The organism is Sinomicrobium weinanense (assembly GCF_018863395.1).
GTDB lineage: Bacteria > Bacteroidota > Bacteroidia > Flavobacteriales > Flavobacteriaceae > Sinomicrobium > Sinomicrobium weinanense.
In genome coordinates, this window is sequence record NZ_JAHKRR010000009.1 from 115343 (window position 1) to 163808 (window position 48466).

41 protein-coding genes (1 of these 41 only partly in view) are annotated in these 48466 nt (G+C 43.9%); 22 read left to right on the forward strand and 19 right to left on the reverse strand.

The genetic code is table 11. From position 1 onward, the window contains the following. The 4 genes from ade to KN811_RS18675 all read right to left on the reverse strand — a co-directional run. Nucleotides 1-749, reverse strand: the 5' portion of a protein-coding gene (ade, locus tag KN811_RS18660) for an adenine deaminase (protein WP_187967029.1). It extends 883 nt beyond the left edge of the window; the window shows 749 of its 1632 coding nt (coding positions 1-749); it begins with the start codon at nucleotides 747-749; the stop codon falls past the left edge of the window. Between the two features lie 618 nt (nucleotides 750-1367). Further along, a complete protein-coding gene (locus tag KN811_RS18665; protein ID WP_187967030.1) occupies nucleotides 1368-6914 on the reverse strand; it encodes an alpha-2-macroglobulin family protein in 5547 nt (1848 codons plus the stop codon). Nucleotides 6915-7007: 93 nt separating this feature from the next. Next, nucleotides 7008-7577: an isochorismatase family protein gene (locus KN811_RS18670; RefSeq protein WP_187967031.1), complete on the reverse strand. Its 570-nt coding sequence runs from the start codon at nucleotides 7575-7577 to the stop codon at nucleotides 7008-7010. 47 nt (nucleotides 7578-7624) lie between these two features. Continuing rightward, nucleotides 7625-8704: an isoaspartyl peptidase/L-asparaginase family protein gene (locus KN811_RS18675; protein ID WP_187967032.1), complete on the reverse strand. Its 1080-nt coding sequence runs from the start codon at nucleotides 8702-8704 to the stop codon at nucleotides 7625-7627. 438 nt (nucleotides 8705-9142) lie between these two features. Here KN811_RS18675 and KN811_RS18680 point away from each other — a divergent pair, with 438 nt between their 5' ends. Next, on the forward strand, nucleotides 9143-9676 hold the full coding sequence (locus KN811_RS18680) for a 3-hydroxyanthranilate 3,4-dioxygenase (protein WP_187967033.1): 534 nt from the start codon (nucleotides 9143-9145) through the stop codon (nucleotides 9674-9676). Here the strand turns inward: KN811_RS18680 and KN811_RS18685 are convergent, their stop codons facing one another. After that, complete coding sequence (locus KN811_RS18685) at nucleotides 9677-9895, reverse strand: hypothetical protein (protein ID WP_187967034.1); 219 nt, start codon at nucleotides 9893-9895, stop codon at nucleotides 9677-9679. A gap of 188 nt (nucleotides 9896-10083) precedes the next feature. Here KN811_RS18685 and amaB point away from each other — a divergent pair, with 188 nt between their 5' ends. After that, nucleotides 10084-11655, forward strand: coding sequence for an L-piperidine-6-carboxylate dehydrogenase (gene amaB / locus KN811_RS18690; RefSeq protein WP_187967035.1), 1572 nt, complete (start codon nucleotides 10084-10086; stop codon nucleotides 11653-11655). Between the two features lie 180 nt (nucleotides 11656-11835). Continuing rightward, a complete protein-coding gene (locus KN811_RS18695; protein WP_187967036.1) occupies nucleotides 11836-12306 on the forward strand; it encodes a copper resistance protein NlpE in 471 nt (156 codons plus the stop codon). Nucleotides 12307-12471: 165 nt separating this feature from the next. On the opposite strand, the gene KN811_RS18700 is transcribed toward KN811_RS18695, so the two are convergent. From KN811_RS18700 to KN811_RS18710, 3 genes are all read right to left on the reverse strand, one after another. After that, nucleotides 12472-12882 (reverse strand): DUF4296 domain-containing protein, encoded by a 411-nt coding sequence (locus KN811_RS18700; RefSeq protein ID WP_187967037.1) that lies wholly within the window; start codon nucleotides 12880-12882, stop codon nucleotides 12472-12474. Between the two features lie 10 nt (nucleotides 12883-12892). After that, nucleotides 12893-14224, reverse strand: coding sequence for a dihydroorotase (locus tag KN811_RS18705; protein ID WP_187967038.1), 1332 nt, complete (start codon nucleotides 14222-14224; stop codon nucleotides 12893-12895). 164 nt (nucleotides 14225-14388) lie between these two features. Beyond that, a complete protein-coding gene (locus KN811_RS18710; RefSeq protein WP_187967039.1) occupies nucleotides 14389-15123 on the reverse strand; it encodes a polyprenol monophosphomannose synthase in 735 nt (244 codons plus the stop codon). Between the two features lie 151 nt (nucleotides 15124-15274). Between KN811_RS18710 and KN811_RS18715 the strand changes: the two genes are divergently transcribed. The 3 genes from KN811_RS18715 (at nucleotide 15275) to KN811_RS18725 (ending at nucleotide 18561) form a co-directional block, all read left to right on the forward strand. Beyond that, a complete protein-coding gene (locus KN811_RS18715) occupies nucleotides 15275-16969 on the forward strand; it encodes an ArnT family glycosyltransferase (RefSeq protein WP_187967040.1) in 1695 nt (564 codons plus the stop codon). Between the two features lie 169 nt (nucleotides 16970-17138). After that, a complete protein-coding gene (locus KN811_RS18720; RefSeq protein WP_187966568.1) occupies nucleotides 17139-17792 on the forward strand; it encodes a DUF4271 domain-containing protein in 654 nt (217 codons plus the stop codon). Nucleotides 17793-17814: 22 nt separating this feature from the next. Next, nucleotides 17815-18561, forward strand: a complete 747-nt coding sequence (locus KN811_RS18725) for a uroporphyrinogen-III synthase (protein ID WP_187966569.1) — start codon at nucleotides 17815-17817, stop codon at nucleotides 18559-18561. Nucleotides 18562-18680: 119 nt separating this feature from the next. Here the strand turns inward: KN811_RS18725 and pckA are convergent, their stop codons facing one another. Together pckA and KN811_RS18735 are read right to left on the reverse strand one after the other, a co-directional pair. Further along, on the reverse strand, nucleotides 18681-20276 hold the full coding sequence (gene pckA / locus KN811_RS18730) for a phosphoenolpyruvate carboxykinase (ATP) (protein WP_187966570.1): 1596 nt from the start codon (nucleotides 20274-20276) through the stop codon (nucleotides 18681-18683). A 75-nt stretch (nucleotides 20277-20351) separates the two neighbouring features. Beyond that, on the reverse strand, nucleotides 20352-20741 hold the full coding sequence (locus KN811_RS18735; RefSeq protein WP_187966571.1) for a DUF423 domain-containing protein: 390 nt from the start codon (nucleotides 20739-20741) through the stop codon (nucleotides 20352-20354). Between the two features lie 313 nt (nucleotides 20742-21054). Between KN811_RS18735 and KN811_RS18740 the strand changes: the two genes are divergently transcribed. The 4 genes from KN811_RS18740 (at nucleotide 21055) to KN811_RS18755 (ending at nucleotide 24350) form a co-directional block, all read left to right on the forward strand. Beyond that, nucleotides 21055-22425, forward strand: coding sequence for a saccharopine dehydrogenase family protein (locus KN811_RS18740; RefSeq protein ID WP_187966572.1), 1371 nt, complete (start codon nucleotides 21055-21057; stop codon nucleotides 22423-22425). Nucleotides 22426-22690: 265 nt separating this feature from the next. Beyond that, nucleotides 22691-23161, forward strand: a complete 471-nt coding sequence (locus KN811_RS18745; RefSeq protein ID WP_187966573.1) for an Lrp/AsnC ligand binding domain-containing protein — start codon at nucleotides 22691-22693, stop codon at nucleotides 23159-23161. Nucleotides 23162-23334: 173 nt separating this feature from the next. Continuing rightward, the gene (locus KN811_RS18750; RefSeq protein ID WP_187966574.1) at nucleotides 23335-23649 is read left to right on the forward strand and encodes a hypothetical protein; all 315 of its coding nucleotides are present in this window, start codon (nucleotides 23335-23337) and stop codon (nucleotides 23647-23649) included. A gap of 182 nt (nucleotides 23650-23831) precedes the next feature. Further along, complete coding sequence (locus tag KN811_RS18755) at nucleotides 23832-24350, forward strand: ferritin (protein ID WP_187966575.1); 519 nt, start codon at nucleotides 23832-23834, stop codon at nucleotides 24348-24350. 74 nt (nucleotides 24351-24424) lie between these two features. Here KN811_RS18755 and KN811_RS18760 read toward each other — a convergent pair whose 3' ends face one another. The 6 genes from KN811_RS18760 to KN811_RS18785 all read right to left on the reverse strand — a co-directional run bounded on the left by KN811_RS18760 (nucleotide 24425) and on the right by KN811_RS18785 (nucleotide 31477). Next, entirely contained in the window at nucleotides 24425-25129 is a 705-nt protein-coding gene (locus KN811_RS18760) for a zinc metallopeptidase (RefSeq protein ID WP_187966576.1), read from the reverse strand. Between the two features lie 168 nt (nucleotides 25130-25297). Continuing rightward, complete coding sequence (gene ald / locus KN811_RS18765; protein ID WP_187966577.1) at nucleotides 25298-26395, reverse strand: alanine dehydrogenase; 1098 nt, start codon at nucleotides 26393-26395, stop codon at nucleotides 25298-25300. A gap of 232 nt (nucleotides 26396-26627) precedes the next feature. Next, entirely contained in the window at nucleotides 26628-29471 is a 2844-nt protein-coding gene (leuS, locus tag KN811_RS18770; RefSeq protein ID WP_187966594.1) for a leucine--tRNA ligase, read from the reverse strand. A gap of 183 nt (nucleotides 29472-29654) precedes the next feature. After that, nucleotides 29655-30125: a DUF3291 domain-containing protein gene (locus tag KN811_RS18775; RefSeq protein ID WP_187966578.1), complete on the reverse strand. Its 471-nt coding sequence runs from the start codon at nucleotides 30123-30125 to the stop codon at nucleotides 29655-29657. Between the two features lie 168 nt (nucleotides 30126-30293). Beyond that, nucleotides 30294-30953, reverse strand: a complete 660-nt coding sequence (locus tag KN811_RS18780) for an aspartate kinase (protein ID WP_187966579.1) — start codon at nucleotides 30951-30953, stop codon at nucleotides 30294-30296. Between the two features lie 164 nt (nucleotides 30954-31117). Continuing rightward, nucleotides 31118-31477 (reverse strand): YraN family protein, encoded by a 360-nt coding sequence (locus KN811_RS18785; RefSeq protein ID WP_187966580.1) that lies wholly within the window; start codon nucleotides 31475-31477, stop codon nucleotides 31118-31120. Between the two features lie 110 nt (nucleotides 31478-31587). Here KN811_RS18785 and KN811_RS18790 point away from each other — a divergent pair, with 110 nt between their 5' ends. Further along, nucleotides 31588-32043 (forward strand): hypothetical protein, encoded by a 456-nt coding sequence (locus tag KN811_RS18790; protein WP_187966581.1) that lies wholly within the window; start codon nucleotides 31588-31590, stop codon nucleotides 32041-32043. A 15-nt stretch (nucleotides 32044-32058) separates the two neighbouring features. Here KN811_RS18790 and KN811_RS18795 read toward each other — a convergent pair whose 3' ends face one another. Beyond that, nucleotides 32059-33015, reverse strand: a complete 957-nt coding sequence (locus KN811_RS18795) for a S66 peptidase family protein (RefSeq protein ID WP_247716557.1) — start codon at nucleotides 33013-33015, stop codon at nucleotides 32059-32061. Nucleotides 33016-33264: 249 nt separating this feature from the next. Between KN811_RS18795 and metG the strand changes: the two genes are divergently transcribed. Both metG and purD read left to right on the forward strand, forming a co-directional pair. After that, nucleotides 33265-35331 carry a methionine--tRNA ligase gene (gene metG, locus KN811_RS18800; RefSeq protein ID WP_187966583.1) on the forward strand — a complete coding sequence of 689 codons (2067 nt, stop codon included), beginning with the start codon at nucleotides 33265-33267 and terminating at the stop codon, nucleotides 35329-35331. A gap of 131 nt (nucleotides 35332-35462) precedes the next feature. Then, nucleotides 35463-36755, forward strand: coding sequence for a phosphoribosylamine--glycine ligase (gene purD / locus KN811_RS18805; protein ID WP_187966584.1), 1293 nt, complete (start codon nucleotides 35463-35465; stop codon nucleotides 36753-36755). Nucleotides 36756-36981: 226 nt separating this feature from the next. Here the strand turns inward: purD and KN811_RS18810 are convergent, their stop codons facing one another. Further along, a complete protein-coding gene (locus KN811_RS18810; RefSeq protein ID WP_187966595.1) occupies nucleotides 36982-37212 on the reverse strand; it encodes a DUF6341 family protein in 231 nt (76 codons plus the stop codon). Between the two features lie 77 nt (nucleotides 37213-37289). Between KN811_RS18810 and KN811_RS18815 the strand changes: the two genes are divergently transcribed. After that, on the forward strand, nucleotides 37290-38222 hold the full coding sequence (locus tag KN811_RS18815; RefSeq protein WP_187966585.1) for a DUF6427 family protein: 933 nt from the start codon (nucleotides 37290-37292) through the stop codon (nucleotides 38220-38222). Here the strand turns inward: KN811_RS18815 and upp are convergent, their stop codons facing one another. Beyond that, complete coding sequence (upp, locus tag KN811_RS18820) at nucleotides 38223-38882, reverse strand: uracil phosphoribosyltransferase (RefSeq protein WP_187966586.1); 660 nt, start codon at nucleotides 38880-38882, stop codon at nucleotides 38223-38225. A 238-nt stretch (nucleotides 38883-39120) separates the two neighbouring features. Here upp and KN811_RS18825 point away from each other — a divergent pair, with 238 nt between their 5' ends. The 8 genes from KN811_RS18825 (at nucleotide 39121) to KN811_RS18860 (ending at nucleotide 48078) form a co-directional block, all read left to right on the forward strand. Next, on the forward strand, nucleotides 39121-40137 hold the full coding sequence (locus tag KN811_RS18825; protein ID WP_187966587.1) for an NAD-dependent epimerase: 1017 nt from the start codon (nucleotides 39121-39123) through the stop codon (nucleotides 40135-40137). Nucleotides 40138-40143: 6 nt separating this feature from the next. Beyond that, nucleotides 40144-41397 carry an oligosaccharide flippase family protein gene (locus KN811_RS18830; protein WP_187966588.1) on the forward strand — a complete coding sequence of 418 codons (1254 nt, stop codon included), beginning with the start codon at nucleotides 40144-40146 and terminating at the stop codon, nucleotides 41395-41397. A 196-nt stretch (nucleotides 41398-41593) separates the two neighbouring features. Continuing rightward, nucleotides 41594-42463 (forward strand): ATP-grasp fold amidoligase family protein, encoded by an 870-nt coding sequence (locus KN811_RS18835; RefSeq protein WP_223129412.1) that lies wholly within the window; start codon nucleotides 41594-41596, stop codon nucleotides 42461-42463. Nucleotides 42464-42470: 7 nt separating this feature from the next. Next, a complete protein-coding gene (locus KN811_RS18840; RefSeq protein ID WP_187966589.1) occupies nucleotides 42471-43379 on the forward strand; it encodes a glycosyltransferase family 2 protein in 909 nt (302 codons plus the stop codon). 35 nt (nucleotides 43380-43414) lie between these two features. After that, nucleotides 43415-44584 carry a glycosyltransferase gene (locus tag KN811_RS22060; protein ID WP_187966590.1) on the forward strand — a complete coding sequence of 390 codons (1170 nt, stop codon included), beginning with the start codon at nucleotides 43415-43417 and terminating at the stop codon, nucleotides 44582-44584. 143 nt (nucleotides 44585-44727) lie between these two features. Beyond that, nucleotides 44728-45762, forward strand: coding sequence for a hypothetical protein (locus KN811_RS18850; RefSeq protein WP_187966591.1), 1035 nt, complete (start codon nucleotides 44728-44730; stop codon nucleotides 45760-45762). Continuing rightward, nucleotides 45743-46867, forward strand: coding sequence for an O-antigen ligase family protein (locus tag KN811_RS18855; protein ID WP_187966592.1), 1125 nt, complete (start codon nucleotides 45743-45745; stop codon nucleotides 46865-46867). The genes KN811_RS18850 and KN811_RS18855 overlap by 20 nt, the downstream gene beginning before the upstream one ends. Nucleotides 46868-46956: 89 nt before the next feature. Further along, nucleotides 46957-48078: a glycosyltransferase gene (locus KN811_RS18860; protein WP_187966593.1), complete on the forward strand. Its 1122-nt coding sequence runs from the start codon at nucleotides 46957-46959 to the stop codon at nucleotides 48076-48078. Nucleotides 48079-48466: the final 388 nt, after the last annotated feature.

Here is a 48466-nt window from a genome sequence, read left to right on the forward strand (position 1 = left end):
GGGTGTTTGTCGTCAGAACAGAGCATGATATGATCTGGGTACTCGTCAATAAGATCGACCAGGGCTTCGAAATTTTTGGCCGCACTGCCTTCGCGTATGGCTATTTTCATACCGTGTTTCAACTTGTCCAGCGCTTCTTCTTTGGTAAAACACTCGTGATCGGTAGAAATACCTGCCGAGATGTATTTTCCGGCCAGTTCTCCCTTGAGCCCCGGGGCATGACCATCGACAGGCTTACCGTATTTTTGTGCCACAGCTATTTTTTCGAGGACTTCCGGGTCCCGGTTTATCACACCGGGCCAGTTCATCATTTCGGCCAGGTAGGTGAAATGCTCTTTTTTCAACAGGGTACCGATATCTTTTGCAGTGATCTCTCCTCCCGCCGTTTCGAAAGGCGTGGCAGGGACACAGGAGGGAGCACCGAAATAGAATTTAAAATTTACGTTTTGCCCGTTGTCTACCATGTATTGCACCCCTTCCATACCGCAGACATTGGCTATTTCGTGAGGGTCGGACACCGTGGCCACAGTGCCGTGTACCACAGCGATCCGGGCAAATTCTGAAGGGACCAGCATGGAAGATTCTATGTGGACATGGGCGTCGATAAACCCCGGGAGGATGTAGGCCTCCGAAGCGGTTTCCATCCTCTCAACCGATGCTATTCTCTTATCATATATGGTTATCCTGGCCGGGAATATTTCCCTATTGGGGATATCTACAAACTGGCCGGAAATGGTTTTTTTGTGCATGGAAAACACGTTAAATTATTCAACCTTTTTATATTCATATTTTTTGATCAAGAAGGCCGTATAATCTTCTTTGTAATCGAAGTCGGAAGGGAGTTGTATAACACCACTCAAACTTTTAACTAGAGGAGTTAATTCAATATTCATTGCCGATGTATTTAAACGTAAATACGTATTTAAAACAAGTATACAAAAATAGCTCTAAACAATAAACCTGGCCTTCTCAAAAAAAATTAAATAAGCTCGATATAAATCAAAAGTGTTTATTTTGAGAATTATAATTGGAATGACTTTAAGTACGTCACTGTGAGAATTAACGTTTAGGCAACGGCATAAATTGATAATGACGCCCTCTGTCACCCCGAGCCCTTCGGCTTTGCTCAGGATAAACTAAAGTCGAGGGGTGGTCAGGCCAAGGCGTCTCGATTACACTCGACGTGAAAACTATTTCATACTTCTGCAATTCAGTTACTTACGAAACACGTCATTGGTACGAAGTATGGCAGTCTCTTGGCGGATTTGCGCTTACCCTTGGAGGTATGCTGTTTACCATAGGAGATTGCCACGTCGCCTCTCGGCTCCTCGCAATGACGTTTTTAGTTTATGTCGAGTTAAATAACGCTATTGTACCACCTCAACCCACTTTCCTTTGGTCCGCACCCGATAATCATTGTCATACATGGCCTCGCACTGTATGCCGGGCAGGTAGTATTTTCCGAGATAGGAAGCATTGACCAGTACCCTGAAGGTTTTGCTCTTGTGTGCACCGAGGTCGAAATAGAAATTGGCCCGGTCGTCCCTGAGGTCGGTATGGGTGGCCTCATTGGCAGTGCCCTGGGCATTTCCGAAATCGGTGAAACGGGTATTGACGATCTCCCATCCGCTGGGGAAGATATGTGTCAGGGCTATGTTTTTGAGGGCATCTCCTTTCTGGTTGGTAATGGTCACCTCGGCGATAAAATTGGTGCCCTGGGTGAGGCTGGAAACATTCAGTATATTTCCGTCCCTTCCTTTGTATACTACTTTGGCCGTGAGGTTCTGCTGTTCTGTCCTTTCCTGGCCTACCGGTAAAATTCCGTTGTTCAGTACCCGGACGAACAGGGTGTTGTCCTTGTTGTTTTGCAGCTTCAGGGTATTATTTCCTTTGCTGATGTCCAGGCTTCTGTCTGCCAGGGTGTTCGGTGTATTCAGCGCAGTGGATTTTCCGTTTACGGTATACGAGACATCAATACCTTTACCACCGATGTATTCGGCGAATTTAGCCATGGCGAGGAGGCTGTATGCGGTACTCTGTGTACTCATCCAGCGGTCTTGGCTGAGGTTTTTGGCGATGTCCCGGGCCATGTCCCGGGCTTTGACCTTCTCGTTCAGTAACAAAAGGGTTTCCAAAGCCAGTGCGCGGTTCCTTTCCGTAGAACCATAGGTGTGATAATCGTATTTCACCGGCTGAATATCGATATTGGCATTCACAAATATCTCCCGGGCGGCATTTTTCTGTCCGATCAGGGAATAGGCTGCAGCGAGTCGGAGCCTGGCTTCGTTGGATATGTCCGGCGTTTCCCTTAACCTGTTCATGGAAGAGACATCTGCATTTTCGGCCAGGGCCAGGGTATACAGGCGGTAGGCCTGTGCCAGATCAGAACTTTTACGGGACTGCCTCCATTGTTTGGCGGCCTGTTTCTGGTAATTGATCCAGCTATTTTTAAAGCCGATAGGGAGGACGTATCCTTTTTTCTCTGCTTCCAGTAAAAAGTGGCCTGCATATGAGGAACCCCAGTCATTGGCATAGTTCTGGCCGCTCCAGTAGGCAAAACCGCCATTCGGAAGCTGGTAGCCGCCCAGGCGTTTTATGGCCCTTTCCACATTTTTCTGGATCTTTTGCTTTTTGTCTGCCGTAAGGTCAAAGATACCGGGAAGGAACAACTGCGGGAATGCGGCTGATGTTACCTGCTCCACACATCCGTGCGGATACCGGATGAGGTATTTCATACGGCCGTTGAAGTTCATGGGCGGAAGCGTGGAGAATTCAATGCTTGCCGTATTGCTTCCTGCAACCCCAAAGGTTTCCAGTGCCAGTTCCCGGGATTTTCCCGGCTCCAGTATAATATCCTGTACCGATGTGGTAAGCGGATTGGGATTGAGCACGTCTATTTCTACCTCATAAGACGCTTTTTCTCCATTGCCGGACGCAATAACCTCTATTTTACCGATACCTTCAAAATCGGCGATCTCGAGTTCAAAATAAGCCATTTTTTCATCCGGCCTGTCAAAGGACACCTTTTGTGTAGCATCACCCGTTATGCGGAATGCCTTGTTGCCTTTTACCTGAACGCTTACGTTTTTCACCTTGTTTTCCATGGCAAATACGGTAACGGGCAGGGTAACTTTCTCTCCGGGGGTGATCTTTCTGGGCAGGGAAGCCAGTACCATGAGCGGTTTGCGTACCGGGGTGGTCTTTTCCGTACTTCCGTAGGCCCCGGTTTCCGGGTCTCCCGCTACAATCATGGTCCTTACAGAACCGATATACTTGGGAATGGTAATACTGTGCGACCGGGTTTGGCCTTTATCCAGGGTAAAAGGCCCGAGATAAACCACCATAGGCTTAAAGCGGTTGGCCTTTTTGTTCTTGGCCCCGGCCAGCTCTTCGTCACCACCTATGCTGAATACCTGGTCTATCCTGCCTCCGTAGGCCCCGATAACATCGTCGTAGATATCCCACGTCTTTACACCCAGGGCTTCCCTGGCGAAAAACTCGTCCCAGGCATTTGGTGTTTTAAAACGGGTAAGGTCGAGCAGGCCGTCATCCACGACAGCAATGGTATAGGTCATCGGTTTACCCTGTTTTTCCTTCACTTTTACGGTGACCTTCTCTTCCGGGCGCAGCACATCGGGCATGCTTATTTCCGGTTTCAGCCTGGTGGCGGGATCTTCTACGGTAACAGGTACGACACCGTAAAGCCGGATAGGAAGGTCGTTTGCCGTGGATGCGTGTGGCTGTAACAGGGAAATATGGATATAAATATTAGGAGTGTATAAGGCGTCTATCGGCAGTTCGAACCGGGTTTCGCCTTCTTCTGCATCCACCCATAACGAGTGCAGTACTTCGGTACCGTTCTCCACGGTAACCAGGGCGCGCCCTCCCGCACTGCTGGGGAAAGTAACGATGGCTTTTTCGCCCACCCTGTAATTTTTCTTGTCGGTAGAGAAGACCAGCATGGTAGCTGAAGAAGGATCGTTTTTCCTGGATTTTCCGGCCCAGCCAGGCCAGTCGATATAAACCGTTTGGCCTGTGGCGTGGCCGCCTTCCGGGTCTTCGACATGTATGAGGTAACGGCCCCATTCGGGGTATTTCAGTTCAAAGTCAAAGGAAGCCTTGCCGTCAGCACCTGTATTGATGGTTTTGGAAAATACGTTTTCCCTGTGGTCACTGCCGCGGTAGGAAGAGAGGTTGTCTTCTGAAGTGTCCCACCACCATCGCCATTTTACTTTGTAAATATTTACCTTTAACCCTTTGGTGGCTTTGGGGTTGCCCTTTTCGTCCACAGAAACCACTTCGAAGCGGTGTTTGGTATCGGTGAGGAGCATGCCCCTGGTCTTGTCGCCTTTGGGGGGATTAAGGCCTATGTAAGTATTGTATGGCGAATAGGTTTTGGTAAATACGTCGGTACTGAAATCACCTCCGGTTTCGTATACTTTGGTGATAAAGGAAGCCTTCAGCATTCCGGGCGCCTTTTTTTCCAGTTGGGGCTTCAGTGAGAACGAGGCTTTGCCTTCGGCATTGACCTTGCCGTCAAAAACGGTTTGTTCTTCAGAAGCGAAAGACCTGGAAGGGTCGTTGAAAATATAGCCCGCAAATTGTTTAAAACTGGTATTTTGCCGTTGGAACCTTGCCTGGATATCAGCCTTGAGGTTCCTGGCAATGGCACCGTGCAGCCAGGCCACTTCAAGATTTCCGTTCACCGGTTTGGAACCGGAGAGGATATCGTCTTCAAAATCGGCCTTGATCTTCAGCCGGTTGGGCTTTATGGTCTCTATGCGGATACGTTTGGTAAAGACCGCACCACCTACGGATATCTTGGCCTGCCAGTTCCCGGTAGGGGCATTCTGGTCTGTGGAGGTGGTAAAGGTATAGAAATTGTCGGTCGCGCTGGTCCTGATCTCCTTATGGGTTATTTTTCCGTAGGGGTCTTTTAATTCGAACTTTACGGGATGACCTTTCGGCAGTTTATTAGCCTTGTCATTGAGTATAAAAGACAGGAAGAGGGTGTCTCCCGGCCGCCATACCCCGCGTTCGCCATAGAGGTATCCTTTTATGCCCTTGTGCAGTTTAACTCCGGAAACATCGAATTTACTCACTGAAAGTGCGTTGCCATCACTGAGTTTTATATAGGTCTTTTGCTTTCCTTTTTCGGCAATGGCAAAATAGGCCGGAACGGTGGCATCGAGCATGGTAAACCCGTCCTTATCGGTAACGACTGTAGCCATTTCCTGCTGCTGGAAATTGTAAAAAGTGACTTTGATGTCGGCTTCGGGCTTTGCTGTAATAAGATTAGTGACGCTGACAAAATAGGATTCGTTATTGCCCTTTTTTATGGTAACGCCCAGATCGGAGGCGAGGACGTTTACAGCGACTTTTTTATTGCGGTAATAAGAAGTATTACAAGGGTTCTCATTTTCCTCCCAGTTATAGGTGTAATCGTAATAATAATCGTCGTAATAATATCCTTCCACATTGTCCCAGTAGCTGGATTCCTGCGCTTCGTCGTAGTTCTCTCCGGTGGTGGTTTCCTCTTCTTCGGGGAAATTGGTCTCATCACATTTATAGGTGCTGTAAGACGGCCTGTACCGGAATTCCACCCGATAGATGGCGCCGGGATCGGGGGTGATGAGTTCCCTGAGGTCCAGGGCATAGGCGTGCCATTTGCCGTTGGCGGCACTCAGGTTGCTGTGAAGCTGAATGGTTTTTCGGGCGATGGGCCTGGCCACAGTGCGCAGGTCGCCCTCCCCGTTGAGGTCCTGGTATTGCAGGAACTGTAAAATGTTGTTCTCAAATATTTTAATGACGGATACATCGACGGCATTGAGGTTTACGGCTTCAAAATTGATCTTGAGATTGTTGGAGGAAGGAAGTATAGTGCCACTTTGCAACAGCCTTACCTCAGGTTTTAGCTGTTCGAAGGCGATCTGTTCGGAAAAGAGCTGCTTCAGCTTATAGTTTTCCACATTTTGTATGCCCTGGAACACTTCCAATGATTTTACTCCTTTGAGTTCGTTTTCCGGATAGACTTTAAGTACATTCCCGTCCACCAAAAATTTCAGTGATCTGGCGTCCTGGATGCTTACCAGTCCGTCAAAGTTCTGGTTTTTCTTCAACGGGTCTGAAAAATTGATTTCCACATAAGGCTTGTCTGTTCCCACGACATTGACCTCCATGACGGTAAAGTTGTTTTTTCCGGGAATGAGAATCTCTCCTTCCCCTTTTGAATCGATATCAAAGGGCTTGCCGTTCCATGTTACTTTTACTTTCGAATCTTCTTTCAACCGGCGGATACTGTCGATCTTAAACCGGAACTGGGTGTTGGTCTCTGCCTCCCCGTAGAATTTTACGGAGAGCTCTTTGTCTTTCTGCGAGGCCTGTACCAGTTTTTTTGCAGTTTCCGCAGCTAACTGATCGCTGCTTCTCAGTGTGCCTTCCACGTATTGCCAGTCGCGGTTATAGGATTGTATCTGGTCGGTAGTGATCTTAAATTGCTGTTTGATGGTTTTTACCTTAAAGGAAAAATCCCTTAGTTCACCGGGGATGTCCTTTACGAGATCTCCCAGTTTTAATGTAAACTCGTATTCCGTATCCTGCTTCAGGGGAGCTTCCGGTACAAAGGCCAGGGTCTGGTTGTTCAGGGCTACTACCTTACCTTTTGTTTTCGGGGATACGCGGATGAGGTCTTCGCGAAGTTCCCGGTTGGGCTCCCATTCCGCAATGGGATCACGTAGCATTATTTTTATGCTGGAGTGAGAAGAAATGATCCCCTGGGAGACGTCAGAGATGTATTCCCGGTATTTATACAGGTTGGATATCTGTTCCTGTATTTCCTCTTCCGGGGTTTTATCCTTACAGGAAAATAAAATAAGAAGCGCTGTAACGGGGAGGAGTAATTTTTTTAATTGCATAGTGTTTTGATTAGGGTTTGGATGTCCCATACCGTTTTCCGCTTGCCGCGGGCGACGGTTTAGAAACACAAATATTAAATTAAACACTCACCGCTAACCGCGGGTAGCGTACGTTGTATTCTCGTTTTTTATCTGCTCAAAACTTTTTACCTCTATTTTTCCTTTGGTAGGGATCATATTTTGCCAGACCCAATTGTAATGTTCAATTACTTTTTCTGCTTTCAAATGTGGTCTTTCACCGGTTGTATGTCCGTTAGAAACAACAGTGATGTTATAATCCTTTGTCAGGGCCGATTGGATTGCAGATTCTACACAAAAGTCCGTTGCACAACCGGTAATGAACAGATCACTAACATTCAATTCATTTAATTTCGATTGCAGGGTGGTTCTATAAAAGATATCATTTGCATATTTATCAACCAAAATATCATCAGGCTCAACAATTAACTCGTCCAGGTTTTCCCAGGCCGTTGAGTTTTTTTCAAATTGTCCGGTTCCCGTTCCGTCGTGTTGAATGAAAATTACCGGAAAAGCCAATTCCCTGAACATCGAACCGAGCTTATTTATCCTCATAACAACTCCTTCCGTATCAAACCGGGGCGTTTGGGAAGTAAAAGAACCTTTTTGCATATCGATGATTAAAAGGGCATTTCCATCTTTCATTGATATAATTTCTATGATGTTGTAAGTGGGGTGTTATTAATAATCCGCTATTGTTCATAAATGCCTACATAAAGCTCCCCTTCGGCATTCATGGTGGCCCTGTACATTCCTGCGGTATTGAATTCCATGACCATATTTCCCCGGTGGTCCACGGCAATGATTCCTCCGGTGCCACCCAGGTCGGGGAGTTTTTTCTGTATGACCTCCCGGGCAGCTTCCTGCAGGGAAAGGCCCTTGTATTCCATAAGTGCCGAAATATCATGAGCCACCATTCCGCGGATAAAAAATTCACCCCATCCGGTGGAAGATACGGCACAGGTACTGTTATTGGCATAAGTCCCGGCGCCTATAATGGGGGAGTCACCGATGCGCCCCCATCGTTTGTTGGTCATTCCCCCGGTGGAGGTAGCGGCGGCCAGGTTGCCGTTTTTATCCAGTGCAACACAGCCCACAGTACCGAATTTGGAATCTTTGATCAGGGGATCATAGAAAGCGGTTTTGCCATCGTGGTCGAGTTCTGACTTTTCCCGGTCTTTAATCCGCTCAAGGGCTTTCATACGCGGTTCCGTATAAAAATAGGAGGGGTCCACGATCTCCAGCCCCTGTTCTTCGGCAAAGGATTCGGCACCCTTACGGGCCAGTATCACGTGTTCAGATTTTTCCATGACCGTGCGGGCCAGGGTTATGGGGTTCTTAACGGTTGTAACCCCGGCCACAGCCCCCGCATTCAGTGTTTTGCCATCCATGATGGAAGCGTCCAGTTCATTTTTGCCGTCATGGGTAAAAACCGCTCCTTTTCCGGCATTGAACAGGGGAGAGTCTTCCATAACGTTTACGGTTTTCTGAACGGCATCCAGGCCGGACCCACCGTCTTTGAGGATGTCATAGCCCGTTCTTATGGCCTTTTCCAGGACTTTCCGGTATTCCGCTTCCCCTTCGGGGGTCATGTTCTTTCGCAGGATGGTGCCGGCTCCGCCGTGGATGACTATGGCAAAAGGTTCCGTCTGCTGTTGGGAGGGCTTTTCTGCTATATCGGTTTTGGTTTCCGGGTTGTCTTTACATGAAGTGACACCACAAAGTAGCAATAGGAAGAAAATGACTGTTAGGCTAAAGATTCTTTTTATCATTGGAATCGCTGGTTTTTTGGATATTAAAATTAATAAAAATACCGGCCCCTTTTTAAAATCATGGAGGTTTTCTTCCCGGATATCCCGGCCAGCCTGCCCGTTTGTGAACAGGAAGGCTGGCGGGATAACTGAATTAACTAATCTAAACTTGCAAAAACATCAGGATCCCTGTAATAAAGGATCGCAAGTCAAAGTTAGGTCAATAAGGAGCGATATGATATCCCTGAAAACTGGGATTTTTAGCCGGGAAGAAAAATAGGCGCACTGAATTCCGCAGAAAAGAGATAAATCCTTAACTTTATCCCTCGGCTCCAGTTTATCCTGAGCCCTTCGATAAACTCAGGACAGGCTAAAATCGAAGAGCTCAGGAACCGACAAACCCGCACCGGTTATCGATATCCACCAAATAGAGTTTAAACAGAAAAACAAATAATTGGTATGAGCATAAAAAAACCGTTTAATCTTCAGCAGTGGATCGATGAGCACAGGGATCTTCTGAAACCTCCGGTAGGGAACAAGAACCTGTATGTAGATTCCGGAGACTATATCGTTATGGTAGTGGCCGGGCCCAATGCCCGGAAAGACTATCATTATAACGAAACCGAGGAGTTCTTTTACCAGATAGAAGGGAATATTAAAGTGATCGTTCAGGAAGAAGGGGAGTCCAGGGAAATGGAACTCCACGAGGGGGATATGTACCTGAACCCGGCAAAAGTGCCGCATTGCCCGGTGCGGAGCGAAGGCTCCATAGGCCTGGTCATAGAGCGGAAAAGAGCGGGAAAAGGATTTACCGACGGGTTGTTGTGGTATTGTGACAACTGTAACCACAAATTGCATGAAGTCTATTTTGAGCTACACGATATAGAAAAAGACTTTCTGCCGCATTTTAAGACCTTTTACAATTCCGAATCCCTGCGTACCTGCGACAAATGTGGTACGGTAATGGAAGCGGACCCGAGGTTCACCGGATGATCATTTGTCTTTCCGGCTGACGAGGGTTACTCCGGCAACAAGACATATCAGGGCACCTCCGATATACATATATGCTGTTTTTTTGGAAGAGGTGTCTTCCGCTTTCAGTTCCAGGTCGCCGATCTTCAGGCCGCTTTCGCTGGAATCCAGTTTGTCAATTCCGATGTAACCTGCTACCAGTGCGGCCAGGATCAGGATCAATGCAATGATCTTTTTCATAATTTAGGAATTTTAGCCTCAATGAACTCGTTTAAACTTTTTTGATTGAAGCGAAAAAGTTTAAACGAGTTCAATATAAAGTTACAAATAAAAACGAATGTCCCGGATATTTCGTATTCCTCTTTTTTGGAAAATAATTATTTGTAACTTCGTAAAAAATTTAACAAATAACACAAAAAAAGTTATAAATGTCATTAACAGCAACAGGTTCCGGCCCCTCGACTTCGCTCGGGATAGCAGGGACGCTCAAGGAATTGGGAATAAAAGATGTAAATAACGGAACTTCAACCGGAAAGGATGGCTTCGGAAGTGGCGAACTGATCGAATCTTATTCTCCGGTAGATGGTGCTTTGATAGGCAAGGTGAGTACTACAACCCGGGAAGATTATGAAAAAGTGGTCACTGCTGCCACGGAAGGTTTTAAAAAATGGCGGACCATGCCGGCTCCGCAACGGGGAGAGGTGATCAGGCAATTCAACGACGAGCTTCGCCGTTTAAAAGAGCCCCTGGGAAAACTGGTGTCCTATGAAATGGGAAAATCTTATCAGGAAGGTCTTGGCGAAGTGCAGGAAATGATAGATATCTGTGATTTTGCCGTAGGGCTTTCACGCCAGTTGCACGGGCTTACCATGCATTCCGAACGCCCGGGGCACCGCATGTACGAACAATACCATCCGCTGGGAGTTGTCGGGATCATATCCGCATTTAACTTCCCGGTAGCGGTGTGGAGCTGGAATACAGCTATTGCATGGGTCTGTGGGGATGCCTGTATCTGGAAAGGTTCAGAAAAGACCCCGTTGACCTCAGTGGCCTGCCAGAACATCGCAGCCCGGGTGTTTGCCGAGAACGGGCTTCCGGAAGGGATCTCCTGCCTCATCACCGGCGATCACAAGGTGGGGGAAATGATGACACAGGACGAACGTATACCGCTGATCTCGGCCACAGGTTCCATCCGTATGGGTAAGATCGTGGCACAGGCCGTGGCAGCACGACTTGGAAAATCACTGCTGGAACTCGGCGGAAATAATGCCATTATCGTAACCCCGGACGCCAATATCAAAAACACGGTGATCGGCGCGGTATTCGGCGCGGTAGGTACCTGTGGTCAACGATGTACCTCTACCCGGAGGCTGATCGTTCACGAAGATGTTTACGACAAGGTGAAGAACGCCATTGTGGATGCCTATAAACAACTTCGTATCGGCAATCCGCTGGACGAGAACAACCACGTGGGGCCGCTTATCGATAAAGATGCCGTTGGAAATTACCTGAATGCGCTGAAAAAAGTGGAGGAAGAAGGCGGAAAGATCCTGGTAGAAGGCGGAGTGCTGGAAGGAGAAGGTTACGAAAGCGGATGCTATGTAAAACCTGCCATTGCAGAAGCTGAAAACCATTTTGAGATCGTACAGCACGAAACCTTTGCCCCGGTACTTTATCTGTTGAAATACAGCGGCGACCTGGACAATGCCCTTCAATTACAGAATGGTGTGAAACAGGGATTGTCTTCGGCCATTATGACCAATAACCTGCGCGAAGCAGAACGTTTCCTCTCTGCAGAGGGATCGGACTGTGGCATTGCCAATGTGAACATAGGTACCAGTGGTGCGGAGATCGGAGGAGCCTTCGGTGGCGAAAAAGAGACCGGCGGTGGCCGCGAGTCCGGTTCCGATGCCTGGAAAGTGTATATGCGAAGACAGACCAATACCATAAATTATACCACCGAGCTTCCCCTGGCACAAGGGATCAAGTTCGATCTGTAGGATATCGGAAAGTATGTTCGATATTTAAAGTTACAGGTTGCAGGTTGCAGGTTGCATGCTGAATTAAAACCTTTAACCTGTAACACCAAATATCACCCTATACCGTACGGTGCGTTTGCCCTGGAATTACCCCGACCCCGGAAGGGACAAAAGGATATGTATAACCTAAATTCATAAAAGATGAAAAGAGTAGTGCTTAGTACTATGGTGGCCTTCGGGGTCATTACCCTGTGGACTTCCTGTAAGAATAAGGAAAAATCTCAGGTGGAGGAAGAAGTTAAGATAGAGGAGACTACTGAAGAGCCGGAGGAAGTGACCGATATGCACAATGCGGCTAATTCCCTGGATTTTGAAGGGGTTTATGAGGGAACTATCCCCTGTGCGGACTGTGAAGGCATAAAAACGACGGTAACCATAGGTAAAGACCATGCTTTTACGGTGATTAGTGAATACCTGGGAAAAGAGGGCGACAATACCTTTACGGACAAAGGGACCTGGGATATCGAGGAGAGTACCATTACCCTGAAACAGGAAGACGAAAGTGTAATGAAATTTTTCGTAGGAGAAGGTTTTATACAGTTCCTCGACCAGGAAGGCAATAAAATAGAAGGTGACATGGCCGATATGTATATTTTGAAGAAAACCGAATGAATAGGTTATTAAGAAATATTAGAAGAGGCTGCTTAAAAGTATAAAGTAAAAACGTCACCCTGAACTTGTTTCGGGGTCTCATCTTAACTGATCAGACAATCGTTATGGGATCCTGAAACAAGTTCAGGATGACGGAAAGGAAATATACTTTTAAGCAGCCTCTTTTTATTGCACCTGTTCCCCCTTGGCGGTTTTTGCTTTTTGTATGCTGTCGGATTTTCTTTGATCTTCCCGGGCTTTCTCGAATTCTTCTTTCATCTCCTCCAACCGGCTTTGAACTTCCTCGTACATGGAAGCGTAAGTTGTGGGTTTGGAAGCGTAGTAGGTATTGCTTTCGACAAACCGGAGACTGTCTATGCCGTATTTCTGATAAATAGCTTTTTCCGAAACGATCTCGTCCTTGTTTATCTTGTCAGTATTGACCCCCCTTACTGCATTCAGCAGGGCAATATCCAGAAGAATGTCGGTCATCTGTTTTTGGGAGATGAGGTTATCGGGTTTTTCTACCGTTTTGTCTTTGCAGGAAACGATGCCCAGCAGAAAGATACAGCCCCATAATATATGCTTTAGCTTCATGTCTCTTTTTTTAACGGTCGAACTCCAGCCGCTTTACACGGCGCAATTCATGAAACGTTCCGTTGTTATACGCCAGGTTTCCGTTTACAAAGGTATGGGTAATTCCCGATTGAAAAGAAGTCCCCTCAAACGGAGACCATCCGCATTTGTAGAGCACATTTTCCCGGGTCACGGTGTTCGGGCTGTTGAGGTCGGTCAGGACGAGATCGGCGAAATATCCTTCTCTCAGGAATCCCCTTTTCTTTATCTGGAACAATACAGCAGGGTTGTGGCACATTTTTTCCACCATTTTTTCCAGGGATATCCTTCCCTTGTGACAGGCCTCCAGCATGGCTGTCATGGCGTGTTGCACCAGTGGTCCGCCGGAAGGGGCGTTGGCGTAATTGTTTTGTTTTTCCTTTAATGCATGCGGGGCGTGATCGGTGGCAATGACATCGATACGGTCGTCCAGCAGGGCCTGCCACAATCCTTTGCGGTCTGCAGGGGTTTTTACGGCGGGGTTCCACTTGATAAAAGTCCCCTTGCTTTCGTAGTCATCATCACAGAACCAAAGGTGGTGGATACATACCTCGGCCGTTATTTTTTTGTCTTTCAGTGGAATATCATTGCGGAACAGCCCGGTCTCCTTTGCCGTGGAAAGGTGAAAGACATGAAGCCTTGCCCCGGTCTTTTCTGCCAGGGCCACAGCCCGGGAAGACGAGAGGTAACACGCTTCCTCGCTCCGGATGACCGGATGGTATTTTATCGGGATATCATCGCCATAGATGGCCTTGTATTTTTCGAGATTGTTGCGGATGGTGGCTTCGTCTTCGCAATGGGCGGAAATAATGAGCCCGGTATTGGAAAAGATATTCTCCAGGACTTTTTCGTCGTCAACCAGCATGTTGCCTGTGGACGATCCGAGAAAAAGTTTTAGCCCGGCGCAGGATTTCGGGTCTACCCGGAGTATTTCTTCCAGGTTGTCGTTGGTACCGCCGAACATAAAGGAATAATTGGCATAGGAGGTTTTGGACGCTATGCCAAATTTTTTTTCGAGTTTTTCAATGGTAGTGGTCTGCGGATTGGTGTTGGGCATTTCTATAAAAGAGGTGATCCCTCCGGCTATGGCAGCCCTGCTTTCTGTTTCTATGGTTGCCTTATGCGTAAGCCCGGGTTCCCGGAAGTGTACCTGGTCGTCTATGGCCCCGGGAAAGAGATATTTCCCTTTGGCATCGATCACCGTACAGTTTTCGGCAGAGATATCCTTATCTATTTTTACAATGATCTCGTCCTCTATCAGGACATCAGTTTCAAACTTCCGGAATTCATTGACCGCAATGGCATTTTTTATCAGCGTTCTCATTATTTCGTTTATTTTTTTCCGGGGGACACCCCTCTACTTCGACTGCGCTCAGCAATCGTGGCATCTCCCCTCAAGGGGAGAAAGTTTATCTTTTTAATAGGATTATTGTACCCTACGGTGTTTTTACCTTTAAATTCCCTTCCTGGAGAGAGGTTGAGCCCGAACTAAAACCCATCTTTTTTGAACAAACTTCGCAATTTCATGGACAGTACGCCAAAAACGGCTTCGTTAATGATCTTTCCGTTCATTTTGGAGCTGCCTTTTTCCCTGTCCTTGAAAATGATCGGCACCTCCACGATATTGAACTTTTTGAGAAAGGCGCGAAACTTCATCTCTATCTGGAATGCATATCCGACAAAGCGGATATTGTCGAGGGCTATACGCTCTATCACTTCTCTTTTATAACACATAAAGCCCGCTGTGGGGTCGTGTATACGCATACCTGTTATGAACTTCACATAAAAAGATGCCCCATAAGAGAGCAGGATGCGTTGCATAGGCCAGTTCACCACGTTCACTCCCTTAACATACCTGGAGCCGATAGCCACGTCCGCACCGTGAAGGGCACAGGCGTTGTACAGGCGTACAAGGTCTCTCGGATTGTGTGAAAAATCGGCATCCATTTCAAAAATATAGTTATATCCTTTTTGTATAGCCCATTTAAAACCATGGATATAAGCCGTTCCCAGTCCCGATTTTTCTTTTCTTTCTTCTATAAACAGTCTGTCGGGGAATTCCTGTTGCATTTCCTTTACCTTTTCTGCCGTGCCATCGGGAGAGTTATCGTCGACAATAAGGATGTGAAAGTTTTTTTTCAATTGAAGTACCTCGCTGACGATAGCTTCTATATTCTCAATTTCGTTGTATGTAGGAATGATTACCAGACCGTCCGCTTGCATAAAAAATTTTAAATAGAGTACAAAAATAGAATTTCCTTCGTTATTTTATCGTTATGCCCTGAGGTATTTAAATATCGAACTGTTTTATGGCTAAAATAGTGCATTATTCTCACACATTATTGAGTATTTTTGCTTGAAATTTTCCGGAAGTATGAGCATTACGCAAAAAAAAGGACGATTATTGCTGCTTTTTTTAGTTGCATTGACCATAGTGAACCTGGTCCAGGCCCTGGTCACGCAATTGATATATGACGAGGCTTACTATTGGTATTTTTCCCGGAACCTCAGTTGGGGATATTTCGACCATCCGCCTATGGTAGCCGTTTTTGCTTTCCTGGGAACCACTCTTTTTGACAATGAGCTGGGCGTACGCCTGTTTGCACCATTTCTCTTTTCCGGGACTATCTTTCTGCTCTGGAAACTGATCGACGACGAGAGGAAATACAAGTACACCTGGCTGTTCTGCCTGCTAGCGGGATCTGTGGCACTGTTTAATGTTTACGGTTTTTTTATGCTCCCGGACACCCCGCTGCTCTTTTTCGCCGCATTGTTCCTTTACGGATACAAGCAGTTTTTGAAAAAGGAGAATACGGCTGCAATACTGATCCTGGCCTTCAGTATGGCGGCGATGATGTACAGTAAATACCATGCCATATTGCTTATCGGATTTGTTATATTATCTAATCCGAAGTTGTTGTTCCGGTACCGGTTCTGGATGGCCGCCGCCCTTTCGTTGGTGTTGTACATACCGCATCTCTACTGGCTTTACGAAACCGATTTTGTCTCTCTGAAATATCATTTGTCGGGAAGGGCAAACAGCTTTTATCGCATCAGGTTTACGTTGAATTATATTCTGAATGTCCTTGTTGTGCTGGGGTTCTCTTTTCCATTGATCTACTGGGCTCTTTACAGGTATACCCGTTTTGGCGATCTGAAGAACCATGTTTTTGACCGGGCACTGGTATTTATCACATGGGGGATCATTGTTTTTTTCTTCCTCTCGTCGCTTAACCGGAAAACCCAGGCACAATGGCCCTTGTTAACCGAATTGCCCCTCATCCTGCTCGCTTTCCGTTACAGTCTGGACCGGGAGAAGTTCCGCAAGTGGCTGCGGATTACAAGTATTATATCGCTGGTGGTGATCTGTATGGCCCGGGTGATACTGGTAAGTGAAACGCTTTCGCCTATCAGTTATGAAACCCACGGAAACAAGAGATGGACACAGGAACTCTACAAAAAAACCGACGGATTGCCGGTGGTTTTTGAAAACTCTTACCGGAATGCCAGTATGTATGCTTTTTATACGAGAGTGCCTGTGTATTCGCTGAACAGTGCAGATTACCGGCAAAGCCAGTTCGATATTGATAGTTCTGAATACAGGCTCCAGCATAAAAAAGTGGCTTATATGTCGGGCCGGAAAGATTTCGATTCGATCATACAAATGCGGATCGGCAAGGGAAAAGGGCATCCGTGGAAGGGAAAGATCATAGAGGACTTCAGCTCTTTCCGGAAGCTGATATGCCAGGTGGAGGACGAGAAAATTGTCCGGGGCCGGGATTCGATATCCCTTACACTCACAAATCCGTATAGCGAAGGAGTGGCCTTTGAAAACCTGAAATTTTACGGCTTTTTGCTGAACGAAAAAAAACAAATAGAGGATACGATAAACATATATCCCGGAAATAATGACGGAACCAGAGCCCTCAGTGCCGAAAGCACCATATGGTTCCGGGCCGGGCTCGACAGTGTTCAGAAACTGTCAAACACCAAATTGTTCCGCGTATCCATATCCGAGAACGACTTACCTGCCGGGTTTCAGGGAAATATTATACCCATTGAGGATTAATTGTGGTAAAAGGTCGGAGGTAAGGTTGGAGGACACCCCCCCTGCCCCCCCTCAAGGGGGGAGCCTTATCTTTTTTAAAGGGCGTTAGAACTCCCCCCTTGAGGGGGGGCAGGGGGGGTGTAACCAAACTGAAACAGAACTTTGAACTTCGAATAGCAATACAGGCGTCATGGAAATATTGTACAGAGAAGTAAACACACATACGGTAGAGACCATTTTGCTGCTGGGTTGTATCGGGTTGATCACCTTTGTGAAGATCACCCATGAGATCAAGTTCCAGCGTTTTCTCGGGGCCTATGTCTCCGATAAATATTTGAAACTGTACGGAAAGGAGCAGGATCCTAGCATTAACAAGTTCAATACCCTGCTTTTTGTGGTTCAGCTTATTGTTTTCGGGATGTTGCTGGAATACAGTCTGGAATACCTGGATATTGTTCCGGACAATATCAACCTGTTGCTGGTTATTGTAGGCCTGGGGCTGTTTGTGATGTTCAAGTTTTACCTGGAGAAGATCGTAGCCACAATTTTCGACCTGAGCTTTTTTCTCGATCAGTATAATTTTCATAAGTTGACCTACAGGAACCTGACAGCCATAGTTTTACTTCCTTTGATGGCCCTACTTATTTATAACCCTATGGAGAAGAAGATTGTCTTATTTATAACGATCTCAATATTTCTTTTATTAAACTTCATTGCATGGGGGCGAATACTTAAAAAACATCAAAAATTTCTCTTTAAGAAGTTGTTTTATTTTATTTTGTATCTTTGCGCACTGGAAATAGCGCCTTATTTGATCATTGCCCGGGTGGCATTTTTCAGTTGAGGAATTAAACAAAATGGTTAATATGAAAGTGAAAACAATCTTGGTTTCCCAGCCGGAACCTAAAGTAGAGAATTCACCATATTTACAGCTTGTAGAGAAGCAAAAAGTAAAAATAGATTTCAGGCCTTTTATCCATGTAGAGGGGGTTAATGCAAAAGAAGTAAGGCAGCAAAAAATTGATTTAACCAAGTTTACTGCTATTGTACTTACCAGTAGGAATTCTGTTGACCATTTTTTCCGGATTGCGGAAGAAATGCGCTTTAAAGTGCCGGACACGATGAAATATTTCTGCCAGTCCGAAGCTGTGGCTTACTACCTGCAAAAATATGTGGTATACCGCAAGCGTAAAATATATGTAGGTAAAAGGACATTCCAGGACCTTGTTCCCATGATCAAGAAATACAAGGACGAAAAATTCTTATTGCCTTCGTCTGATGTCCTGAAATCTTCAGTACCGGAGGCCCTGGACGATCTTGGCATTGAATGGAAAAGAGCTATACTCTACAAAACGGTGATCAGCGACCTGTCTGACCTGAGGGATGTATATTACGATATTCTTGTGTTCTTCAGCCCGTCCGGGATAGAATCGTTGTTCAAGAACTTTCCGGATTTTAAGCAAAACGATACCCGTATAGCGGTATTCGGGAATACCACCGTAAAAGCGGCTACTGATGCCGGGCTGCGTATAGACATTCAGGCACCCACACCGGAAACACCATCCATGACCATGGCCCTGGAAAAATATATTTCGGAAGCGAATAAGAGGTAATTTTTGTTTTGTCACGAATACACGAATATTTTTTGTGTACTTATATATAATAAAAGAACCCTGCCGATGGCAGGGTTTCTTTTTTTTTAAAGGCATTCGTGTATTTGTAGCAGGAAACCTTATTGAGGTGCCCCGTTAAGGATCTCTTCGTTGGCAGAGGCTTCATACCTGGAAAAGTTCTTTTTGAATGCCTCTGAGAGCACTGCAGCCTGTTTGTCATAGGCCTGTGTGTCTGCCCAGGTGTTACGGGGATTCAGTACTTCCGAAGGTACGCCGGGGCAGCTTTGTGGTACTGCCAGGCCGAATACCGGGTGTTTTTCAAAAGTAACACCATCCAGTTCTTCCTTTAGTGCGGCAGAGATCATGGCCCTGGTATATTTGAGTTTCATACGTGATCCTGTACCGTAAGGGCCTCCGGTCCATCCCGTGTTGACCAGCCAGACATTGACATTGGCCTCCTTCATTTTGGCGCTTAACATCTCCGCGTATTTCGTAGGGTGTAATGGCATAAAGGGTGCGCCGAAACAGGCCGAAAACGAAGGCAAGGGCTCATCGATCCCCGCTTCCGTACCGGCCACCTTGGCCGTATAGCCCGAAATAAAATGATAGGCAGCCTGTCCGGGGGTAAGCCTGGAAATGGGAGGTAATACTCCGAAAGCATCCGCAGTGAGGAAAAATATGTTTTTGGGCTGGTAACCTATGGAAGGTTCCTGAATGTTATTAATGTGATAAATGGGATAACTTACCCGTGTGTTTGGTGTGATGCTGATGTCGTCAAAATCCACTTCTCCCTTGTCGTTGAGAATAACGTTTTCCAGTAGGGCGCCCTTTTTGATGGCCCCGTAAATGTCTGGTTCGTTTTCTTCGGAGAGATTAATGACCTTGGCGTAACACCCGCCTTCGAAATTGAATACGGAATTTTCGGCTGTCCAGCCGTGTTCGTCATCACCGATGAGCCTGCGTTCCGGGTCGGCAGACAAAGTGGTTTTGCCGGTTCCGGAAAGGCCGAAAAAGATAGCGGTGCAGTCGTCTTTGCCAACATTGGCACTGCAGTGCATGGGGAGGGTGTTCTTAAATACGGGCAGTTCAAAGTTAAGGGCGGAGAAAATGCCCTTTTTGATCTCTCCCGTATAACCCGTGCCACCGATCAATGCAATTTTTTTGGAAAAGTTCAGAATAGCAAAATTGTGCTGCCTGGTACCGTCTTCTTCCGGATCGGCATAAAAGTCCGGTGCGTTGATCACCGTCCATTCTGTTTCGAAGGTTTCCAGTTCGTCCAATGAGGGCCGCAGGAACATGTTGTAGGCAAAAAGGTTGCTCCACGGGCATTCGGTGATCACCCGGATGCTGGTACGGTAATCGGCATCGGCGCAGGCATAGCAATCCCTGACAAAGATCTCCTTTCCGGACAGGTGTTTCACTACTTTTTGGTAGAGCTTATCAAACTTGTCCGCATCGAACGGAATGTTGATGTCTCCCCACCATACCTTGTCGCGGGTAATATCGTCCTTAACGATAAAACGGTCTTTGGGTGATCGCCCGGTGAACTCCCCGGTGTTTATCGCAAGGGCCCCGGAAGAGGCTGTTTTGCCCTGCCCTTTTTTAATGGTGATCTCATGCAGCTTTTCCGGAGAAAGCTGGTAATAAACCCTGGCTTTTTCGATTCCGTAGGTCTCTATCGAAATCGTTTTCGTGTTGAGTGTGTTGTTAATCATTACGAAATAGTTAGTGTGTGTTTTTACAGTACAAAAGTAAAAATTAATCCTAACGAAATCGTTTTAGTGTTATATTTATTTGGTTTTGACCCTCAAAAAGTTATAAAACAATACAGCCCAGGCAACGATAAGAAGTGTTCCGCCAATGGGGGTAACGATGCCTATGGTTCTGAAATCAAAAGAAGAAAGGTTGTTGGTAGCCAGGGCATAAATGGATCCCGAAAAAAGGATGATCCCTACGCTTATCAGCCAGAAGAGTATTTTTTTAGATTTTTCCGGCAGTACGGCCAGGTTTCCGATAAAGAGCAGGAGCAGGGCGTGGTACATCTGGTATTTTACGCCGGTTTCAAAGGTGCCGATAGCTTCTTTGCCTATGGCCTCCTTTAGCGCGTGGGCACCGAAAGCCCCCAGGACGACGGCCAGAAATCCGAAAAGTGCAGCAGTACAAAAGATGGTTTTTTTCATGTTTTTTTTATTGTTTTTTCAACGGTTACGACCTGTCCCGAAGCATTGAGGGATGGAACCTCCATCCAACTGTTGGGAAGATTCGACGATTAAAACAATTATGCGTGTTTGTGCTTTAAAGATTATTTTAATCATGTTGGTTTCATAGTATTGGTTTATGACAGGAAAAGCGGCCTGCCTTGTGCAAATATCAAAAAATGGGAGAACTTACCCGGGTATAATTTTTTATAAATATAACATTTTACTACATTCGTGTTATAAAAATACAATAACTGAAGTCTTAACCAATACAAAAGTACATTAGAAAAGTGTTATGAAAAACATCTTGATCATCGGAGTGGGAAAATCTACTTCTTACCTTACTCAATATTTATCGGAAAAAGCAGCATCCAAAGATATACAGATCACCGTTGGGGACATCAATGAAAGTAGTATTAGTGAACTGGAACGGACGTATGATAATATAAAAGGGATCCGCCTGGATATTTTTGACCGCGGACAACGGGAAGCTGCCGTTCAGAATGCGGACCTGGTCATCTCCATGCTCCCGGCAAGGATGCATGTGGAAGTGGCGAAGGATTGCCTTGCTTACGGAAAACACATGGTAACGGCCTCCTATGTAAGTGCGGAAATGCAGGCACTGGACGAGGAGGTGAAGAAAAAAGGCCTGGTGTTTATGAACGAAATAGGCCTGGACCCCGGGATAGACCATATGAGCGCCATGCAGGTCATTGACCGTATACGGGATAAAGGAGGGAAAATGCTGCTCTTCGAATCGTTTTGCGGTGGTTTGGTGGCCCCGGAGAGCGATGATAACCTGTGGAACTATAAATTTACCTGGAACCCGAGGAATGTGGTCGTAGCCGGACAGGGGGGCGCTGCAAAATTCGTCCAGGAAGGAACGTATAAATACATTCCCTATAACAAATTATTTCGCCGTACTGAATTCCTCAACATAGAAGATTACGGCAAATTCGAGGCTTATGCCAACCGGGATTCGCTGAAATACAGGGAAGCCTACGGACTTGAGGATGCCTTGACCCTATACAGGGGTACGATGCGGAGAGTGGGATTTTCAAGGGCGTGGAACATGTTTGTTCAGCTCGGTTTGACAGATGACAGCTATGTCATGGAAAATTCCGAGAACATGAGTTATCGCGATTACGTAAATGCGTTTTTACCGTATTCGCCGACCGATTCGGTAGAACTGAAGATGCGGCACAACCTGAAGATCGACCAGGACGATATTATGTGGAACAAACTCGAAGAACTGGAGCTGTTCAGCCGGGAAAAGAAAGTCGGGCTGAAGAACGCTACCCCGGCACAGGTACTTCAGAAGATCCTGGAAGAAAGCTGGAGCCTGAAAGAAGATGACAAAGACATGATAGTGATGTATCACAAGTTCGGTTATGAAATTGACGGGAAAAAGTCACAGATCGATGCCAGTATGGTGGTCATAGGCGAAGACCGTAAACTTACCGCAATGGCTAAAACCGTGGGGCTTCCGGTGGCTATGGCGGCACTTCAGATCCTGGACGGAAAGATCAATACACCTGGTGTGCAGATACCGATACGCCGGGAAGTCTATACTCCCATACTCAAAGAACTGGAAGAACAAGGCGTGATCTTCCGGGAAAAAGAAGGGCCTTATTTGGGTTATAACCCTCATAATGTTGCGGGGTGATAGGGTAGTGCCGATGATTTTTGGGTACTTCGTTACGTTCTACACCCCCCTGTTTTCCCCCTCAAGAGGGGAGCCTTATTGCTTTTTAAGGAGACTTTCAGTTCCCCCTTGAGGGGGGAAACAGGGGGGTGTTCAGACTTATTCATAACCTTTGCAGAATAAAACGAAAACCGTTGTTTATTTATAAATTGTTAATTTAATGTCCGTATAATGCACAAATATGTTGCAAATGTTGTATATTTAATTGCAATTTAATATCAGTGCTATGAAGATAATCAACGAAGTGGTAGAGATTGACGGGATAGACAAGGAAATTCTGCGATCCCTGATGAGTGATGCGCGCAAACCGATACTGGAGATCGCACGTAAGGTCGGGATCTCGGGAGCGGCAATCCACCAACGGCTGCGAAAACTGGAGGAATCCGGGCTTATAGCGGGCTCAAAATTTATGTTAAACCCCAAAGTACTGGGCTATTCTACCATGGCCTTTATAGGCATCTACCTGGACAAGGCCATGCGGAACCCGGAGGCGGTAAATCAGCTCAAAGAAATACCGGAAGTCCTGGAATGTCACTATACCACCGGAAACTGGAGTATACTCATTAAGATGCTCTGCAAGGACAATGAGCACCTCATGTACCTGCTCAACCAGAAAGTACAGACCATAGAAGGAGTTTCGCGAACAGAAACTTTTATCTCCTTGAACCAGCAAATAGACAGGCAGATACAGTTGTAGTAGAGGTATATGGGGTGGAAGTTATAGGTTACAAGTTGCAGGTTTATATGTTTTACAACCCGGAACTTGTAACCTGCGACTTGTAATTTTTTAATAACTTCATTTCCTCCTTATGTTAAAAACTGTCAATCTCTTTGTATTTATTCTAAATAATAATTATTTTCGCCTCCGAAATGGAGACAGTATTATTTAAATCCAGGTATTACGCAGCGTATCAGTCGAAGAAGGGGCGTTGTTTTTTTGTGGATATCCAGGACAGGAGGATAAAGATGTCCTTTTGCCAGTTACTGGCTTTCCGGCAAAAGATACTCGCCATTGATCTGGACGCGCATTTCGATGCGGAACTGAACCGCCACGGAATAGAGATACTTACACTTTGTAACAGGGAACATCTCTTTGTCCTTGATACCCTGGAAGTCGTTGACCTTAAAATGTTTATACAGGGCATATTTACTATGTCGGAACTTCATACTCTGGTTACGGTTTAATGCCCCGTTCTTCAAATTCCTGACGTATTTATTTTTCTTATTTATATTTAGTCTTAGACCGGTTCTAAATTCCCTGTGTATTAAGAAGTTAGGTTTTATTTTTCGTAACTTTGATCAAAGAGATCAGCGATTTAGAAACTGTTTAAGTTTCTTAAAGACAGCGAAAATAAAAAATCAGAGCGATGAAAGATTTAGTAAGACAAAAATTAAGTATAAACGTAGATGTAATGGACATGCTCAACGAGCAGATCGCCAAGGAGGCGCATTCATCTTCCATATACCTGGCCATGGCCTCGTGGTGCGACCACAATGCGCTGAACAACAGTGCCAAATTTTTCTACGACCAGGCCGAAGAAGAACGGGAACACATGATGAAGATCTTCAGGTTTATCAATGACAACGGCGGAACTTCCTATTCTCCGGAAGTGAGTAACATTCCACATGATTACAATTCGCTGGAAGAGATCTTCGAATCTGCCCTTGGGCAGGAGATCAACATTACCAAGTCCATTCACAATATTGTGTTGAAATGTAGAAAGGTAAATGACCTGGCTACGGAAAATTTCCTGCAATGGTTCGTTAAGGAACAAATGGAAGAAGAACAGACCATGAGAAAAGCCCTCGACCTTTTTGAACTGATGGGCACCGATGGTATTGCGCTGAAACTCATAGACGAGCGTATACCGACTATTAAGGGATAATCGGGGAATAAGATCAAAAAAAGTAAAAGGCGGTTTAAACACCGCCTTTTTTCGTTTATATATTGATATATCGTTTAATTTCTCGACCCGAGTACACGCAGTGCCCAATACAGCAACATGGCCAGTGAACCGATAGCAGCTACGAGATAAGTTCTTGCAGCCCATTTCAGGGAATCTTCGGCCCCTTTGTATTCCTGGGGGCTGAGCATATTCTTGTTCTTCAGCCAGGCGAGTGCCCTGTTACTGGCGTCGTATTCGACCGGAAGGGTTATAAAGCTGAATAATGTAGCCAGGGCCATAAGTACAAGTCCTACGATCGCAACGGTAAAACCTATCATGGAACCTGAAGCCGCGCCCAGAATAAGCCCACCGATAATAAGCCATTGCGACATTCCTGAAGAAACACTTACCACTGGTACCAGCTTGGAACGCAATTGCAACCATTGATAGGCCTTGGCGTGCTGAACAGCATGCCCGCATTCGTGAGCGGCAACTGCCGCCGCCGCTGCATTGCGTTGGCTGTATACAGCTTCACTGAGGTTCACAGTCTTTTTTACCGGGTGGTAATGGTCGGTAAGCCTACCGGGAGTGGATATGACCTTTACATCGTATATCCCGTGGTCGGACAGCATTTTTTCAGCGATCTCGGCCCCGCTCATTCCATTGCGCAAGTGTACTTTTGAGTAATATTTGAACTTGCTCTTCAACTTATTGCTCACCAGCCAGCTTATCAGCGCTATACCTCCGATAATTACATAATATCCTAAATAGCCTCCCATATTCCAGAGTTTTTGTTTTTATAAAATTACGAAATTTTCTGTTTCCATACTTGCCGGAAACACTTTCGGAAAGAAAAACAAAAACCCGGCCAAATGAAAATGACCGGGTAGAGAATTAAGAATATTTTAGTATTTCATGCCTGCGGAATGAACTTTTGTCAGTTCCGGTCATACCGCAGTTTCCCAGCCAAAGGCTTCTGCAATGCCATCATAGGTGAGCTCGCCGTTGACGATGTTTACCCCTTTTGCAAGCGCCGGATTGTTTCTGCAGGCCTTTTCCCAGCCATTATTGGCCAGTGCCAGTACATAGGACAGGGTAACGTTGGTAAGGGCAACGGTGGAAGTATAAGGTACAGCACCGGGCATATTGGCCACACAATAATGCACCACATCGTCAATGATATAGGTGGGATCTTCGTGAGTGGTGGGTCTGGTGGTTTCGATACATCCGCCCTGATCAACCGCAACATCCACGATCACGGTTCCGGGGCGCATTTCCGTAAGCATATCACGTGTAATGAGGCTTGGGGCCTTGGCCCCGGGGATGAGGACACCCCCTATGATGAGGTCGTGGGTCCTTATGTGTTTTCTTATATTGTATTCGCTGGAGAATTCGGTAACCACATGGCTGGGCATAATGTCGTTGACATACCGCAAACGTTTCATATTGATATCCAGGATAGTCACATGTGCCCCGAGTCCTGCCGCCATTTTAGCGGCCTGCATGCCTACAGTTCCGGCTCCGAGTACAAGGACCTTTCCGGGAGGTACCCCGGGAACGCCTCCCAGGAGCACACCTCTTCCCTTGATGGGTTTTTCCAGGTATTTGGCGCCCTGCTGTATGGCCATTCGCCCTGCAACTTCCGACATGGGAGTAAGTAGCGGCAGACTCCCGTCAGTGTCTTCCACGGTCTCGTAAGCAATGCAGGTGGCCCCGCTCTTGAGCATGGCCCTTGTCAGGGCCTCACTCGATGCAAAGTGGAAGTAGGTGAAAACTACCTGCTCTTCCCTTATTAACGGATATTCCTCTTCAATAGGCTCTTTGACTTTGACGATCATTTCGCTTTGGGCATATACTTCCTCGATAGTAGGAAGAATAACAGCTCCGACGGCTTCGTAATCCGCATCAAAAAAGCCACTTCCCTCTCCGGCAGTGGCTTGAATGTAAACGGTGTGGCGGTTCTTTACCAGTTCGAAAACCCCGGCAGGCGTAATTCCCACCCTGTTTTCATTGTTCTTGATCTCTTTGGGTACCCCTATGTTCATAATGTGCGTGTTTTGCACTTTAAATTAGGAGTTTGACGTAAGAAAAGTGTAAAATTATACGCAAAAAGAAAGGGAGCTATTTCGCTATTACGAAAAAATACTCCCTTTGTATTGAAAAATTTTGATTGCGGATATCTCTGGAGAAACTTAACAGCCAGCGACATTGAGGCCGAGAAGTTTATCTTGTTAAGAGATCTCGATGGCACTCCTGATAGTGAGAATAGAATTTCCTTTACCCCACAATATTAATGATCTTTCCGGGGACGATAATGATCTTCTTCGGTGTCCTTCCCTGAAGCTGTTCCTGCGTCTTTTCGTGTGCCAGGACAATTTTTTCCATCTCTTCGGTGCTCATGTCCAGCGGAAGATCCAGTTTAAAGCGCATTTTGCCGTTAAAGGAAACGGGATATTCCTTGCTGCTTTCCACCAGATATTTTTCTTCAAATTCCGGGAAGGGGGCAAAAGCTACAGACCCTTGGTGTCCCAGTCTTTCCCACAATTCCTCGGCGATATGTGGTGCATATGGCGAAATAATGATCGCCAGAGGTTCCAGAACCTCCCGGGAATTGCATTTCTGTGCTGTAAGCTCATTTACAGCGATCATAAAGGATGATACGGAAGTATTAAAGGAAAAATTCTCAATGTCTTCCACTACCTTTTTGATGGTTTTATGCAGGGTTTTCAGGTTTTCTTTGGAAGCGGGGTCGTCCGATACGTGGAAAACATCCCCCTGGCCCCCCTCGAGGGGGGAATGGTAGAGCTTCCACAATTTTTTCAGGAAGCCGTGTACGCCGGTAATGCCGGCGGTGTTCCATGGCTTGGCCTGCTCGAGCGGGCCGAGGAACATTTCATACATACGCAGGGTGTCTGCTCCGTATTGTTCACAAATATCATCGGGATTGACCACATTGTATTTGGACTTGGACATTTTTTCCACCTCGCGGCCTACAATATATTTACCATCTTCCAGAATAAATTCGGCGTCCCTGAATTCCGGGCGCCATTCCTTGAAGGCTTCCACATCCAGTTCGTCCGAGGCGTTGACCAGGGAAACGTCGGCGTGGATAGGCTCTGTTTCCCGGCCTTGAATCTTGTTTTTCGAAATAAGGGTGTTGGAACCTTTGATCCTGTAAACAAAAGTGCTGGTCCCCAGGATCATCCCCTGGTTAATGAGTTTTTTGGCAAATTCATCTACCGGGAGCAGTCCCTTGTCAAACAGGAATTTCTGCCAGAAACGGGCATACAACAGGTGCCCGGTGGCGTGTTCGCTACCGCCGATATACAGGTCTACGTCTTTCCAGTAGTTGAGGGCTTCCTGCGAGGCAAATTCGTCCTGGTTATGAGCATCCATATAACGGTTAAAGTACGAGGAGCTCCCGGCCCAGCCCGGCATGGTGTTCAACTCAAGGGGGAATACAGTCTTGTGATCGATGAGATCATTGCTCACCACTTCATTTTTTTCGGTATCCCAGGCCCAGGTTCTGGCATTGCCCAGGGGTGGTTCCCCGGTTTCTGTGGGGAGGTATTTTTCTACTTCGGGTAGCTTTAGGGGCAGGTGTTCCACACCGATCATTTGTGGCAGCCCATTCACATAATACACCGGGAAAGGCTCGCCCCAGTAACGCTGCCGACTGAATACGGCATCGCGCAGGCGATAGTTTATCCTTCCCTGGCCTGCATTTATGCTTTCCAGCTTTTCGATAGCCTTTTTGGTAGCTTCTTCATAAGACAACCCATTCAGAAAATCGGAATTGGCTATGACCGTTCCGTTTTTCTCGCTGTAAGCAGCTTCTGAAATATCCACATCCTTAAAAATGTTCGGGATGGGGATATCAAAGTGTTTTGCAAAATCATAATCGCGCTGATCTCCGCAAGGGACAGCCATGACGGCACCCGTTCCATACCCGGCCAGTACGTAATCGCCTATCCAGACAGGAACGGGTTCTTTGGTAAACGGATGTTCGGCATAAGCCCCGGTAAAAACTCCCGAAATGGTCTTTACATCGGCCATACGGTCACGTTCACTGCGTTTTGCAGTGGCTTCGATATAGGCTTCCACAGCTTCTTTTTGTTCGGGAGCAGTGATCTCACGTACCAGCTCGTGTTCCGGTGCCAGGGTCATAAAACTGACGCCGAATATGGTATCGGGACGGGTAGTGAAAACGGGAATTTCGAATGCCGTACCTTTTACCTTGAATTTTACTTCAGCCCCTTCGGACCGGCCTATCCAGTTGGTCTGTGCATCTTTTAAAGGCTGGGGCCAGTCTATACGGTCCAATCCTTCCAATAAACGTTTTGCATAGGCCGTGATACGCATGCTCCACTGGGTCATTTTTTTTCGTACTACGGGATGGCCGCCGCGTTCGGATACACCGTTCACGATCTCGTCATTGGCGAGTACGGTCCCCAGTGCGGGGCACCAGTTCACTTCGGTCTCGGCCAGGTAAGTAAGCCTGTATTTCAGGAGTATTTTTTGTTGATCTTCCTCTGAAAAATTGCGCCATTCGTCTGCGGTAAAAGGCTCTGTGTCATTGTCACATACGGCGTTTATCCCGGTATTTCCACCGGCTTCAAATTTTTGCACCAGGATAGAAATATCCTCCGCCTTACCGGTGTCGTTATTGTACCACGAATTGAATAGCTGAATAAATATCCATTGGGTCCATCGGTAATAGTCAGGGTTGGAGGTACGTACCTCACGGCTCCAGTCGAACGAGAATCCGATCTTGTCCAACTGCTCCCGGTATCGCTTAATATTGGTTTCGGTAGTGAGCGCCGGATGCTGGCCGGTCTGTATGGCATATTGTTCTGCAGGAAGGCCAAACGAATCGTATCCCATCGGGTGGAGTACATTAAATCCCTGGTGGCGCTTGTACCTCGCATAGATGTCGGAGGCAATATATCCCAGCGGATGCCCTACGTGCAATCCGGCTCCGGAAGGGTAGGGGAACATGTCCAGCACATAATATTTGGGCTTGTCAACCCCGGCCGAACCGGGATTTTCGGCTTTAAAAGTTTTGTTTTCTTTCCAATACTGCTGCCATTTGGTTTCGATGGCGTTGTGGTCGTACTTCATATGTGTATGGCCCGTTTCGTTTTTCACGGGATGTTTTTTTGCTGATTCAGATATGATTGATGCGCAAAAATACAGTTATTGAACGAAACAGGCAATCCCTCGACTCCCTTCGACTCAGCTCAGGGGCCGCTGCTTGGGAACCGGAGATGAACTTTTTCTTTAGCCTGGGGAATCAGATCAAATCTATGCCCGGTCCCCGAGCGGAGCCGAGGAGGAGGGGGCTGGAGAAAATCTGTTCTTAAAAGTAAAGGCATAGGGTGTTTCCCCGTGTTCCCGGATGTGTTCCAGCCGTTCGCGGGCATCGGATACAGAGGGGTATAAGTCGTCTTCTATATACCACATGGCCATGTGCATTTCCTGCATCTTGTGAAACCATTCCTTTTTCCGTTTAAAGATCTCCACATGATCAGAATGGTAGACATAGCGGAAAAGGGAATCAATATCAGTCCAGACGGACATATTGACGATGATGTAATCGTCATCATAGATCTTCATGGAAGTGGCATTATTGCCATCGTCTTTAAGGCGCCAAACAAAACCGGGGCTGTTTTCGGCAAGGGTATTGATACGGTCGAGGTTGGCCACGAAATCGGCCATTACGGGACTGTCTATCGTCCCTTTCATACGGGCGATGTTAACCTGGGCTAGTTGCATAGATTTTGCTTTTTGAAATGGAAAGTGAATCGGAGAGCAAAATACTAAACAAAACGGAGAATACCTAAAATAGTCCGTTATCAAATTGCCAGGGACGGGAGTTTCAGGCTAAAAAAGGGGGATGATGAGGTTGTTTGGTGTAATGGCGGGTATATATCTGTTTAGGATTTACAGGTTTTTCAGGTCCTTGATCACTTTGAAGGCCTTGTCTATTTGTCCTTCACCTACAATAATGGTAAATTCGTTGGTGGTGGAGATCACTTCGTGCAGGATGATACCTTCCCATGCAAGTCGCTGAAATATAAAGTAATATATCCCGGGAATGACTACGTTCTCTTCGGGAAGTTTTACCGTAATAGAGGCGAGGTCCTCTACTTTCTGTGTCATTTTTTCTTCCCGGAAAAGCGACTCTACCATAGTGTTCAGGGAATTGCTGACCACAATATTGGTTTCGTTGACCCCTCTGGATGAAGTGTAAAAGGCATCCTTGTTCTTGTTTACTTCCTTGAGGAGATTGGCCTGGCTGTTCAGTATACTGTCAGACAGGAAGAAGGTGTAGTCCGTCAGGGACGATCGTACCGTGATCTCTCCTATGTTTTTAAGCACTTTGAGAATTTTGTGTGTGGCGCGAAACTCCATATCGGTGGATAAACGTTTTAGCGCCATAACAACAGCTCCGCTCCTCACTTCTTTACCCAATTGTTCTTCAATTTCCGGACCGATGATCCTGGAAAGCGATGTTAAATTAATAATGCCCTGAGCAAGAGCGCTTTGAAGAAAGGGTTTTGTCTTGATGTAATTCTCAACTACGGAAGAAATCGTTTTCATCTTGGAATGGTTTTGGTTTACAGTGGCTAAATTAACAAATTGTTTTATTTAAAACAAACAGTAGTGAAAATAAATTTCGAATATTTTTTTATAGCAGGTCTTTTTTCGGTATCGGAACAGGAAAAATCGTTATTCTGTTTCGCAGAAGGGCGATCGTAAGGGGGTTAGAAATGATAAAAGGCATCTTCCAGGTGCTCCAGGGTATAATTTTTGTCTTTTCCGGTGATGGCTATAATATCAAATCTTACTTCCTTTTCGATATTATTTGTAACAATATAATGGTCTGTGGCCTTGACGATCTGTTGTATTTTCTTTTTGTTCACGGCGTCTTGCAGATTTTGAAAATCTGTCGAACTCCGGGCCTTTACTTCTACTATGGAGAGAATATTTTCTTTTTGGGCAATAATATCTATTTCGGCTTTTTTGAAGGTATAATTGCGTTTTAGTATTTGATATCCTTCATTCTGTAAGTACGCCGTAGCCAGGTCTTCCCCCTTTTTGCCGAATTCATTGTGTTCTGCCATGTTTTTGTTTGCTGCCTTACACGTAAAGTTAAGGAAAAAACGGAATAGTAGGTTGTTATGCTTTCAAATGTCGTCTTTGTTTTATTTGTACTTTTATAAAAATTTTTGTCATGAATATGCGAAAAATCATTATTGCAGGGAGTATTTTGTTCTCTTTGTTCATTATAGCATGTTCCGGTAAACCAAAGGCTGAAAAACAGGGGAGATCAGTAGAAAAGACGTCGGCAGGGGTGGAAAAGATCTCCCGCGATACCTTAGCATTGTCCCTGGGCAAGGGCTTTGTTTCGGGAGAGGTGCAGAAAGAAGAAAGGGCAAATAAATACTTTGTCTTTAAAACCGACGGCCCGGGAAAGCTATCGGCAAAACTGATATCGCAGGATACCATGGCCAACATCCGGTTCACCCAGATATTTTTCCCGGATGGTTCGGCAGATGGCCCTTTTGGCAGGACGCTGAATTACGAGCTGGAACAGGCCGGGACATACACCCTGTCGGTCGGTGAGAATATGATGGCCGGAGAGCCGTGGACCGGAAGTTTTACGATAACGGTGGAACTGGAAAAGTAGCTTTTTGCTCCGTGTTTATTTACGGTCTTCAAATTCAAGAGAAACGGTATCCTTGTTTACGGTCAACTTTACTTTTTTGCCCATAATAAGCGCCCGGTTGTCTTCCATATGCCCTGCGGGGAAGTCGAAACAGACCGGAAAGTCATAAGCATCGGCAATTTCCCTGACGATCCCTATGGCGTCTTTGCCCCAGGGCGTGCTGTTGTCGTGCATTTTGGTCATTCCGCCTATGATAAGGCCTTTCAGGTTGTCGAAATACCCGTTGCGCTTGAGGTTCATCATCATCCGGTCTATGTGATAGAGGTATTCGTCAAGATCTTCGATAAACAAGATCTTTCCGTCCGTTTGTATGGCCGAAGGAGAACCCAGCAGGCTGTAAAGAATGGAGAGGTTGCCACCTGTCAATTGCCCTTCTGCCGCACCCATACGGTTTTGTACACGTGAAGGTACGGTGTATTTGAGGCCTTTGCCAAACAATGCCCGTTTAAAACTCTGTATGGCTTCTTCAGAATTCCTTTTTACGTTGATGGGCATGGTGGCATGCAGGGTGGCTATACCCATATTGTGGATATGGCTGTGCAGTACGGTAACATCGCTGTATCCTATGATCCATTTGGGGTTTTTCCTGAATTTGGTAAAATCGAGCATATCCACGATACGGACGGTTCCGTATCCGCCCCGGGCGGCCCAGATGGCTTTTATACTCGGGTTGTCCAGCATGTTTTGCAGGTCCCGGGCCCTGGCCTTGTCTGTCCCTGCGAGTTGGTGATATTCAGGGCCGATGGTTTTTCCGAGTACCACCTTAAGCCCCCATTTTCGCAGGGAGTCCATAGCCGGCCCGAGGTCTTCGGGTTGAAAACTTCTTGCCGTTGCTACGATGGCTACCGTATCACCTTTCTGAAGGTAAAGAGGAAAAGTGATCGGAGTCTGAGAATAGCTTTCCAGCATGGTAAAAAACAACAGTAAAAACAATAAAGAATGTTTGATGGGTCTGAGCATGTTCAATACAGGTGTAATTAATAATGTTGCAGCAAAATAACAAATAAGTCGGGAAACAGGTACACGATTTCCCGATTTTTAAGGTCTAATCCATCCTAATGCTTATTTTTGCACACTAATCCGGCCGGGTTCAGGATTTTGAGGAGTGAAACCTCTTGTATTGACCTGAAAAACAGGTGCCGGCTTATATTTTAGATTGACGAAACAAGAAAAGAATATATTATGCCACAGCTCCCAAAGCGCTATACAATTACATCTGCACTGCCGTATACCAACGGCCCTATACACATAGGCCACCTGGCCGGGGTGTATGTCCCTGCCGATATTTATTCCCGCTACCTGAGGTTGCGGGGAAGAGAGGTTGCCTTTATCTGCGGAAGCGATGAACACGGGGTGGCAATTTCCATGCGGGCCAGGAAAGAAGGGATCTCGCCGCGTGAAATTATCGATAAATACCACACGATCATCAAAAAATCCTTTGCGGATTTCGGTATTTCGTTTGACAATTATTCCCGTACTTCGGCAGAGATCCATCATAAAACGGCCTCGGATTTCTTCCGGAAAATGTATGACGACGGAAAATTTATAGAAGAAGTTACCGAACAATTATACGATGAGAAGGCCGGGCAGTTCCTGGCCGACCGTTTTGTCATCGGAACCTGTCCGAAATGCGGCAATGAAGAGGCTTATGGCGACCAGTGCGAAAACTGCGGTACTTCTTTGAATGCCACAGACCTGATTAACCCGAAATCGACCATTACCGGAACCAAACCCATATTAAAAGAAACGAGGCATTGGTTCCTTCCGCTCGATCAATACGATGGTTTTTTGAGGGAGTGGATATTAAAAGGGCATAAGAACGACTGGAAGCCCAATGTTTACGGACAGGTAAAGTCGTGGATAGACGACGGGCTGAAGCCCCGTGCCGTGACCCGCGACCTGGACTGGGGGATCCCCGTACCTGTGGAAGGGGCGGAAGGAAAGGTGCTCTATGTGTGGTTTGATGCACCTATCGGTTATATTTCGTCTACCAAAGAATGGGCAGCAAGGGAAGGAAAAAACTGGGAGCCCTACTGGAAAGACGAGCAGACCAAGCTGGTACACTTTATCGGGAAAGACAACATTGTGTTTCACTGTGTTATTTTCCCGTCCATGCTCAAGGCGGAAGGCAGCTATATTCTGCCCGATAATGTTCCGGCCAACGAATTCCTGAACCTCGAAGGCAACAAGCTGTCTACCTCGAAGAACTGGGCGGTATGGTTGCACGAATACCTGGAGGATTTTCCGGGGAAACAGGATGTATTGCGCTACACACTTACCGCCAATGCGCCGGAGACGAAAGACAACGATTTTACCTGGAAGGATTTCCAGGCCAGGAACAACAACGAACTGGTGGCGATCTTCGGTAATTTTGTCAACCGTGTAGTAGTGCTCACCAATAAATATTACGAAGGCATTGTCCCCCAACCGGGAGATCTTGCGGAAACAGATAAGACCGCTCTTGCCGAACTGAAGAAATATCCGGAGACCATCGCTGCTTCGATAGAACGCTACCGCTTCCGGGAAGCCTTAAGTGAGCTGATGAATGTAGCGCGGCTCGGAAATAAATACCTGGCGGACGAAGAGCCCTGGAAGATCGCAAAAGATAACCCGGAAAGGGTAAAGGCCATTATGTATGTGGCCTTACAGGTTGCCGGAATGCTGAGCGTATTGAGTGAGCCATTCCTGCCGTTTACGGCTAAAAAACTGCAACAAATGCTGGGCCGCCCCACCTTGGATGAAACTGCTCCCTGGGATGCCGTTACAGGTGCCGATGACCTGCTTCCCGCAGGACATAAGATCAACAAGGCAGAACTGCTCTTTAGCAAAATAGAGGACAAGGAAATAGAAAAACAACTGGAACGCCTGGAGCAGACCAAACAGGAGAACAAAAGCGATAATAACGACCTGCCTCCTCAAAAGGAAACGATCTCCTACGAGGATTTTGCCAAGCTGGACATGCGCGTAGGCACCATTGTGGAAGCGGAAAAAATGAAAAAGGCCGATAAACTGCTGATTTTGAAGGTAGACACCGGACTGGATGTGAGAACCATAGTTTCCGGAATTGCCGGCAGTTTTAAACCCGAGGATATTATCGGTAAAAAAGTAACGGTACTGGTAAACCTGGCCCCGAGAAAACTGCGCGGCGTGGAAAGCCAGGGAATGATACTGATGACACAGGATTCCGCCGGAAAACTGGTTTTTCTCAATCCTGACGATGTTGTGGAAAACGGGGAAACCATTTCCTGATTCCGGAAGATCGTATAAAGTTAAAGAGATAATGTTCTCCCCCCAGGGGGAGATGCCGCGGTTGCTGAGCGCAGTCGAAGTAGAGGCAGAGGGGGATTTCTCCCGGCTATAAAACCATAAACAACAAACAAATGAACATTTTAATACTGGGATCAGGAGGAAGAGAACACACCTTTGCATGGAAAATAGCACAGAGCAAAAAAGCAGAACGGCTGTTTGTAGCTCCGGGGAATGCCGGAACGGCCGGGACAGAACTGGCTTCCGGAGGAATGGTGACCAATGTGGCTATCACTGCTACGGATTTTGATGCCATAAAAGAGCTGGTGCTCAGGGAGAACATAGAAATGGTAGTGGTAGGCCCTGAGGACCCTCTGGTGAAAGGAGTGCACGATTATTTCCTGAACGACCCGGAACTGAGTGATGTAGCTGTAATAGGCCCGCAAAAACAGGCAGCCCAACTGGAGGGAAGCAAGGAGTTTGCCAAGGAATTTATGACGCGGCACAGTATTCCTACTGCGGCCTATGAGAGTTTTACCAAAGAGCAGCTGGAAGAAGGATATGCATTCCTGGAAAAGCTGAACCCTCCTTATGTGCTGAAAGCAGACGGACTGGCAGCCGGAAAAGGGGTGTTGATATTAAACGATCTCGAAGAAGCCAAAGAAGAACTTAAAAATATGCTGGTGGAAGCCAAATTCGGCAATGCCAGCGCCAAGGTGGTGATCGAGGAGTTCTTAAGCGGAATAGAACTTAGCTGTTTTGTGGTGACCGATGGTAAAAACTACCTAACCCTTCCTATGGCCAAAGATTACAAAAGGATAGGAGAGGGAGATACGGGCCTGAATACAGGTGGTATGGGAGCAGTGTCCCCGGTGCCGTTTGTCGATGGAGATTTTGTAAGGAAGATAGAAGAACGCATTGTAAAGCCAACCGTTTCGGGCCTGCAAAAGGATGAACTGCCATATAAGGGCTTTATCTTTATCGGATTGATAAAAGTGGGCAACGCCCCCTATGTCATAGAATACAATGTGCGTATGGGTGACCCGGAGACCGAAGTGGTATTCCCCAGGGTAAAGACCGACCTGGTGGATATTTTTAAAGCAGTAAAATCCGGAACCCTGGACAGTATAGAACTCGATATTGATGAAAGGGCAGCCACTACCGTAATGGCAGTATCAGGAGGATATCCGGAAGCGTATGAGAAAGGAAAGGAAGTTACGGGAACGGATACGATCAAAGATTCCCTGGTCTTTCATGCGGGAACCGTGTTAAAGGATGGCAGTACCGTGACAAACGGGGGCCGGGTCATTGCGGTAACTTCGTATGGAAAGGATTTTAAAGAAGCGCTGCAAAGATCCTATCAAAACATGGGGAAACTGCGTTTTGATAAAATGTATTACAGAAAGGATATAGGTTTTGACCTGTAAGAAAGCATAATAAAACCGTCTCAAAAGTACTGTAAAGCGTCGTCATGCTGAACTTGCTTGTACTGAGTACAATCGAAGTGTTTCAGCATCCCATCCTGCTGATCGGACAACCGGGATGAGAACCTGAAACAACCCTTCAACCATGCTCAGTGCAGGCAAGCTCAGGGTAAAAGTTCAGGTTGACGTAAACATCACTTCTGAGACGGTTTTTTTATTTTGTCTTGTATTACTTTAAAAAGGAATGTGCAGAAACACTCTTGTCCTCTTCGCCGGCGTCGTTGAATTTTTTGAGTTGAAGTACCCAGTAAACAAGGGCAACCATACAGATAATCATAAATATCCAGTTCAATGTGTTTGCTGCCCACCAGCTTTCCAGTTCCAGTTTGCGCAATGCATGGATAGGTACAAAGAGTATATCTTCAAACAGGTATTGAATGCCTTCAAAAAAATCTTTCATCATTAAAAGGTAAAAGTTATACTATATTTACGCTGCAAATTTACGTTTTTTACGTCATAAATATATAAAAACACAAGATGATTTCCAGTTTTTTTAACCGGGCGAAACCCATAAATTTTTTGTTGATTTCCCTGTATTTGGGTTTTTTCTACTGGATTACACAAATTTATCTTTATGATACGGGGTGGACCGTTCCCGTATTTTTCTCCTATGCCGGGGTTTTCCTGGCGATCGTTTTCAGTGTTTTTCTTGCGAACTTTATCATCCGCAAGAATGCGCTTTGCACCGGAAATTCCTATGCAGTATTGCTTTTTGTCATGTTTTTGACCCTTTTTCCGCAGATATTCCGGAGTTCCGAGATCATCATGGCCAACCTGTTCGTGTTGCTGGCACTGCGCCGGGTGATCAGTATACGGTCGCTTTTACAGATCAAGCAGAAAATATTCGACGCGTCCCTCTGGGTATGTGTAGCGGCCCTGTTTTATGAATGGGCTTTGTTGTTCCTGCTGGTGGTGTTTGCCGCCATACTGATCTACCGTTTTGGCGATTACAGGAACTGGCTGGTCCCTTTGGTGGCGATTTTCACGGTAGGAGTATTGCTGTCTACTTATGTTATCTGGTTCACCGGGATAGATTGGTTTGTGGACGTTTTCTCGTTTTCTGTGGATTTTTACAGTATAAAGACCAGGACCATAGGTTTTATTCTTCCCGTAGCACTTATTGCATTTTTCACCCTTTTATCCCTTGCGGCTTTTATTGCCAATTACAAGGCTAAATCTACAGGAGTGCAGTCTTCCCTACTCCTGGTTATCATTGCCTTGCTTGTAGGTACGGGAATAGCGGCTGTTTCGAATAACAGGGAAAGCGATGAGGTGGTGTTTACCTTTTTCCCCGCTGCGGTGCTTATGGCCAACTATCTTCAGCTTATTACCAGGAAATGGTGGAAAGAGTCCATATTGTGGTTGTTTATAATACTGCCTGTGGCGTTATTGTTCATTGGTCAAACCTGATCAGTGTTGTAACTTGGTTCCGTAAGCTAGGTCTCCCGCATCGCCCAGTCCGGGAACGATATAACCTTTGTCATTAAGCTCATCATCAATTGCGGCGATCCAGAGATGGGTGTCTGTGGGGAAGTGTTCCTTTACCCGCGCAATTCCCGCCTGGGCCCCGATAACAGCCAGAAGATGTATTTCGGAAGGGGTTCCGAGCTTTTTGAGTGCCTCATAAACAGCTATAAGGGACTGCCCGGTAGCCAGCATAGGATCGGCCAGTAGTAGCGTCTTTCCTTCCAGGGAAGGGGATGAAAGATACTCCACCACGATCTCAAAATCATCATCGTTTCCTGTATGATGCCGGTAAGCCGATATAAAAGCGTTTTCGGCATGGTCGAAATAGTTGAGCAGGCCGTTGTGAAAAGGAATGCCTGCACGGAGGATGGAGCAGATCACAATTTCATCGGTAACGAGCGGTACATTTTTTGCTCCGAGGGGAGTGGCAATGGATTTATTGTGATAAGAAAGCGTTTTACTGAGCTCATACCCCAGGATCTCCCCGATGCGTTCCATGTTTTTGCGAAACCGCATCCGGTCGGCCTGGATATGGCGGTCCCGGGATTCAGCAATAAAGTGATTCAGTATGGAATGTTGTGCCCCTATATGATGTAAATTCATGTGGTATGGTGTTTGTGTGCCCTTCAAATGTACTAAAAATGTACGGAGCAGGGGTAGGCAGGACAAGCTGAGGGATTAACCTTTGTACTTAGGAGGAATATCGTACTTTTGCGCGGAGATGCTCAGGGAATTATGGTGCCGGGAATAAGAAAAACTCAAATAAACCCGTTTTTTAAGCAACGGATTTGGGGGTGGGGCGTCTTGCAAATACAGGTTTAAAAAGTATAACAAAATAGAGATGAACAAACGAAAAATATTAGTCACAGGAGCAGCGGGTTTTATCGGTTTTTATATGGCTAATGCTTTACTGAAACTTGGGGATGATGTTGTTGGGTTAGATAATTTAAATGATTATTATGATGTAAAGTTAAAATATGCTCGGTTGGCTGAAGCGGGGATTAAAAAACAAATGATTGATGACCATGGGGGGGTGACGTGCAGTGTTGATCGTAATAATTACAGATTTGCCAAAATCGATATTACTCATTATAAAAAGTTAGAAGCATTATTCAAGGAAGAGCAATTTACTCATGTTATACATTTGGCTGCTCAGGCAGGTGTTAGATACTCTATAATAAATCCGCATGAATATGCTCAATCAAATTTGGTGGGCTTTCTCAATGTCCTGGAATGTTGCAGGCATTATGGTATAGCGCATCTGGTATATGCTTCAAGTTCATCGGTATACGGGGATAATACGGATATCCCCTTTTCTGAAGAACAAAAGGTAGATACTCCGGTTAGTTTATATGCTGCGACGAAAAGAAGCAATGAATTAATGGCATATTCTTATAGTCATTTGTATAACTTGCCTACTACGGGGCTCCGTTTTTTTACGGTATATGGACCGTGGGGAAGACCGGATATGGCTCCAATGCTGTTCGCCAAGGCTATTTTGGAAGGAAGGCCGATAAAAGTCTTTAATAACGGGGATATGCAAAGAGATTTTACCTACATAGATGATATTGTAGAAGGCGTTGTTAAGGTCTTGGAAAAACCTTCTGAAAAGGCTCCCCCTGTCGAATTATTTAATATTGGAAACTCTCAGCCGATATATTTAATGGACTTTATAAACGGATTGGAAAAATGTATAGGAAAGAAAGCTATCAAAGAATTTTTACCCATGCAAGATGGAGATGTGCATGTTACTTATGCTGATGTTTCAAAATTACAGGATAAAATAAACTATAAGCCCACAACGACTATTGAAAAGGGTATAGAAAAATTTGAGAAGTGGTATCAACAATACAACTAATTTTCTATGCAGAAAGAAATTAAAAAAGTTAAGGAGCTTGGGGTAAAGTATAAAAATATCATCTCAAATTTTTCTTACTTGTCTTTGCTTCAGTTTTTTAATTTATTAGTTCCACTTATCACCTACCCTTATCTTATTAGGGTTTTAGGAGCTGAGCTATATGGTGTGGTAATTTTTGCTCAAACAGTCACATCTTATTGTTCGATATTTATAAGTTTTGGATTTGATATATCAGGAGCTCAAGGTGTTGCAGTACATCGAGCTGATAAAAGATTAATATCGGAAATAGTCTCAAGTATTCTGATAATTAAGATATTTTTATGGTTGATCGCCTTAGCTGGATTATTGACTTTTCTGTATTTTGCTGATATTGAACATGAAATAATTTATTTGTATTCTTTTACCATTTGTTTTAATGAGCTGTTATTTCCTCAATGGTATTTTCAGGGGATTGAAAAATTAAGGTATGTAACACTTATTAATTTATGCACCCGGAGTTTATTTGTACTTTTAATTTTTGTTTTTGTAAGAGAACAGGAGGATTTTTTGTATGTGCCGCTTTTAAATGGTGTAGGAGCTTTTATTGGGGGCTTATGGGGTGAATACATACTTTTTTTTGGCGAAAGGATCAAATTTGAACTACCCTCTTTTTCAAAATTAAAAATGTACTTTAAAGAGAGCTCTACACTTTTTGCATCTAATATAATTATTTCGGTTAAAGATAGATTTAATGTGTTTTTTATAGGAATATTTCTTGGAATGCACGATGTAGCCGTATATGATCTGGGTGTAAAGATTATGACTTTGATCATGAAGCCTATAGAGATTATTAACGCATCTATTTATCCCCAGATCTCCCGAACTAAGGACATGAATTTTGTCAAGAAGATAATTAAGTATACATTTTTAGGCTGTTTTATTTTGATTGTTGTTTTAAATGTTTTTCTAAATCCTATAATCTCTCTTTTGGCTGATAACCTGGAAGGAGCAACAACACCTATAAGAATATTGTTAATATGCCCTTTAATTTTGGCTGTATCACTTCCGTTGGCGAGGAATTGTCTAACTATTTTCAAAAAGTATAATCTTTTATTATTGGGAATGACCCTGACAACCGCTTTTTATTTGTTGCTTATAGGAATATGTTATTACTTAGACATGATTTCTAGTGTAACGGCCTTTGCTATTATAGCGGTTGTTGTTTATATTTTCGAATTTTTATACAGATATTATATGTGTAAGACAAGGTCGTATTTGTAGTTGAATTCTATTTAACCAGGTGTTTTTTGCATAAAAATGGAAACTAGAAAAAAGATAATGTCTATAAAATGGTTTAAATTACCTTCATAATATATTTAACCCTCAGTAGAACAAGGTGATTTCATAATTTAATACTACTAATGTGTCGAAAATCCGGTCTTTTATAAAGGAGATTTATGTAAATAACAGGTCTTTTTTGAACCCCTTAAAGGCATTGTATGATTTTTACAGATATCAATTATTATCCGAAAGAGCATTCATTAAGAAGGAGTTTAAGAGAAATTTGGGATATAAAGTTAACCTTAATGATCCTAAGACATTTAATGAAAAATTGCAATGGTTAAAACTTTATGACAGGACAGAAATGCATACCAGATGTGCAGATAAAGTAATGGTTAGGGAATATGTGGCAGATAAAATAGGAAACGACTATCTCATTCCGCTCTATTTTTTTACGGATAATATTAATGATCTGCATAGAGAAAATTTTCCTGAAGACCCCGTCATAATTAAAACGAATCACGATAGCGGCAGTTACAGGATTGTCTTGGATAGAAACAAAGCAGATTGGGAATCTATAAGATCTTTTTTTAGAAAAAGGATTAGGAGAAATTACTATACAATATCAAAAGAGTGGCAGTATAAAAATATTCGTCCTAAAGTTCTTGTTGAGAAGCTTTTGTTGGACAATAATAATAATATTCCAAAAGATTATAAGTTCCATTGCTTTAATGGAAAAGTAGAATACATACAAGTTGATACAGACAGGCAAAAAGAACACAAAAGAAATTTGTATAACCTGAACTGGGAGAAAATACCCGTAGAGTGGATATATGCGAATGACCCCGGGGAGTTAAAAAAACCGGACCTGCTAAATGAAATGCTTGCATTGGCTAAGTCGTTAAGTGAGGATTTTATTTATGTTAGAATTGATTTTTATGAGGTTGGGGGAAAAGTATATTTTGGCGAAATAACTTTTCATTCAGAGTCGGGAATGGGTAAGTTCAATCCTGAAGAATATGACCACATATTAGGAGAAAAAATGGTTTTACCGGTAAAAAATTAATAGAGTCATGTCCATTTCCGTTGTTATGTGTATCCATTCTGAGCCTGTGGAATGGTTAAAAAGTTCAATACAATCCATTATTCAACAAAGCTTTATAGATTTTGAATTTATTGTTGTTAATGATAATCCTCATAGAGAGTTAAATCGTCAATTACTTGCTGAATATGCAAGGAAAGAAAGTCGGGTGACCGTAATTCACAATGAGGAAAATATTGGGCTTACCAGGTCTTTGAATATAGGATTATCTGTTGCAAGGGGAAAGTATATTGCCCGGATGGATGCAGATGATATATCGATATTTCATAGGCTTCAGGTGCAATACGATTTCATGGAGAGTAATCCTGAATATATTCTTTGTGGCAGTGATGCCTGGATTATTGATGAAAAAGGAGAAAAAGTAAATAAAGGCTTAAATATTTATTTCGAAGATCAGAAGATCAGGGAAATTTTTCCCATATTGAACCCTATGTGCCATCCTTCGTTGTTTATGAACAGAAGTGTCTTAAATCAAAGTAGAATTAAGTATAATGAAACATATCGGTATGCTCAGGATTATGAAATTATTCGAGAATTATTGAATTGTGGAAAAGTCTGTAATTTAAGCACCAAACTTTTAAAGTATAGAAAAAGCCCTGATCAAATCTCCCGGTCAAAATTTTCGCTGCAACATAAATATGCTAATCAAACAAGATTGAGGTACATGCAGGATATATTTGATGCTCAGGGATGCAGTGCACAAGAGATCTATAAACAGCTAAAACTGGTAAGTAAAGATAAAATAGTTTACAACAGTCTTTTATCATTATTAACTAACTTTGATTTAGCTGTTGACAAAAAAGAATATTACATGTCCGTATTGTCCTTTAGATATTCTTTGCGCGATTCCCTAAAACTTGTGTTCAGGTCGTTGAAGTAAAAGAGTTATTAATTTTTTTAAGGCTATTGAAAAAGGTGAAAGTTCTTGTAATTAATGATTATTATTCAGGAGGAGGTGCCGAAAATGTATTTAGGACTACATCCGAGCTGTTACTAGAAGATCAACATGTTGAGGTCGAGGTATTTTACGGGAGCAATGAAAGAACGAGCCCTAAAAGCGTATTTGCATACTTTTTTAATAGAAAAATAAAAAAGGACTTATGCCATTTGTTGAATAATTTCATGCCAGATGTCATTCACATTCACAATTATTACCATCTGTTATCTCCATCTGTTTTTATAGGTATACGTCGTTATAGGAAAAAACATCCCGAGTTAAAAGTAGTTTTTACGGCACATGATTACCATTTGCTAAACCCATCTTCCGGGCTGTTGAGATATAAAGGAAAGAAAGCTTTCCGGATTCCGGAGAATTTTACTTTGTTTCAGCTTTTCCGCTCAAGACTGGATTATAGAGGCCCTCTTCACAGTTTTATCAAAAAACTTCATTGGATTTTTGCCATGCATATTGTAAAAGTCAGAAGAGAAATTAATTTGGTGATCTGTCCGAGCCTTTTCATGAATAATTTATTTGAGAAGCGAACTCGGTTAAAAACGGTTGTACTAAGAAACCCGCTAGCTTTTTACCAGGAAGGTGATTTTGATAATAAAGTAGGGACATCAGAGGAATTACGCTATACCTATGTCGGAAGATTATCTGAGGAAAAGGGGCTGCATGCTTTTTTACACGCATTTAAACAACTTACTACAAAAAACAAAAAAGTCTTTTTGGATGTTTTGGGAGAAGGAGAGGAGAAAGAAGATCTAATTGTATTGTGCAAGGCGTTGAAAATAGATGAATATGTAGAGTTTTATGGATATTTGAAAGGAGATGAAGTAAAACGTATTTTAGAAAGAAATAATATTTTGGTACTGCCTTCACTGTGCTATGAAAATGCACCTTTATCCATTATTGAGGGGGCTGCAATGGGAAATATTGTTATGGCATCAAACCTAGGGGGAATGATAGAATTGGCTAAAATGACAGACCAATATTATTTAATAAATGATTGGGAAAAAGAATTAGTAGACGTTTCTGAAAAAGTGCGCAACTGTCAATTCGTTCCTAATAAAGTCAGAGATATTAATTTATTTGATAAGGAAAATTATAAAGGAAACCTGATTAGGTTATACAGGTCTATATAATGAATATTATTTTCGACATCATATTTCTCATATCCGGGGTATGGTTTTTATTTAAAGTGTCCGATTTTAAAATAAAAATCATTACTCTGATTTTTTTATACCCTTTATTTCCCATAACATTTATCAGTTACGGATTTAAATCATTGTGGATTATAGATAATTATGGGCTCGAATATTATGGAGAGTACCTGGAAGAGGCTAAATATTGGGCTTATCTCTTTTTTTTAACCTATGCAGCCCTCATATTTCCTTATAGAAATAAACAGGTTGCCTTTAAAGTGTTACAACTTTCATTTGTTTTAAGAAGCTGTTTACTTTTTTTGATTTTTATCATGGCGGTCAACAGCTATCCCAGGGCATTTTTTCTGACATCTTACCGATGGAATCTTATAGATATAGGTAATACTCAAGTCTTGTACCTGGCATTTACCGTACTTTTTCTGCTTTCATCTAAGCGGATTTTTCTTTTGGAGGCTATTCATATAGGATTGCTTGTTTTTCTATCTGCCCGGGGAGAACGGGCAGAGAATATGTTTACCCTGGTCTACTATATGGTATTTGTTGTAAACAAGATAAAGCAAAAAAACATCATATTCATATGGGCAAGTTTAATATTGCTCTTCCTGGGGGTTTCTGGTGAGATCATAAGAGCGGAAGATAAGGAAATGACATTCGCTTTTTTTGGAGAGCGATTAATAAGGTCCCTCTTTTTTCAATCTACCTGTACAGATGTCGTACATGTATATTTGTCTTCAATGTATTATTATAAGCATATTGGTTTTAATTTTCACCCATTGATAAATGAGGTTATGAGTTTTATTCCCCTCTCCCCTTGGGGAGGAGCAGGGGGGAGTTATAACTTCACAGAAATTTTACGAAAAACCATTAACAATCCCGGCGGAGGATTATTTTTTACTGAAGGAATTGTATTGCTGGGGCCCTTTGGCGGGTGGATATATAGCTTGATGTTTGGGCTTTTAATAAGGTCATTCTATATATATTCTCCAAAATATGGTATATGGGCAATCCTGGGGGTATTAATTATTATCCTTCCGATAAGGGTATTGTGGTATGGATTTGTATACATTCCTTCTACATTTGTAATCACTTATTTTTTATATCTCTTTTTTAATTATATAAAGAGATTCAAATATACCTATGAAAGAAAAACTTCATAAGATTGCTCTATTATTGCCTTATACGGCGCAGGTATGGCATAATCTTTCTCCGGCAATACTATTTGTATTGCTGATAAATTTTTTCCTTGGGAAGAAACGGGTTCATTTTTCTTATTTTATCTATCTGTTTGTTGTTTACTTGTTCGGGATCAATATTTACTATATTATTTTTCAGGGAGATATAAGCAGATTTCAGTACCTGATCACGATGTCGCCTTTACTTATTATTCCGCTTGCCCTGTTCTCCGAAAGAAGCGGGGTTTCTGTAGAAAAGTTGTGGAAAGTATTTATTTTTGGAACAGTATCGGTCACTCTGATAGTTATACCTCAGTATTTTCTATATCCAATCGAAAAAATATACATCCATCGGCCTTATTTGGGTTTTTTTATATCGCTATCCACCTTGTGGAGTATTTATTTTTACATAAAGACCAGGGAGAAAAGATATATTTTTGTTGTAGGTTTCTTTTTCCTGACGCTGTTATTACTTGTTCCGCGAATGGCAATATTTAATGTCGCCTTGTTTTTTTGTTATTATTCTGTTGAGATCTTTTCTAGAAAAAAACAACAAAGATTATATCTTCTTTTTTTCGGGATTATTGTATTAGGGGGTATGCTTTTAAATTTAAGTATGTTAAAACACAGGTTTTTTGACACACTGGAGAACGATCCCCGAAGAATAATATGGAAAAGTGTGGATGAATTGATCTCCCGGGATGATTTTAATTTATGGGTTGGGTATGGCTCCTCGGAAAAAGCGCATAATGCTTTGAGGGAAACATATTATCAGCACAGGCATGACAAGGTGAACTATTTTTGGGCTTATGACAATAATTATAACACACATAACCAATTTTTGGGAGAATTGATAAGTTGGGGGGGCATAGGCGTTTTTTTGTTCAGTATTCCTTTTCTTGTACTTTTAGGGAAAGCCATACGGAATAAAGATTCTTTTGCATTTTTTACTATGATCTCACTGCTTAGTTTTGCATTGGTTGAAAATGTAATGCATCGGGCCTGGACGATCACTATTTATCCGTTGTGTTTTGAAATGATTCGCTACAGGCTGTATGAACAAAATAAGATAAACAGGGGTATACTATGAAATGCCCATAACCAAATTTTTCGGAGATCAACCGAAATGATCATTGGGCATTCCATCTGACCTATTTAAAACAAATAAAAAAAGAACAGATGAAAAAAGGCCTGGTACACGATTGGTATTACATCAATGGAGGAGCCGAAAAAGTGATTCATTCATTCAATAATATATGGGATGATTTTAGCCATTATGCTTTGGTAGACTTTCTCAATGAAAAAGATCGGCAGGAAATACTCCACGGAAAACGGGCTCATACCAGTTTTATACAAAATTTACCGACTGCAAAAAGCAATCACAGGAAATTTTTGCAACTTTTTCCATATGCTATCGAGCAGTTTGATTTAAGGTCTTATGACCTTATTCTAAGTTCTTCATCTTCGGTGGCCAAGGGCGTTTTAACACATCAAGACCAATTGCATATCTGTTATTGTCATTCTCCGGTTCGCTATGCCTGGGATTTATATCATCAGTATTTAGAGGAAGCAGGGCTTGTAAAAGGATTAAAAGGCGTATATGCTAAATATGTATTGCATAAACTGCGAAATTGGGATGTTTTAAGCTCAAACAGGGTTGATCATTTTATAGCCAATTCGCAATATATCGCTCAACGAATTAAAAAAACTTATAGTAGAGAATCTACGGTTATTTACCCTCCAGTAAATACAGGGCTCTTTGGTCTTGAACTTAAGAAGAATGATTACTATTTTACGGCATCACGTATGGTCCCCTATAAAAAAGTGGAGCTTATTGTACGTGCGTTTAATGATATGCCCGACAAAAAGTTGATTGTAGCAGGAGATGGTCCGGATTATAAAAAAATTACGCAGTTAGCTAAAGCCAACATTGAGCTGGTAGGATTTATTTCAGATAAAGAGCTCAAGACTTATATGCAAAATGCTAAAGCTTTTGTATATGCCGCCGAAGAGGATTTTGGGATTGTTCCTGTGGAAGCCCAGGCCTGCGGAACTCCTGTTATCGGATATGGAAGGGGAGGGCTTAAGGAAACGGTAATTCACGAAAAGACCGGGCTTCTTTTTCCGGAGCAGACCCTAACTTCAATAAAGGATGCAGTCCAATATTTTGAACGATTAAAGTTTGATTACGAGGGGATTCACGAACATGCGTTAAAATTTTCCAAAGAACGTTTTGAAAAGGAAATTAAAGATTTTGTAGAAAATGCATACACAGAATTTTTAAAGGGGAGGGAAATGTAGAGCACTATATTCATTTCTTTCTTTCTTTCTTTGTCATTCTTCATATTTTTTAATACTTCCTCAGTGCATTGCTACTTTACTAAGGCTCATTCAGAAGTAAATAAACGTTTGTAATTCATCGGATTAATCCGCAAATTAGAGAAACAAAACCCCGAAAATTGGCCAAAGTGCCAAAAAACGGGGTTTTTCTTTTCTATCTATCCATGAAATTACAAAGAATCTCTGAATTACAGCACACTTTTTCGTTTTTAAAACATCATGCTGTAAGCTTCCCCTAATTAGAACTGTTAGTTAGTACAATTTTATCATCTTTTTGATTCATCTCAGCAAGGCTAGCCTTGCTGAGATTTTTCTTTGCGTACTCAACCGGAGGCACATACCCAAGGGC

Bases quoted from the DNA above. Each gene is read 5' to 3' on its own strand.
- KN811_RS18685 (WP_187967034.1), bottom strand. From the start codon at position 9,895: ATGAAAAAGATCATTGCATTGATCCTGATCCTGGCCGCACTGGTAGCA.
- KN811_RS18825 (WP_187966587.1), top strand. From the start codon at position 39,121: ATGAACAAACGAAAAATATTAGTCACAGGAGCAGCGGGTTTTATCGGT.
- KN811_RS18725 (WP_187966569.1), top strand. From the start codon at position 17,815: ATGAAAGTGAAAACAATCTTGGTTTCCCAGCCGGAACCTAAAGTAGAG.
- pckA (WP_187966570.1), bottom strand. From the start codon at position 20,276: ATGATTAACAACACACTCAACACGAAAACGATTTCGATAGAGACCTAC.
- KN811_RS18840 (WP_187966589.1), top strand. From the start codon at position 42,471: ATGTCCATTTCCGTTGTTATGTGTATCCATTCTGAGCCTGTGGAATGG.
- ald (WP_187966577.1), bottom strand. From the start codon at position 26,395: ATGAACATAGGGGTACCCAAAGAGATCAAGAACAATGAAAACAGGGTG.
- KN811_RS18810 (WP_187966595.1), bottom strand. From the start codon at position 37,212: ATGAAAGATTTTTTTGAAGGCATTCAATACCTGTTTGAAGATATACTC.
- KN811_RS18695 (WP_187967036.1), top strand. From the start codon at position 11,836: ATGAAAAGAGTAGTGCTTAGTACTATGGTGGCCTTCGGGGTCATTACC.
- KN811_RS18815 (WP_187966585.1), top strand. From the start codon at position 37,290: ATGATTTCCAGTTTTTTTAACCGGGCGAAACCCATAAATTTTTTGTTG.
- KN811_RS18710 (WP_187967039.1), bottom strand. From the start codon at position 15,123: ATGCAAGCGGACGGTCTGGTAATCATTCCTACATACAACGAAATTGAG.
- KN811_RS18680 (WP_187967033.1), top strand. From the start codon at position 9,143: ATGAGCATAAAAAAACCGTTTAATCTTCAGCAGTGGATCGATGAGCAC.
- KN811_RS18760 (WP_187966576.1), bottom strand. From the start codon at position 25,129: ATGGGAGGCTATTTAGGATATTATGTAATTATCGGAGGTATAGCGCTG.
- KN811_RS18780 (WP_187966579.1), bottom strand. From the start codon at position 30,953: ATGAAAACGATTTCTTCCGTAGTTGAGAATTACATCAAGACAAAACCC.
- KN811_RS18750 (WP_187966574.1), top strand. From the start codon at position 23,335: ATGGAGACAGTATTATTTAAATCCAGGTATTACGCAGCGTATCAGTCG.
- KN811_RS18830 (WP_187966588.1), top strand. From the start codon at position 40,144: ATGCAGAAAGAAATTAAAAAAGTTAAGGAGCTTGGGGTAAAGTATAAA.
- KN811_RS18785 (WP_187966580.1), bottom strand. From the start codon at position 31,477: ATGGCAGAACACAATGAATTCGGCAAAAAGGGGGAAGACCTGGCTACG.
- KN811_RS18700 (WP_187967037.1), bottom strand. From the start codon at position 12,882: ATGAAGCTAAAGCATATATTATGGGGCTGTATCTTTCTGCTGGGCATC.
- KN811_RS18715 (WP_187967040.1), top strand. From the start codon at position 15,275: ATGAGCATTACGCAAAAAAAAGGACGATTATTGCTGCTTTTTTTAGTT.
- amaB (WP_187967035.1), top strand. From the start codon at position 10,084: ATGTCATTAACAGCAACAGGTTCCGGCCCCTCGACTTCGCTCGGGATA.
- KN811_RS18860 (WP_187966593.1), top strand. From the start codon at position 46,957: ATGAAAAAAGGCCTGGTACACGATTGGTATTACATCAATGGAGGAGCC.
- metG (WP_187966583.1), top strand. From the start codon at position 33,265: ATGCCACAGCTCCCAAAGCGCTATACAATTACATCTGCACTGCCGTAT.
- KN811_RS18745 (WP_187966573.1), top strand. From the start codon at position 22,691: ATGAAGATAATCAACGAAGTGGTAGAGATTGACGGGATAGACAAGGAA.
- KN811_RS18735 (WP_187966571.1), bottom strand. From the start codon at position 20,741: ATGAAAAAAACCATCTTTTGTACTGCTGCACTTTTCGGATTTCTGGCC.
- KN811_RS18665 (WP_187967030.1), bottom strand. From the start codon at position 6,914: ATGCAATTAAAAAAATTACTCCTCCCCGTTACAGCGCTTCTTATTTTA.
- KN811_RS18855 (WP_187966592.1), top strand. From the start codon at position 45,743: ATGAAAGAAAAACTTCATAAGATTGCTCTATTATTGCCTTATACGGCG.
- KN811_RS18755 (WP_187966575.1), top strand. From the start codon at position 23,832: ATGAAAGATTTAGTAAGACAAAAATTAAGTATAAACGTAGATGTAATG.
- upp (WP_187966586.1), bottom strand. From the start codon at position 38,882: ATGAATTTACATCATATAGGGGCACAACATTCCATACTGAATCACTTT.
- KN811_RS18670 (WP_187967031.1), bottom strand. From the start codon at position 7,577: ATGAAAGATGGAAATGCCCTTTTAATCATCGATATGCAAAAAGGTTCT.
- KN811_RS18705 (WP_187967038.1), bottom strand. From the start codon at position 14,224: ATGAGAACGCTGATAAAAAATGCCATTGCGGTCAATGAATTCCGGAAG.
- KN811_RS18790 (WP_187966581.1), top strand. From the start codon at position 31,588: ATGAATATGCGAAAAATCATTATTGCAGGGAGTATTTTGTTCTCTTTG.
- KN811_RS18720 (WP_187966568.1), top strand. From the start codon at position 17,139: ATGGAAATATTGTACAGAGAAGTAAACACACATACGGTAGAGACCATT.
- purD (WP_187966584.1), top strand. From the start codon at position 35,463: ATGAACATTTTAATACTGGGATCAGGAGGAAGAGAACACACCTTTGCA.
- KN811_RS18775 (WP_187966578.1), bottom strand. From the start codon at position 30,125: ATGCAACTAGCCCAGGTTAACATCGCCCGTATGAAAGGGACGATAGAC.
- KN811_RS18675 (WP_187967032.1), bottom strand. From the start codon at position 8,704: ATGATAAAAAGAATCTTTAGCCTAACAGTCATTTTCTTCCTATTGCTA.
- KN811_RS18740 (WP_187966572.1), top strand. From the start codon at position 21,055: ATGAAAAACATCTTGATCATCGGAGTGGGAAAATCTACTTCTTACCTT.
- leuS (WP_187966594.1), bottom strand. From the start codon at position 29,471: ATGAAGTACGACCACAACGCCATCGAAACCAAATGGCAGCAGTATTGG.